59 protein-coding genes, 1 tRNA gene and 1 other RNA gene (1 of these 61 cut by a window edge) are annotated in these 56368 nt (G+C 67.8%); 24 read left to right on the forward strand and 37 right to left on the reverse strand.

Features of this window, described 5'->3' with window-relative positions:
• Positions 1–150: 150 nt before the first annotated feature.
• Positions 151–1647, reverse strand: coding sequence for an MFS transporter (locus tag ACFXHE_RS02915; protein WP_379379175.1), 1497 nt, complete (start codon positions 1645–1647; stop codon positions 151–153).
• Between the two features lie 118 nt (positions 1648–1765).
• Here ACFXHE_RS02915 and ACFXHE_RS02920 point away from each other — a divergent pair, with 118 nt between their 5' ends.
• From ACFXHE_RS02920 to ACFXHE_RS02940, 5 genes are all read left to right on the forward strand, one after another.
• Positions 1766–2440 carry a TetR/AcrR family transcriptional regulator gene (locus tag ACFXHE_RS02920; protein WP_379379177.1) on the forward strand — a complete coding sequence of 225 codons (675 nt, stop codon included), beginning with the start codon at positions 1766–1768 and terminating at the stop codon, positions 2438–2440.
• A gap of 33 nt (positions 2441–2473) precedes the next feature.
• Positions 2474–3772, forward strand: coding sequence for a D-arabinono-1,4-lactone oxidase (locus ACFXHE_RS02925; protein WP_379379179.1), 1299 nt, complete (start codon positions 2474–2476; stop codon positions 3770–3772).
• A gap of 153 nt (positions 3773–3925) precedes the next feature.
• On the forward strand, positions 3926–4291 hold the full coding sequence (locus ACFXHE_RS02930) for a hypothetical protein (protein WP_354840665.1): 366 nt from the start codon (positions 3926–3928) through the stop codon (positions 4289–4291).
• Positions 4292–4533: 242 nt separating this feature from the next.
• Positions 4534–4929, forward strand: coding sequence for a large conductance mechanosensitive channel protein MscL (mscL, locus tag ACFXHE_RS02935; RefSeq protein ID WP_379379182.1), 396 nt, complete (start codon positions 4534–4536; stop codon positions 4927–4929).
• A gap of 75 nt (positions 4930–5004) precedes the next feature.
• Positions 5005–6555 (forward strand): MFS transporter, encoded by a 1551-nt coding sequence (locus tag ACFXHE_RS02940; RefSeq protein ID WP_379379184.1) that lies wholly within the window; start codon positions 5005–5007, stop codon positions 6553–6555.
• 18 nt (positions 6556–6573) lie between these two features.
• On the opposite strand, the gene ACFXHE_RS02945 is transcribed toward ACFXHE_RS02940, so the two are convergent.
• From ACFXHE_RS02945 to ACFXHE_RS02960, 4 genes are all read right to left on the reverse strand, one after another.
• A complete protein-coding gene (locus ACFXHE_RS02945) occupies positions 6574–7212 on the reverse strand; it encodes a sigma-70 family RNA polymerase sigma factor (protein WP_379379186.1) in 639 nt (212 codons plus the stop codon).
• A 210-nt stretch (positions 7213–7422) separates the two neighbouring features.
• Positions 7423–8133, reverse strand: coding sequence for an ANTAR domain-containing protein (locus ACFXHE_RS02950; RefSeq protein WP_379379188.1), 711 nt, complete (start codon positions 8131–8133; stop codon positions 7423–7425).
• 111 nt (positions 8134–8244) lie between these two features.
• Entirely contained in the window at positions 8245–8931 is a 687-nt protein-coding gene (locus ACFXHE_RS02955; protein WP_379379190.1) for a GAF and ANTAR domain-containing protein, read from the reverse strand.
• A 117-nt stretch (positions 8932–9048) separates the two neighbouring features.
• Positions 9049–10392 carry a DUF3533 domain-containing protein gene (locus ACFXHE_RS02960; RefSeq protein ID WP_379379192.1) on the reverse strand — a complete coding sequence of 448 codons (1344 nt, stop codon included), beginning with the start codon at positions 10390–10392 and terminating at the stop codon, positions 9049–9051.
• A 75-nt stretch (positions 10393–10467) separates the two neighbouring features.
• Here ACFXHE_RS02960 and ACFXHE_RS02965 point away from each other — a divergent pair, with 75 nt between their 5' ends.
• Together ACFXHE_RS02965 and ACFXHE_RS02970 are read left to right on the forward strand one after the other, a co-directional pair.
• Entirely contained in the window at positions 10468–11088 is a 621-nt protein-coding gene (locus ACFXHE_RS02965; protein ID WP_379379193.1) for a TetR/AcrR family transcriptional regulator, read from the forward strand.
• Between the two features lie 129 nt (positions 11089–11217).
• Positions 11218–11817 carry a TetR/AcrR family transcriptional regulator gene (locus ACFXHE_RS02970; protein WP_379379195.1) on the forward strand — a complete coding sequence of 200 codons (600 nt, stop codon included), beginning with the start codon at positions 11218–11220 and terminating at the stop codon, positions 11815–11817.
• Between the two features lie 23 nt (positions 11818–11840).
• On the opposite strand, the gene ACFXHE_RS02975 is transcribed toward ACFXHE_RS02970, so the two are convergent.
• Positions 11841–13952, reverse strand: a complete 2112-nt coding sequence (locus ACFXHE_RS02975) for a prolyl oligopeptidase family protein (RefSeq protein ID WP_379379197.1) — start codon at positions 13950–13952, stop codon at positions 11841–11843.
• 15 nt (positions 13953–13967) lie between these two features.
• Between ACFXHE_RS02975 and ACFXHE_RS02980 the strand changes: the two genes are divergently transcribed.
• The gene (locus ACFXHE_RS02980) at positions 13968–15308 is read left to right on the forward strand and encodes a DUF4132 domain-containing protein (protein WP_379379199.1); all 1341 of its coding nucleotides are present in this window, start codon (positions 13968–13970) and stop codon (positions 15306–15308) included.
• Here the strand turns inward: ACFXHE_RS02980 and ACFXHE_RS02985 are convergent.
• Genes ACFXHE_RS02985 through ACFXHE_RS03000 form a run of 4 tightly spaced genes read right to left on the reverse strand, consistent with a single transcriptional unit; the run spans position 15284 to position 18617 of the window.
• The gene (locus ACFXHE_RS02985) at positions 15284–16741 is read right to left on the reverse strand and encodes an FAD-binding protein (RefSeq protein WP_379379201.1); all 1458 of its coding nucleotides are present in this window, start codon (positions 16739–16741) and stop codon (positions 15284–15286) included. The two genes, ACFXHE_RS02980 and ACFXHE_RS02985, sit on opposite strands and share 25 nt — an antisense overlap.
• On the reverse strand, positions 16738–17238 hold the full coding sequence (locus ACFXHE_RS02990; RefSeq protein WP_379379203.1) for a VOC family protein: 501 nt from the start codon (positions 17236–17238) through the stop codon (positions 16738–16740). Before ACFXHE_RS02990 ends, ACFXHE_RS02985 begins: the two co-directional genes overlap by 4 nt.
• Before the next feature lie 37 nt (positions 17239–17275).
• Entirely contained in the window at positions 17276–17935 is a 660-nt protein-coding gene (locus ACFXHE_RS02995; protein ID WP_379379205.1) for a TMEM175 family protein, read from the reverse strand.
• On the reverse strand, positions 17928–18617 hold the full coding sequence (locus tag ACFXHE_RS03000; protein WP_379379207.1) for a VC0807 family protein: 690 nt from the start codon (positions 18615–18617) through the stop codon (positions 17928–17930). The genes ACFXHE_RS02995 and ACFXHE_RS03000 overlap by 8 nt, the downstream gene beginning before the upstream one ends.
• Before the next feature lie 227 nt (positions 18618–18844).
• On the opposite strand from ACFXHE_RS03000, the gene ACFXHE_RS03005 reads away from it, so the two are divergent.
• Positions 18845–19636, forward strand: coding sequence for a VOC family protein (locus tag ACFXHE_RS03005; RefSeq protein ID WP_379379209.1), 792 nt, complete (start codon positions 18845–18847; stop codon positions 19634–19636).
• Between the two features lie 147 nt (positions 19637–19783).
• Here ACFXHE_RS03005 and ACFXHE_RS03010 read toward each other — a convergent pair whose 3' ends face one another.
• The 12 genes from ACFXHE_RS03010 to ACFXHE_RS03065 form a co-directional block, all read right to left on the reverse strand.
• Positions 19784–20659 carry a fumarylacetoacetate hydrolase family protein gene (locus ACFXHE_RS03010; RefSeq protein ID WP_379379211.1) on the reverse strand — a complete coding sequence of 292 codons (876 nt, stop codon included), beginning with the start codon at positions 20657–20659 and terminating at the stop codon, positions 19784–19786.
• 19 nt (positions 20660–20678) lie between these two features.
• Positions 20679–21851 (reverse strand): glycerate kinase, encoded by a 1173-nt coding sequence (locus ACFXHE_RS03015; RefSeq protein ID WP_379379213.1) that lies wholly within the window; start codon positions 21849–21851, stop codon positions 20679–20681.
• A 9-nt stretch (positions 21852–21860) separates the two neighbouring features.
• A complete protein-coding gene (gene gcl, locus ACFXHE_RS03020) occupies positions 21861–23639 on the reverse strand; it encodes a glyoxylate carboligase (protein ID WP_379379215.1) in 1779 nt (592 codons plus the stop codon).
• A gap of 2 nt (positions 23640–23641) precedes the next feature.
• Complete coding sequence (locus ACFXHE_RS03025; RefSeq protein WP_379379217.1) at positions 23642–24532, reverse strand: 2-hydroxy-3-oxopropionate reductase; 891 nt, start codon at positions 24530–24532, stop codon at positions 23642–23644.
• A gap of 54 nt (positions 24533–24586) precedes the next feature.
• Complete coding sequence (locus ACFXHE_RS03030; RefSeq protein ID WP_379379219.1) at positions 24587–25408, reverse strand: hydroxypyruvate isomerase family protein; 822 nt, start codon at positions 25406–25408, stop codon at positions 24587–24589.
• Positions 25409–25590: 182 nt separating this feature from the next.
• Positions 25591–26997, reverse strand: coding sequence for a nucleobase:cation symporter-2 family protein (locus ACFXHE_RS03035; RefSeq protein WP_379379221.1), 1407 nt, complete (start codon positions 26995–26997; stop codon positions 25591–25593).
• Between the two features lie 31 nt (positions 26998–27028).
• Positions 27029–27934, reverse strand: coding sequence for a factor-independent urate hydroxylase (gene pucL, locus ACFXHE_RS03040; protein ID WP_356999686.1), 906 nt, complete (start codon positions 27932–27934; stop codon positions 27029–27031).
• A 6-nt stretch (positions 27935–27940) separates the two neighbouring features.
• Positions 27941–28285, reverse strand: coding sequence for a hydroxyisourate hydrolase (uraH, locus tag ACFXHE_RS03045; RefSeq protein ID WP_354840832.1), 345 nt, complete (start codon positions 28283–28285; stop codon positions 27941–27943).
• Positions 28273–28770 (reverse strand): 2-oxo-4-hydroxy-4-carboxy-5-ureidoimidazoline decarboxylase, encoded by a 498-nt coding sequence (gene uraD, locus ACFXHE_RS03050; protein ID WP_379379223.1) that lies wholly within the window; start codon positions 28768–28770, stop codon positions 28273–28275. Before uraD ends, uraH begins: the two co-directional genes overlap by 13 nt.
• Positions 28771–28984: 214 nt before the next feature.
• Positions 28985–30412 (reverse strand): nucleobase:cation symporter-2 family protein, encoded by a 1428-nt coding sequence (locus ACFXHE_RS03055; protein WP_379379225.1) that lies wholly within the window; start codon positions 30410–30412, stop codon positions 28985–28987.
• Between the two features lie 266 nt (positions 30413–30678).
• Complete coding sequence (locus ACFXHE_RS03060) at positions 30679–31050, reverse strand: helix-turn-helix domain-containing protein (protein ID WP_379379227.1); 372 nt, start codon at positions 31048–31050, stop codon at positions 30679–30681.
• Positions 31051–31060: 10 nt separating this feature from the next.
• The gene (locus ACFXHE_RS03065; protein ID WP_356999696.1) at positions 31061–31300 is read right to left on the reverse strand and encodes a thiamine-binding protein; all 240 of its coding nucleotides are present in this window, start codon (positions 31298–31300) and stop codon (positions 31061–31063) included.
• 82 nt (positions 31301–31382) lie between these two features.
• Between ACFXHE_RS03065 and ACFXHE_RS03070 the strand changes: the two genes are divergently transcribed.
• From ACFXHE_RS03070 to ACFXHE_RS03105, 8 genes are all read left to right on the forward strand, one after another.
• Positions 31383–32147, forward strand: a complete 765-nt coding sequence (locus ACFXHE_RS03070) for an IclR family transcriptional regulator (RefSeq protein WP_379379229.1) — start codon at positions 31383–31385, stop codon at positions 32145–32147.
• Positions 32148–32273: 126 nt separating this feature from the next.
• Positions 32274–32690, forward strand: a complete 417-nt coding sequence (locus ACFXHE_RS03075; protein WP_379379231.1) for a CD225/dispanin family protein — start codon at positions 32274–32276, stop codon at positions 32688–32690.
• 321 nt (positions 32691–33011) lie between these two features.
• Positions 33012–33500, forward strand: a complete 489-nt coding sequence (locus tag ACFXHE_RS03080) for a hypothetical protein (protein WP_379379233.1) — start codon at positions 33012–33014, stop codon at positions 33498–33500.
• 113 nt (positions 33501–33613) lie between these two features.
• Positions 33614–34768, forward strand: coding sequence for a serine hydrolase domain-containing protein (locus tag ACFXHE_RS03085; RefSeq protein ID WP_379379235.1), 1155 nt, complete (start codon positions 33614–33616; stop codon positions 34766–34768).
• 99 nt (positions 34769–34867) lie between these two features.
• Positions 34868–35395, forward strand: a complete 528-nt coding sequence (locus ACFXHE_RS03090; RefSeq protein WP_379379237.1) for a phenolic acid decarboxylase — start codon at positions 34868–34870, stop codon at positions 35393–35395.
• 85 nt (positions 35396–35480) lie between these two features.
• Positions 35481–36170 (forward strand): DUF899 domain-containing protein, encoded by a 690-nt coding sequence (locus ACFXHE_RS03095; protein WP_379379239.1) that lies wholly within the window; start codon positions 35481–35483, stop codon positions 36168–36170.
• A 127-nt stretch (positions 36171–36297) separates the two neighbouring features.
• Entirely contained in the window at positions 36298–37350 is a 1053-nt protein-coding gene (locus ACFXHE_RS03100; protein WP_379379241.1) for a Rieske 2Fe-2S domain-containing protein, read from the forward strand.
• A 121-nt stretch (positions 37351–37471) separates the two neighbouring features.
• A complete protein-coding gene (locus tag ACFXHE_RS03105) occupies positions 37472–38887 on the forward strand; it encodes an alpha/beta hydrolase family protein (RefSeq protein WP_379379243.1) in 1416 nt (471 codons plus the stop codon).
• Between the two features lie 46 nt (positions 38888–38933).
• On the opposite strand, the gene ACFXHE_RS03110 is transcribed toward ACFXHE_RS03105, so the two are convergent.
• Positions 38934–39407 (reverse strand): NUDIX domain-containing protein, encoded by a 474-nt coding sequence (locus tag ACFXHE_RS03110; protein WP_379379245.1) that lies wholly within the window; start codon positions 39405–39407, stop codon positions 38934–38936.
• 135 nt (positions 39408–39542) lie between these two features.
• Between ACFXHE_RS03110 and ACFXHE_RS03115 the strand changes: the two genes are divergently transcribed.
• Positions 39543–39755, forward strand: coding sequence for a DUF5302 domain-containing protein (locus tag ACFXHE_RS03115; protein WP_379379247.1), 213 nt, complete (start codon positions 39543–39545; stop codon positions 39753–39755).
• A gap of 239 nt (positions 39756–39994) precedes the next feature.
• Here ACFXHE_RS03115 and ACFXHE_RS03120 read toward each other — a convergent pair whose 3' ends face one another.
• A complete protein-coding gene (locus ACFXHE_RS03120) occupies positions 39995–40333 on the reverse strand; it encodes a hypothetical protein (protein ID WP_379379249.1) in 339 nt (112 codons plus the stop codon).
• Between the two features lie 27 nt (positions 40334–40360).
• Here ACFXHE_RS03120 and ACFXHE_RS03125 point away from each other — a divergent pair, with 27 nt between their 5' ends.
• A complete protein-coding gene (locus tag ACFXHE_RS03125) occupies positions 40361–40942 on the forward strand; it encodes a DUF4240 domain-containing protein (protein ID WP_379379251.1) in 582 nt (193 codons plus the stop codon).
• Between the two features lie 85 nt (positions 40943–41027).
• Here ACFXHE_RS03125 and ssrA read toward each other — a convergent pair.
• Together ssrA and smpB are read right to left on the reverse strand one after the other, a co-directional pair.
• Positions 41028–41400: a transfer-messenger RNA gene (gene ssrA / locus ACFXHE_RS03130) on the reverse strand.
• Positions 41401–41514: 114 nt separating this feature from the next.
• Entirely contained in the window at positions 41515–41991 is a 477-nt protein-coding gene (smpB, locus tag ACFXHE_RS03135) for an SsrA-binding protein SmpB (protein WP_154787106.1), read from the reverse strand.
• A gap of 226 nt (positions 41992–42217) precedes the next feature.
• Between smpB and ACFXHE_RS03140 the strand changes: the two genes are divergently transcribed.
• Entirely contained in the window at positions 42218–42502 is a 285-nt protein-coding gene (locus ACFXHE_RS03140; RefSeq protein WP_379379253.1) for a putative quinol monooxygenase, read from the forward strand.
• A gap of 65 nt (positions 42503–42567) precedes the next feature.
• Here ACFXHE_RS03140 and ACFXHE_RS03145 read toward each other — a convergent pair whose 3' ends face one another.
• The 9 genes from ACFXHE_RS03145 to ACFXHE_RS03185 all read right to left on the reverse strand — a co-directional run bounded on the left by ACFXHE_RS03145 (position 42568) and on the right by ACFXHE_RS03185 (position 50767).
• Positions 42568–43236, reverse strand: coding sequence for a slipin family protein (locus tag ACFXHE_RS03145; RefSeq protein WP_379379255.1), 669 nt, complete (start codon positions 43234–43236; stop codon positions 42568–42570).
• A 360-nt stretch (positions 43237–43596) separates the two neighbouring features.
• A tRNA-Glu gene (locus tag ACFXHE_RS03150) sits at positions 43597–43669 on the reverse strand.
• A gap of 113 nt (positions 43670–43782) precedes the next feature.
• On the reverse strand, positions 43783–45924 hold the full coding sequence (gene recQ / locus ACFXHE_RS03155) for a DNA helicase RecQ (RefSeq protein ID WP_379379257.1): 2142 nt from the start codon (positions 45922–45924) through the stop codon (positions 43783–43785).
• A 105-nt stretch (positions 45925–46029) separates the two neighbouring features.
• Positions 46030–46935, reverse strand: a complete 906-nt coding sequence (gene ftsX / locus ACFXHE_RS03160; RefSeq protein WP_379379259.1) for a permease-like cell division protein FtsX — start codon at positions 46933–46935, stop codon at positions 46030–46032.
• Positions 46935–47624, reverse strand: a complete 690-nt coding sequence (gene ftsE, locus ACFXHE_RS03165; RefSeq protein WP_379379261.1) for a cell division ATP-binding protein FtsE — start codon at positions 47622–47624, stop codon at positions 46935–46937. The genes ftsX and ftsE overlap by 1 nt, the downstream gene beginning before the upstream one ends.
• Before the next feature lie 57 nt (positions 47625–47681).
• Positions 47682–47864, reverse strand: a complete 183-nt coding sequence (locus ACFXHE_RS03170) for a hypothetical protein (protein ID WP_379379263.1) — start codon at positions 47862–47864, stop codon at positions 47682–47684.
• Positions 47848–48708, reverse strand: a complete 861-nt coding sequence (locus ACFXHE_RS03175) for a mechanosensitive ion channel family protein (protein WP_379379265.1) — start codon at positions 48706–48708, stop codon at positions 47848–47850. Before ACFXHE_RS03175 ends, ACFXHE_RS03170 begins: the two co-directional genes overlap by 17 nt.
• Before the next feature lie 3 nt (positions 48709–48711).
• A complete protein-coding gene (gene prfB, locus ACFXHE_RS03180; protein ID WP_364608567.1) occupies positions 48712–49833 on the reverse strand; it encodes a peptide chain release factor 2 in 1122 nt (373 codons plus the stop codon).
• 76 nt (positions 49834–49909) lie between these two features.
• Positions 49910–50767 (reverse strand): helix-turn-helix transcriptional regulator, encoded by an 858-nt coding sequence (locus tag ACFXHE_RS03185; RefSeq protein ID WP_354840551.1) that lies wholly within the window; start codon positions 50765–50767, stop codon positions 49910–49912.
• Between the two features lie 144 nt (positions 50768–50911).
• Between ACFXHE_RS03185 and ACFXHE_RS03190 the strand changes: the two genes are divergently transcribed.
• Positions 50912–51508, forward strand: a complete 597-nt coding sequence (locus tag ACFXHE_RS03190; RefSeq protein ID WP_379379268.1) for an NADPH-dependent FMN reductase — start codon at positions 50912–50914, stop codon at positions 51506–51508.
• Positions 51509–51624: 116 nt separating this feature from the next.
• Positions 51625–52410, forward strand: a complete 786-nt coding sequence (gene hisN, locus ACFXHE_RS03195; protein ID WP_379379270.1) for a histidinol-phosphatase — start codon at positions 51625–51627, stop codon at positions 52408–52410.
• 21 nt (positions 52411–52431) lie between these two features.
• On the opposite strand, the gene ACFXHE_RS03200 is transcribed toward hisN, so the two are convergent.
• Entirely contained in the window at positions 52432–53895 is a 1464-nt protein-coding gene (locus ACFXHE_RS03200; protein ID WP_379379272.1) for an ArnT family glycosyltransferase, read from the reverse strand.
• 118 nt (positions 53896–54013) lie between these two features.
• Positions 54014–54274 (reverse strand): hypothetical protein, encoded by a 261-nt coding sequence (locus tag ACFXHE_RS03205; protein ID WP_379379274.1) that lies wholly within the window; start codon positions 54272–54274, stop codon positions 54014–54016.
• A 234-nt stretch (positions 54275–54508) separates the two neighbouring features.
• Between ACFXHE_RS03205 and ACFXHE_RS03210 the strand changes: the two genes are divergently transcribed.
• Together ACFXHE_RS03210 and ACFXHE_RS03215 are read left to right on the forward strand one after the other, a co-directional pair.
• Complete coding sequence (locus ACFXHE_RS03210; RefSeq protein ID WP_379379276.1) at positions 54509–55897, forward strand: acyl-CoA dehydrogenase family protein; 1389 nt, start codon at positions 54509–54511, stop codon at positions 55895–55897.
• Between the two features lie 19 nt (positions 55898–55916).
• On the forward strand, positions 55917–56368 hold the start of the coding sequence (locus tag ACFXHE_RS03215; RefSeq protein WP_379379278.1) for an acyl-CoA dehydrogenase family protein. Its footprint extends 799 nt past the window's final position; the window shows 452 of its 1251 coding nt (coding positions 1–452); the start codon lies at positions 55917–55919; its stop codon lies beyond the right edge, outside the window.

Genomic DNA, 56368 nt, shown 5'->3' on the forward strand with positions numbered 1-56368 from the left:
GACCATGGTCGGCGCCGCCACCGCCGTGGACTACCTGTCCGACCGGTTCGCGGGCCTGGCCCCGCCCTCCAACTGCCGCTGATCGCGGTAAGCCGAAAAAGAAGCGGCCCCACTCACTTTCGTGAGCGGGGCCGCTTCCACGTCCGGAACTCAGTGCGCCAGAACGGGTTCACCCTCTGCCGGAACCGGCACCTTGTTGGGCATGATCAGACCGGTGACCACCGCGCCGACCACGAAGATCGCTGCGGCCCACCAGAAGGTGGTGGCGTAGCTCTTCACCGCGGCCTCGGCCAGCACCGCCGCCGACGGCGGCATGTGGCTCGACGCGTAATTGTCGAAGGCCGTCGAGGCCAGGGTGCTCAGCAGCGCGGTGCCGATGGAACCGCCGACCTGCTGGCTGGTGTTCACCATCGCCGAGGCGACACCGGCGTCACTGTGGTGCACGCCCGAGGTCGCGCCGCTGAAGGCCGTCGACATCGCCATCCCGAGACCCAGGCCCATCAGGACCAGGCTGGGCAGGATGTGGCTCGCGTAGCCGGTGTCCACGCCGATGCGGGTCAGCAGCACCATTCCCACTGTGGCGAGCAGGAATCCGCTCACCACGGTCACCTTCGGGCCCACCCGGGGAATCAGCAGGGCGGGCACGGTGGTGGAGGCCGCCACCATGCCGGCGACCATGGGCAGGAACGCCACGCCGGTGCGGATCGGCGAGTACCCCAGCTGCTGCTGCATGTAGTAGGTGAGGAACAGGAACATGGCGAACATGCCGATGCCGATGGTGAACACCGTGACGTAGGACGCACCGCGGGTCTTGTCCAGCACCACGCGCAGCGGCAGCAGCGGATGCGCGACCCGCTGTTCCAGCCAGGCGAACACGCCGAGCAGCACCACGCCGCCGATCAGGAAGGACAGCGTCAGGCCATTGGTCCAGCCGTCCGACTCGGCGTGCGAGAAGCCGTAGACGATGGCGAACAGTGCGGCGGTCACCGCCAGGGTGCCGGGCAGATCCAGCTTGGGCCGCTCGGTGGCGGTGTGCCCGGCCAGCAGCAGTACCGCGCCGACCAGCGCGATGGCCGCGAAGACCAGGTTCACGTACATCACCCAGCGCCACGAGGCCCACTCGGTGAGCGCGCCGCCCAGCAGCAGGCCCAGGGCGCCGCCGGCGCCGGCGATGGCGCCGAAGATACCGAAGGCCTTTGCGCGCTCGGCGGGTTCGGTGAAGGTGACGGTCAGCAGCGAGAGCGCGGCGGGCGCGAGCAGCGCGGCGAACACGCCCTGCGCGACGCGGGAGCCGACCAGCACCTCGAAGTTGCCGGCCGCGCCGCCGACGGCCGAGGCGACCGCGAAGCCAACCAGGCCGGTGATGAAGGTGGTGCGCCGTCCGAACAGATCGGAGAGCCGTCCACCCAGCAGCAGCAGGCTGCCGAATGCGAGCGCGTAGCCGGTGATCACCCACTGCCGATCGCCATTGGAGAAGCCCAGATCGGCCTGCGCGTGCGGCAGCGCGATATTCACGACGGTCGCGTCCAGCACGACCATCAACTGGGCGACGCCGAGTACGGCGAGCACCCACCAGCGCAGCGCGTGCGATCCACGCCGCGATGCGGCGGCCGGTGCCGCGACCTCTTTCTCGAGAGCTGTTGTCATGGTGGTTTTCCTCGTCCCCTAGGATTAGTGGAGAACCGGTCTCCGCTTACCGGTAGAAGCTACCAGCAAAACGGAGACAGCTCCTCCAGATAATCCCGATTGCTGTTAGGATCAGGGTGTGAATCACGTCACCACCGCGCCCCCACCTCGGCGTCTGCGCGCGGACGCCGCCCGCAATCAGCAGCGCATCATCGCGGCCGCCCGCGAGTTGTTCGCCGATCGCGGGCTGGAGGTCACCCTCGACGATGTAGCCGAGCGCGCCGGCGTCGGCGTCGGCACGGTCTACCGCCGCTTCGCCAACAAACAGGAGCTCATCTCCGAGGTCTTCGACCAGATGGTCACCGAACTCGCCGGGGCCGTGGATGTGGCACTGCACCATCCGGACCCCTGGGAGGGCCTGGTCGACCTGTTCGAGTACTCGTGCCGGCACGTCGCGGTCAACCGCGGCTTCGGCGAGGTCATCCTCGAATTGCACGACAGCATGGATCGCTTCTGCGCCATGAAGGATCACATCCGGCCCGGCATGCAGGCGGTCATCCAGCGCGCCAGGGACGCGGGCGCGCTGCAGCCCGACATCGAGGCGGGCGACTTCTTCGCCATGGTGAACATGGTCGACGGCATCGCCGGATTCGCCCGGCCGGTCAATCCGCAGGTCTGGGAGCGCTATATGGCGCTGATCCTCAACGGCGTGCGCGGCGACGGCGTGCCCCGCCTGGCGCTGGCACAGCCGCCGCTCACCGAGGACGAGGTGGAGCGGGCCAAAGCCGCGGCATATACCCCGCGCAAACGGTAGCGCGCATCACACTCGCGGTTTAAAGTTGGTCGCATGACCAACTCTTGGGTGAACTGGGCCGGGGATCAGAGCTGTACCCCGGCGGCCATCGCCGAACCGAGCTCGCCCGAGGACGTCGCGGCAGTACTCGCACAGGCCGAAGCGAACGGGCACACCGTCCGGGTCGCCGGATCGGGACATTCCTTCACCGAGACCGTGCTCACCGACGGCACGCTCCTACGCCTGAACAAGCTGGACCGGATCCTGAACGTGGACCGCGAATCCGGGCTGGTCCGGGCGGAAGCCGGCATCACGCTCAATGCCGCCAGCGATGCGCTGCACCCGCTGGGCCTGGCCTTCCCCAATCTCGGCGACATCGACGTGCAGTCCATCGCCGGCGCCACCGCGACCGGCACCCACGGAACCGGATCCAAGCTGCAGAACCTCTCGGCCGCACTACATTCCGTCGAGCTCATGCTCGCCGACGGCAGCCGGGTCGAACTCAACGAGCAGACCGACCCCGACGGCTGGCGCGCCGCCCGCGTGAACGTGGGCGCGCTGGGCGTGGTCACCGCCGTGACCCTGCAGATGGTGCCGTCCTTCGTCCTCGAGGGCATCGAACGGCCGGTCCCGGTCGAGGAGGTGCTGGCCGATCTCGACAGCTACGTCGAGGGCAACGAGCACTTCGAGTTCTACATGTTCGCGCACAGCCCGCTGGCAATGACCAAGCGCAACAACCGGGTCGAGCTGCCCGAGCAACCGCGCGGCAGAGCCGTGGACTGGTTCTCCGACATCCTCATGACCAACTACACCTTCGACGCGCTGTGCCGGCTCACCCGCCGCCGCCCGAGCCTGATCCCGCTGGTCCAGCGCAGCGCCGCCTACGCGGGCAGCTACCGCCGCCAGGTCGAGCGCTCCTACCGGGTCTTCGCCAGCCCCCGGCTGTTCCGCTTCACCGAGATGGAATACGCACTGCCACGCGAGCATTCGGCCGACGCCATCCGCGAGATCAAGGAGGTGGCCAAGCATTTCGACACCCCGATGCCGATCGAGGTGCGCTGGGTCGCCCCCGACGACGCCTTCCTCTCCCCCGCCGGCGGCCGCGAGACCTGCTACATCGCCGTGCACCAGTACCAGGGCATGAACTACGAGCCGTATTTCCGCGCCTGCGAACGCGTCTTCGACCGCTACAACGGCCGCCCGCACTGGGGCAAGCGCCACTTCCAGACCGCCGAGACCCTGCGCGAGCGCTACCCGGACTGGGACAAGTTCGCCGAGGTCCGCCGCCGCTTCGACCCGAAAGGGCGCTTCGCGAACGAGTACATCGAGCGTGTCCTGGGTCCCGTGCACTGAAAGTGCCGGCCACCGCGCACCGAAAGAGTGCCGATGGCGCGCCGAAAGAGGACTACTATCGGTTGCTGAAAGATGGCTGTAACTGCCCGAGCGTGACCGACGTAGGGAGGGTTCCGATGCCTGAGCGGCGGATCGAAGTAGGGAACCACGACGATGCCCACTGATGACGACTCCGATGACAAGGTCGAACGCCTGACCGACGACCTGCGCACCACCGCGGACGATCTGACCACCGACCTCGGGGTCACCGCCTCCGACCTGAGAGAGCGAGCCGAATCAGCGGCGGGAGCGCTGGCCGAGCGGGCCAGCGGCGCCGCCGCCGAACTGGCCGACCGGGCACAGAGCGCGGCCGCCGATCTCGCCGATATGGCGAAGGCCTTCGCCGACAAGATCACCCCCGAGGATCTCCAGAGCACTCTGGAATCGGTGCGCGCCAACCTCGATCACGCCGCCCAGGACGTGCTCGCCGCGGTCAACGAGATCGTCACCGCCCTCAAGAACAGGGCCGGCGGAAAGTAGTTCCACACCCAACCCCGGTTCCGGGCCACACGGCCCGGAACCGGGGTTGTTCGCTTTCATCCGGCCGCTTCGTTCGTTCCGGATGACCCCGTTGGGTTGCCGATTGTGCGCCAGCCCCGACCGGCCGTTCGGAGTGATGCACGTCAAGGGGGCTGTGCCAGGTGCGCGCCACACCGCGACCAGCCCTTAAACTCCCATCCAGAAGATAACGAAAACGTCTCGGATTGGATTAAGCGCGCATCATGCTCAAGGGCTTCAAAGACTTCCTGATGAGAGGCAACGTCATCGATCTCGCGGTGGCCGTGGTCATGGGCACGGCCTTCACCGCCATTGTGACCTCGGTGACCAAGGGTGTGATCGAGCCGCTGCTGGCCACCCTCGGCGGCAACAAGGAATACGGTCTGGGCTTCCAACTCCTGTCCGACAAGCCGTCCACCTTCGTCGCCCTCGGTCCGATCATCAGCGCCGCCATCAACTTCCTGTGTGTGGCCGCGGTCCTCTATTTCGTGCTCATCCTCCCGATGAACACCATCAAGAACCGGCTCAGCAAGCCCACCGCGGTGAAGGCCGATCCCACCGAACTGGAGCTCCTCACCGAGATCCGCGACCTGCTGGCGAAGCAGAACGCGAACAAGTGAGCCGCGCACCCCGGGTAGGCTTAGCCAGGCTGTTGCCAGCAGCTTGACCTATGCCTAGCCGAGGAGGCGAAAGACGTGGGCCGCATCCCACCCCGGGAACAGTCGGACGATCTGGCGAACCGGGTGGCGCCCGCGCCGGCGAGCCGGTGGGCCATGCTCGCCGTGCTGTGCGCGAGTCTGCTACTGGTGGCGATGGACGCGACCATCCTCAATGTCGCGCTGCCGTCTCTCATCGATCACATGGCGCCCACTCCGATGGAACAGCTCTGGATCGTCGACCTGTACGGCCTGGTACTGGGCGGCCTGCTCATCACCTGCGGCGCGATCGGCGACCGCTACGGCCGCAAGCGGCTGTTCCTGTCCGGCTTCGTGCTTTTCGGCCTGGCCTCGGTGGTGGCGGCGACCGCGCACGCGCCCGCGCAGCTCATCGCGGGCCGCGCGCTGCTGGGCGTCGGCGGGGCCATGGTGATGCCGTCCACCCTCTCGCTGATCCGCAATATCTTCACCGATGACCGGGAACGCACGCTGGCCATCGGCATCTGGGCCTCGGTGGCCGGTGCGGGCGCGGCCATCGGCCCGCTGGTCGGCGGCCACCTGGTCGAGGCGTTCGGATGGTCGGCGGCCTTCTGGCTGAACGTGCCGGTGGTGATCATCACGGTGGCTGCCGGACTGTGGCTGCTGCCGGAATACCAAGCGCCGCAGCACGGCAGCCTGGACTGGGCGAGCGCGGCGCTGTCGGTGCTGGGCGTCGTGGCGCTGGCGTGGGGGATCAAGCATGTGGCCAAGGGCAATCCGGCCCCGATCGATCTGGTGATCATGGCCGCCTCGGTGATCCTGCTGGGGCTGTTCGCCTATCGGCAGCTGAAGTCGCCGGATCCGCTGCTGGATGTGCGGCTGTTCCGCAATCGCGCGTTCACCGCGGCGGCGCTGGCCACCCTGCTGGCCATGCTGGCCATCGGTGCGGCACTGTTCCTGATCTCGTTGTGGCTGCAATACATTCACGGCTACTCGCCCTCCCAAGCGGGCATACGCACGCTGCCCGCGGCGCTGGCCACCCTGTTCGGCTCGCTGTCCACCCCGTGGCTCATGCAGCACGTGAGCGTGCGCGCGCTGATGGGCGTCGCGCTGAGCGCGCTGGCTGGGGGTTTCGCGGTGCTGGCGGCAGTGCCGGACACCACCTATCCGATTGTCGCGCTGGTGCTGGTGTGCCTGGGCATCGGTGACGGCATCGCCATCACAACCGCGGCCGCGGTGCTGGTATCGGCGGTGCCGGCCGAGCGCGCCGGGCAGGCGGGCGCGGTCGAGGAGACCAACTACGAGCTGGGTATCGGCCTGGGAGTCGCGCTGCTGGGCAGCATTCACGGTCGTCTGTTCACCGGCCACATGACCGGATTGCCACTGCAGGGCGACGATCTGGCCGAGGCGCGCGGCTCGGTGGGCGGCGCGGCCCATATCGCCGAGAGGATCGGCGGGCCCACCGGTGACGAAGTGCTGCGCATCGCCCAGCACGCCTACGATGCCGCGCTCACCACCACCTCCTGGATCTCGACCGCCATGGTGGGCACGGTCGCGGTGCTCACCGTGATCCTGGTCCCGCGCGGCTTCAAGGCCACCGCCGCGCACTGATCGGTACGCCGTATCCGGTTATGCCAGTGACACTTTGAGCTGGGCCAGCGCCGAGCGGATGCGTGCCTTGACCGCCGGCAGCCCGATGCCCAGCTGCGCCGCGACCTGTGGGTAGGTGAGACCGCCGTAGAAGGCCAGCACCACCGATTCGCGCTGATAGGGGGTGAGCGTGGCCAGGCCGCGACGGATGGCGCGCTCGTCGTGGCGGCGCAGGATCTCCTCGGCCACCACATCGATGGCGGGCCGGTAATCGCAGACGCCCCAGCGGTGTTCGTGCCCGGCCGCACTGCATTCGCGCCGCACCCGGTCCACCGCCTGATGGTGGGCCAGGGTGGTGAGCCAGGTCAGGGCATTGCCGCGGGCCGGGTCGAAGGCGGCGGCGCTGCGCCAGACCTGCAGGTAGACCTCGTGACAGGTTTCCTCGGCATATCCGGTGTCGCACAGGATGTTCAGGACTCGGGAGTAGATGAGGCCGCGGGTGCGGCGGTAGAGCTCCTCGTAGGCGTCCCGATCACCCGCGCCGATCCGGCGTACGAGTTGATCGAATTCACTGCCGCGCCGGGTGGATCGGGACGCGGCGGGCCGGACGGATGGGCTGGGATGCGAGTGGGTTGCCGGGTGGGCAGCGGAATATTGCGGTGCACGTGAGGAATTCACGATTGCCCCCAGATCGACGGAAAGCGAGCACAGACTTGCCGAAACGAGCCGTCGAGGACTGGGACGGTCGCCAACCGCGAACGGAAACCGGCCGGGGACAGGGGCTTTCGGTTCCGCCAACTCACCAGGCTACTCCATGACCACCCTATTCCCGCCGTGATCCATTTTCGGGGATGGAATTCCGGGCAAAGTGTGCGAATCCGTCGCCGATCAAATCCGCAGGCCCAGTTCGACTATGCCGTGGGCGACCGCGTGCACGGTGACGCGATTGCGCCGCGCGTGGGCGCGGATGAGCGCGAAGGCGGCTTCGGGGGTGGTGTGGTGGGCGTGCGCGATCACGCCCTTGGCCTGTTCCACCACGATGCGGGTGGTGAGGGCGTGCTGTAGCTGCTCGGTCACCCGCTGCTGGCGCTGTACCAGGTTGGCGGTGACGATGTGGCCGGTGGCCATGCCCGCCAGCAGGGTGGCGACCGAGAGGTCCTTGCCGGTCCAGTGCCGCGGGTCGCGCGAGTACAGGCTCAGCACACCGGCTTCGGTGTCGCCGAGGCGCATGGGGACGGCGGCCACCGAGGAAATCCGGTGCCGCCCGGCCAGACTCGTGTACTCCGGCCACATGTCGCCGTAGCTACCGATATCGGTGACGGTCACCGACGCGCCGCAGGCGTGGGCGACCACGCCGGGCCCGCGGGCGTGATCGCGCTGGCAGACCTCGAGATCCAGCAGCTCCTCGGGGATGCCGCCGAAGAGTTCCGACCGGTCACCCCGCAGTTTCGGGGACAGCGCCACCGTCACACCGCCCGGTTCCAGCACATCGATGGCACTGTGCATCAATTCGTCCAGAATATGGGGCAGTTCGGTTGCCGCCGGTAGCAGTCGCGCGAACCTGGCCAGCACCGCCACCAGCAACTCACTGTCGGACACCGTGATCACCCCTCGGCGAACGCCGGGGCGCCCGCCATCAAAGTCTTCCTGTGCCGCTCTTGCCGTCAGCTCATGGTATTTGCCGGGCGGGGTGCTGCGGAACAGTTGCGCTCATTCGGCTTCGATCCGAATCTCGCGCTCCACCACCCGCCGTGCCACCTCCACCAGGGAAAGCCCATGGGTGAAGGCGTATCCCCGCAGGCGGGCATAGGCATCGGCGATCTCGATGCCGAGCCGGGCGCTGGTCATCCCGGCCGCCTGGTGAATCCACCGGCTGGACAACGGCTGTGCCCACTGCCGGGCGTCGTCGCCGGTGGCCAGCACCAGGCTGGCGGTGACCAGATCCGCGATGTGCAGCGCCGCCGACAGCAGTCGCGGCCCCGGCTGCCCGACCGAATCGCGGTACAGATCCACCGCGCCCAGCCGAATCGTGCCCAGTCGCAAGGGCACTGCGAACAGGGAACCCGACACTGGCTCCCCCGAGAGCGCCTCGGCGAACCCGGGCCAGTGCTCGCAGTCGGCGCTCAGATCGGTGATCACCACCGGCACCCCGTCGGCCACCGCCGAGACCGCGGGCCCCTCCCCCGCGGTGGCCTGCGCCCGCTCCACCCGCTCGGCGAATCCGTCACTGGCACACCAGGGTTGCATGCCGGCGTCGCGTTCCTCGAGCACGATGGCCGCGCGCCGGACCGGCAGCACCCGCACACACGCGGTACACACCGCGCTCAGGCCGCCGCCGGCATCACGCACGGCGCGCAGGAACTGTCCCGTCAGCTGATCGAACTGCGACGAAGCCATCACCATCGAACCGCCCCACAATCATCGCCCGGCGATGAGTAATTCGGTGCCCGGGGCCAGTATCACCGTCACAGCTCGACAACGAACAGGGCCGAAAGTCACTGTGGCGGACGATGGTCAGGGCTGATAGGCCACGCCGAGCCGGGACAGGCCGCGCAGGTCGTAGGTGTGGGTGGCAACCGCACCCAGCAGCAGACCCACGGTCAGCCCGAACACCGTCATCCAGATACCGGTGCTCAGACCCGCCTCCAGGTGCCCGTCGAAGAACAGGATGGCACGCACCGACAGGTAGATCTGGTGCATGGGCTCGAAGCTGGACAGCGCCGCGATCCAGCGCGGAATCGCCTCCACCGGAATCGAACCCGAGGAGGACGGCAGGCCCAGCACCACGAAGACGATCATGTTGATCAGCAGCCCGGCGGTGCCGAAGGCCGCCAGCACCGACAGCCCGGTCACCCCCACCGCGATGATGGCCAGCGTGCCGTAGAGGAACAGCGGCAGCGGCTGGTCGATCGGCATGCCGAAGATCCTCGCGATGCCCATGAACATGCCCGAGAGGACCGGCGCGGTGATGACGGTGACGGCCCACTTCACCAGCAGGGTGCGCCAGCGGCTGATGGACGCCGGCTCCGGCGCGCGGAACCACGGGCCGTATTCGGCCGGGGCAAAGCCGAGCACATTGTCGATCATGGAGTGGATGATCATGGCGCCGCTGAAGCCCGCGAACAGCAGCACGAGGGTGTAGAAGAAGGCCGACAGGCCCTGGCCGGTGCCCGCGGGCAGCGGCCGGTACGGACTGACCACGACGTCGATGGGCTTGGCCAGCTGCAGCCGTGCCGCGCCGGACAATTCGGTCGCGGGAGCACCCGCCTTGGGCGCCAGCTTGGCCTTCACCTGATCGGTGAGCTGCGCACCGACGGTCGTATTGACCTGTGCCATAGCACGATCGGTGATGCGCTGCATGATCGAGGACGCATAGGTGCCCGCACGCGGATTGGTCTGCACGGTGATGACCGGGCGCTCCACGTCGCCGGGGACCACCGAGGCCGCCGCCAGAATGGACAGCCGCTTGGTGAAGTCGCTCGGAATGATGATGGCGCCGTAGATCTGGCCGTTGCTCAGCTGCTGGCGGGCGTCATTGATGCCGACCAACCGCAGATCGATCTTGTCCTTCGGAATCTGCTCGGTCAGCGCGGCGGTGATCTGGTCGCCGACATCGATGGTCTTGCCGTCCATCACGTCGCCCACATCCTGATTGACCAGGGCGACCGGGAAGTCGTGCAGGTTCTTCTCCGGGTCGGAGGTGTAGCCGAGGTACATGGTGCCGATCAGCGCCGCGAGCAGCGTGAGCACCAGCATCGGGCCGATCCAGCCGCGCAGCGGCACGGCCCGCCGGGCCGGGGTCGCCGCCGGGGTCGCCGTGGCCTCCGGGCCGGTCGGGGAGGCACTGTCATTCGCCATGCGACGAATGTAGGCAGCGACAACAAAGTAGTCAACGCCAACATCCCCGAGTGTGTCCGATATCCTGCTCTCACCATGAGCATCGCCAAGCGCAAAGCCCGCGAGGTGGTGGAGCGCGCGCGGTCCTACCACCACGGGGACCTGCGCGCCGAACTACTCCGGCGCGCCGAGGAGACCCTGCGCGGCGCGGGTGTCGACGGCCTGTCGCTGCGGCAGCTCGCCCGCGACACCGGCGTCAGCCACGCCGCGCCCAGCCGGCACTTCCGCGACAAACAGGCACTGCTGGACGCGCTCACGGTAGCCGGATTCGAGCGGCTCGGAGCCGGATTCGAGAAGGCCGCCGCCACCGGCGCCTTCCTGGAGCGCCTGCGCGCCATGGCCCACACCTACCTGCGCTTCGCCATCGACAATCCGGCGCTGCTGGCACTCATGTTCGCGCGCAAGAACAGTCCGACACCGGCCATCGGCGAGGCCGCCGCCCGCGCCTTCACCGTGCCCATCGAAATGGTCACCGACGCGCAGGCGAGCGGCGAGGTGGTGCCCGGCGACGCGCGGCGCATCTGCCTGTCGGCGGTCGCCGCGCTGCACGGGCTGGCCGCCATCATGGGGTCGGGCCTGGTCGACGCCGAGGAGGCCGACGGTCTCTTCGACGAGATGGTCACCCACATGATGAACGGTTTGCGTCCGCGACGCTGACGCCGCGTCCGCGAACCGGCTGCGGAGGTCCGCGAACCGGAATCCGTGAGCCCGCACCCGTAACCTTTCAGGCGTGGCGATCGAGAAACGACAGTGACGATCGAAGGCAGGCAGTACGGCGGACGCGCCGTGACCGAACGAAAAGCCGAGCGCAGGCAGCGCTTCCTCGACGCGGCCATCCAGATTTTCGGTGAGCGCGGCTACGCCAACTGTTCGCTGGCCGATGTGTGCGCGGCCGCCGGACTGTCCAAACGCCAGTTCTACGAGGAGTTCCAGACCCGCGAGGACGTGCTGGTCGCGGCATACGACCAGATCCAGGACCAGGCCGGCGCCGCGCTGGCCACGGCGCTGAGCGCCATGGGACCGCACCCGGACCCGACCGACACCGTGACGCGGGCCCTCTCGGCCTTCCTCGCCTCGATCGGCACCGACCCGCACCGCGCCAAGGTCGCCTTCGTCGAGGTGGTCGGCGTGAGCGAGCGCATGGAGCAGCACCGGCGCGATCGGCGGCACGCCTGGGTCGCCACCCTGTATCTGGCGGTGGAACCGCTGGCCGGTTCGGGCGCGCGCGTGCGCGGCGCGGGCGAGCTCGCGGGCAGCGCCCTGATCGGCGCGATCAACGGCCTGGCCCACGAGTGGCTGCTGTCCGAGCCGCGCCCGCCGGTGAGCGATCTGGTGGAAGTGCTCGTCCCCATGGCGGTTTCGCTCATCGTGCGGGATCCGGCCTAGGCGGTCACCTCACACCGAGCCGGTCACATCAGCTGCCGCATGAAGTAGGTGTATTCCAGCGCGCTGGTGTGCGCCTTCTCGTCGTTGTTCGCGCCGGACCCGTGGCCGCCCTGGGTGGCCTCGTAGAACAGGTACGGATCGCCGAATTCGGCTAGTCGGGCGGCGAACTTGCGCGCGTGCTGGGGCCCGACCCGGTCGTCCTTGGTGGTCGTCCAGATCAGCGGCTCGGGGTACTTCACGCCCTTCTTCAGCTGTGCGTACGGCGAAATGGAGGCGAGGAAGGCACGTTCGTCCGGATCGGCCACCGATCCGTACTCCCCCACCCAGGACGCGCCCGCCGCGATCTGCTCGTAGCGGACCATGTCCAGCAGCGGAACCTGGATGTCCACCGCACTCCACAGGTCGGGATGCTGCGTGAATTCGACACCCATGAGCAGCCCGCCATTGGACCCGCCCTGGATCCCCAGCCGCCGCGGCGAGGTGATCTTGCGCGCGACGAGATCGTCGGCCACGGCCGCGAAGTCGTCGAAGGCCTTCTGCCGGTGGGTCTTCAGGGCCGCGTCGTGCCAGGCGGGCCCGTATTCGCCGCCGCCGCGGATGTTCGCGATGACATACGCGCCACCGTGTTCCAGCCACGACTTGCCGAGCAGTCCGTTGTAGCCCGGCGTGGACGAGGAGGCGAAGCCGCCGTACCCCCACAGGATCGTCGGGGTGCTGCCGTCGTAGGGCAGCGTGGCCGGATGCACGATGAAGTAGGGCACCTTGGTCCCGTCGGGCGAGGTGGCCTTCAGTTGCTCCACCACGAACCCGGACGAATCGAACCGTGCGGGTGCGGCTTTCACCTGGTTCAGCCGTCCGGTCGCGGTGTCCAGTCTCCAGATGGTGGCCGGGGTGAGCATCGAGGTGACCGACAGGTAGGCCGTCTCGCCCTGGGAATCGGCGTCCACGCCGGAGACGGTCGCATTGTCGGGCAGGGGAACCGGTGCGGACGTCCAGCCGCCGTCGGGCTGCGGGGTGTAGACGGTGGCGCGGCCCTTCACGTCGTAGAGCGAGGTCACCACCACGTGGTCCCGGGTCGTCATGACCCCTTCGAGGGTCTCCTGCGGCCCGGGTTCGTATACGAGGGTGGCCTTCGGCTGATCCGGGTGCGCAGTCAGGTCGTCGGCGTCGAGGGACACCAGTGAGCCGGACTTGAAGGTGGCGCCGCCGGTGGTCCAATCCTGTTGCAGCGCAACCAGGACCCGATTGCCGACCATGCCCTGGAGCCCGGACTTCGGCGGCAGCCCCAGCCGCACGGGCTGCGCGCCCGCGAGCAGGCTGACCTCCGACTCGTAGAACGACGGCCGTCGCTCCACCAGGTTCATCCGCCGCCCTGTCCCGTTGTCCAGCAGCACCGCCGCGGTGGCGAGCCCATCATCCTGGCTGCCGCGGACGATCTCCACCGCCTGGTCGAGCGCCTGCCCGCGCCCCAGACGCTTCACGACGTACGGATAGCCCGAGGTGGTCTTCTCCCCCGGCTGCCATTCCCGCGACACCAGCAGCGTGTCGGTGTCCACCCAGGCGGCGTACTGCTTGCCGCGGTCGAGCACGAATCCGCCGGCCACGAACGTCCCTGTCCCCAGATCGAATTCGCGCAGTGTGACGGCGTCCTCGCCGCCCTCGGACAGCTCGACCAGGCATCGCCGATGGGTGACCGGGTCGCAGGACATGCCCTTCCACACCCAGTTCTTGCCCTCGTCGCGGGCCAGGGCGTCCAGATCCAGGACGGTGCGCCACTGTGGTTGCGGTGATTCGTAATCCGCAACCGTCGTCTCCCGCCAGATGCCCCGCTGATGGTCGGCGTCCTGCCAGAAGTTGCCGATCATCCCGTCGTGGAACTCCGGCACCGGCAGGCGATCGGCCGCATTCGCCAGCGCCTTCGCCTGGGCCAGATTGTCGGCGTAGCGCGGATCCTGTTCCAGCACACCGAGGGTCTTCGTGTTCTCGCCCGCCACCCACGATTGCACGCGGGGACTGTCCAGCTCTTCGAGCCACTGATACGGGTCGCTCGCCGTGCTCGATCTCCCGCACGCGGCCAGCAGGACCACCGCCAGACCCGCCAGGGCGGCCCGGATTCCGCTCTTGCTCCAAACCATGAAATCCCCCATCCCATGATCACGAGGCGACCCCGATCGGGGCGTCAGCGAGCCACCCTACCGCCGCCCACCGACAATCTGTCGCTGCCTGCTGTCGGCAACCTGTCGGTGCCGCCTGCCGACAACCTGTCTGCGCCTCCTGCCGGCAACCTGTCGGTGCCCGGCGGCAAGATCACGGGCATGACCGACGAGGAGAGGCGCTGGGCCGATCCGCACGCCACCACGGCGGTGCGGAAGTTCCTGCGCCGGCACCGTCGAGCGGTGGAGACCGTGCTGACGGCGGCCCGGCTGGACGGGCTTGACGAATTCGCCTGCGCCGCAGCGGAATACGCCGCCAACCCCGCCGGACCGGTCACGCCGGAGGGCGCGGCGGTGGTGTTCGCCATCGCACAGCAGGCGGCGATCGCGTACCGGACCGGGGCGCAGCGGGAGCAGGAGTTCATCGACCGGTTCATCGACAGCTGGATGAACGAGCACGGGTACGCGTTCGCGGCCGCGGTCGCCGAGATACGGCGGGGCCTGCGCGTCGAGGAACCGGAGCCGGGCGCGGGCCGGATGACACCGTGGCTGCGGGCGACCACGCCCGGCGAGGAGCCCGAGCCCGCCGCGGAGACATTGAGTCTCCGGATGCATGCCCGGCTAGGTGCGCAACCGTCCTCTCCCGGCGGGGACACAATACACGCCCCCGCGGACCCGAAATCGGTGACCACCGACCAGATCCGGCGACTGGAGGCGGCCATGGTGAACAGCCGGCGTTGGCGGGCCGCGGCACACCGGCGGCTGGTGCTCGAGGATCCCGCGCTCGGTCAGCTGGCCCGGCGGCTGGCGTGGGCGAGCTTCGACGGCCGCGGCACCGTGACGGGCACGTTCCGGATCGATGCCGAGGGCGTGCTCCGCGCCGTGGACGAGAGGCCCGTCGAGCTGCCGCGCGAGACGCTGGTGGGTGTGGCCCACCCACTGCACCTCGCGGAATCCCTGGCAACATGGCGGAATTCGTTCGCCGGCAACCGATTACGTCAGCCGTTCGAGCAACTGGAGCGACGAACGTACACCCTCACGCCGGACGAGGCGGAAGCGGATCGCCTGTCCCGCTTCACCGATCGTCAGGTCCGCACCGATCGGGTGTTCGGACTGCAACAGCTGGGCTGGGAGTTGTCAGGAGAGCTCCTGTATCGCCGGTTCGGTCCGTCCCGGGAGGTGGCCGTCACGCTGGGCCCCGGGCTCGCGGGCGGTTATCGCTACGAGCCCGAGCTCCAGCGGGTGCTGGCGGTGGAACTCCGGGGCGGCACGTTCGGGTCGTTCGATGCCGTCACCGCCTCGGAGCTGATCCGTCAGCTGGAGCGGCTGGCGGCGTGACGTCCGGCGCGGCGCCCGAAGAAGGAGCCCGCGCCGAGCTGGGTGCCGCTGGAATAGCCCTTGCCGTCCTGGGCCAGAGTGGAGGCGGTAGCGCCCGCCGCGTAGAGCCCCGGAATCGCTGATCCGTTGTCCCGCAGCACTTCCGAGTCGGCCGAGGTGCGCAGGCCGCCGAGGGTGAAGCCCGCGTACAGCGCCTTGCCCAGGGTCAGGTCGAAGGCCGCCCACGGCCCGTGATCCTGCGGCTCGAGCCATTCGGCCGCCTTGTGGAAATCGGGATCCTCGCCGCGGGCCGCATTCTCGTTGTATCGGTCGAGGGTGGATCGCAGTGCCTCGTACGGGATTCCGAGCGCGGTCGCCATCTCCTCGACGGTCTCCCAGCCGTCGATGAACGGCGCGAGCGGGAACATGGGCCGTTCCATGTGCTCGGAGTCCACGATCAGGTAGGCCACCGCGCCCGGCTGATCGAGCACGAAGGCGGAAGTTCGCGCGTGATAGGAATCCTCGGCCACGAAGCGTTCGCCCCGCTGGTTCACCACGATTCCGGTCAGTAGCTTCGCGGGCGGATACACGGGCGCGGTGACGAAGGCCTGATCCATCATGCGGGTCACGCCGCCCGCCGAGACGCCGAGCCGGATCCCCAGCCCGTCGTCGAAGGGCGTCCCGAGCACGAAGGGTTTCTCGGTCAGCCACGGCACGTGCTCGGCCACCATGTCCGTGTTCATGACGAAGCCGCCGGCGGCCAGCACCACCGACTTCGCCCGCACCGCACCGGTGGTGCCGAGGTGCTTCCAGCTGACGCCGGCCACACTGCCGTCGGCCTCGGTGATCAGATTGGTCACGCCGGTCTCGTACCGCACCTCGACGCCGAGCGCGGCGGCCCGCTTCACCAGCAGCTCGATGATCATGGCCGCGCCCTGGGTGTCGCCGGGCACCGGAACCTTGTGCCCGCGCGGCGCGGGCGTCGCCTGATCCCGGTAGGGCCAGACCTTTTCGTTGCCGGTGTACATCAGCCCCTGGGTGCCGGGCTGGATGACCGCCTTCTCCGGGTAGTAGCTGCGCTCGAATTCGAAGCCCAGGCTCTCCAGCCAGTCGAAGTGCTCGACACTGCCGTCGCAGTAGGCGCGGATCTTGTCCGGTTCGGGATCGCGCGCCACCGACAGCAGGTACTTGTACATCTCCTCGGCCGAATCGTCGTGGCCGGTCGCCCGCTGCACGGCGGTGCCGCCGCCGAGGTAGAAGTGCCCGCCGGCCAGCGCGGTGGTGCCGCCCGCGACGCCGGCCCGCTCGAGGACCAGTACGCGGGCCCCGTTGGCGGCCGCCTCGACCGCCGCGCAGCCGCCCGCGATGCCGAATCCGGCCACGACCACGTCGACCTCGTCGGACCACTCGGTAATCGACGCCGCCGCAAGGGTTTCCGGGATCTGTGTGCTCACTGCGCATCCTTCTTGATCTGCTCGAAGAACAGCCGCATATTCGGCCCGATCTCGGCGAGTTCGATGAACGGTACGCCCGAGGCCGCGCCGTCGAGGTAGGCGAAACGCATCTGCCCGCTCATGTCGCCCCGCTGCACCACCGGGATCCCCTGCGCCGCGGCGTCTTTCAGCGCGGCGTCGAAGTCGTCGGGTTCCAGGCAGACGTGGTGCAGGCCCGGCCCGCCGCGTTCGAGGAATTCGGTGTAGATGGAGCGGCCGCGCACCGGCTGGATGAGTTCGAGCTGGGTGTCGCCGCTGTAGGACAGCGAGATGTGCGCGGTGAAGTCGGCGGGTTCGCCACGGTAGACGCAACTCTCGGGCCCGAAGTGGATCTCGGGCATGCGCATCCAGCCGCCGGCACTTATGGTGGTCTTCAGGAACTGTTCACCGGCCGCGATGTCCTCGACCACCCAGGCGATCTGGGTGACCGGGCCGCGGGCCACACTTGTGCTGTCCACCCCGGCAGTTAATCACAATCGCTTAAATTGGCAAGGGTTACTCGTCGTCGGGATCCGGATCGGACGGTGCCGTCCACCCCTTGTTGCTGAGGCCGTAGAACGTCGAGACCAGCAGATACAGCACCAGAGCCGTGATCGGCGACCAGAATCCGACCCCGATGCACACCGCGTAGACCAGGATGCCCGGCCAGGCCCGCCAACTCTCGCGCCGCGCGTAATCCGCACCCAGACCGGGCTTCAACATCTCCGGCCGCTTCGCCAGCCGCCACCACATGGGCGCCCACGGCACGGTCATCACCACCCCGACGATCCCGTACAGCGCCACCGCCACCACGGCGTCCCGGCGCGTCCCGTGCACCACATTGTCGGCCACCACAATTGTCGGGAACGGCACCAGCGAAATGCCCAGCAGCAGCATCAGATTCCACCACCGCAGCACGTGGTCGATGCGCCGCAATCGCCCGAAGAAGGTGTGGTGGTTCATCCACACGACGCCGATCGTCATGAACGACGCCAGATAGGCCACATACGCCGGCCAGATGTGCGCCAGCGCCTGCAGCAGGTGCCCGGGCTCGTGCTCGGGCACCCGGATATCCAAAATCAACAGGGTGATGGCAATCGCCATCACCCCGTCGCTGAACGCTTCCACCCGGGCGGTTCCGGCGAGCGTGCGATCCGGAACCGATCCGTCACTCATGGACCGAAGCGTAACCCGATTCCGTGATCTCTTCAGATCGCTTGGCCCGCTTGATGGTTCGAACTGTGATCGCCATCAGCACCACGGTGACGCCGATCATGAGCGCGCTCGACAGCCAGGCCATGGTGTGGATGGGCAGCCGGTAGGCGAGCACCACCCGCAGCACGGACTCGCCGACCAGGCCCACGCCCCACATCCCGGCGATCCGGTTGTGCACGCGGCGCACCAGCGGGTTGGTGCGGAACTTGTGCTCCATCTCCGCCAGCTTCGCCGGTGAGTTCGCGAAGGCCTTCCGGGCCGCCACGTAGGTCAGCGGCTTGCCGAGCAGTGCGCTCACCCCGAACGCGAGACCGATGACGGCGGTGGTGAGCGAGTCCCGCACGATCATCATCCGGGCGTCGCCGCTGATCAGCGAGCTGGCGATGCCGAAGACGAAGCCGGCCAGGATGAGTGCGGCCAGGGCGTCGACGCGCCGGGCCCGGATCACCTCGACGAGGACCATGACACCGGAGAACACCGCGCCCGCCAGCAGCGCGAGGAAATCGGAGTACCCGGCCCAGTGCAGGAGGTAGTACGCCGCGAGCGGCACCGCGATGTCACGAGCGGTCGGTGCGAGCATGCGCAGCAGGTTCGGCCGGTCCTGCGACTGCGGCGCGGGCACTGCGGCGATGTTGTCGGCCATGGTCGGAACTCCTGTAATCGGCTTGTGCGCTACAGGAATGACGCTACGGTCGCGCCGACCTCGCCGAATCTGCCAACCATCACCTCCCGGCCATGACAGTTGTCATGCCGGTGCCGGACACGCCGTCTTCCGCCATCCCAGCTTCGGGCCGACGGAAGACGATGATTTCCGGAGCCGGGCGTCGTCTCCATTCCCGGGGACCGAAATACCGATTCGAGGAGTTGACCATGTCCTACGTGACGCAGCCGGGCGATCCGGTCTGGACCGATCTCTTCACCACCGACACCGACAGCGCTATCGACTTCTACGGCGAGCTGTTCGGGTGGACCGCGGATGTCGCGCCCGAGTACGGCAACTACATCACCTTCCGCAAGGACGGCCTGGCCGTGGCGGGCGGGATGCGCAATGACGGGAACAGCGGGCCCGATCAGTGGACCGTGTACCTGGCCAGCCCGGACGCCGAGGCGACCGCGGCGGCCGTCACGGCGTCCGGCGGGATGATCGCGGCGCCGGTGACGGCGGTCGGGGACCTCGGCAAGTTCGGCGTGTTCGGGGACAACGGCGGGGTCGGGATCGGCGTGTGGGAAGCCGGGACCATGGCCGGGTTCGAGCAGCGCGGCGTGGTCGGCGGCGGGCAGTGGGAGGGGCATGTGGGCGCGCCCTCGTGGTTCGAACTGCACACGCGCAACTACGACGACGCCCTGAAGTTCTATCGCGAGGTCTTCGGCTGGAAGGACCCGTTCAGCATTGCCGATACGCCCGAATTCCGGTACACCACCATTCATTCCGTGACCCCGATGCTGGGCGGGGTGATGGACTCGACCAGCTTCCTGCCGCCGAGTGTGCCCGGATACTGGACCGTCTACTTCGGCGTCGAGGACGTGGACGCCGCCGTGCGCAAGGTGGCCGAGCTGGGCGGCAGCGTGGTGCGACCCGCCGAGGACACCCCGTACGGCCGGCTGGCGGCGGTGGCCGACCCGTCCGGCGTGCGATTCAGCCTGGGCGGCAACAAGTCCTGAACGAGCGCTCTTCGGCGTGTACCCCGATCGATAGCCGGCCCCGGACAGGACGAACGGCCCGGTCCCCACAGTGACCGGGCCGTTCGGATCATCCCGCGGCGACGTGGTCGGCGCCCCAGCAGCGCTTCGGACGCCGCCGCGGGAAACTCAGCCCCCGGTGACGACGGAGCCGCGCACGCCGGTGGCCAGGGTCTGCTGCCTGCCCAGTCCGGCGACCTCCACGACCACGACATCACCGTCGCGCAGATAGGGTTTCGGCTCCGGCCGGCCGACCGCGACACCGCCCGGGGTTCCGGTCAGCACCAGATCACCGGGTTCCAGGGTCATCAGCGTGCTCAGGTACCGCAGCAGTTCGCCAACCCCGGCGACCATGTTGCCGGTCGTACCCGCTTGCCGCTGTTGGCCGTTCACCCACAGCTGCAGGCTCAGCGCCTGCGGTTCGGCGACCTCGTCGGGTGTCACCAGCCACGGGCCGATGGGGGTGAAGGTGTCGAAGGACTTGCCCTTCACCCAGGTCGGTTCGCCCGCAATGCCATTGCGCTCGGTGACGTCATTGGCAGTGACATAGCCGCCCACCGCCCCCAGCGCGGTGGCGGCATCCGGGCAGTCGCGCAGCGTGCGGCCGATCACCACGCCCAGCTCCACCTCGTGGTCGGTGGCGCGGCTGCCGGGCGGCAGCTCGATGGCGTCATAGGGACCGCTCACCGTGGTGCCGGGCTTCAGGAACACCACGGGCCGTTCCGGAATGGCCGCGCCGATGGCGGCGGCGTGGTCGGTGTAGTTGAGCCCGATGCCGATCACCTTGCCGGGCCGGGCAATCGGTGCGCCGACCCGCGCGGCCGGATCCACCTCGGGCAGGGATCCGGCGGCGAGCGACGACCGCACCGCGCTCAGCGCCGCCGGATCACACAGCAGCCGGCCGTCGATATCGGCGGTCACGGACGACAGATCGCGCAGCGCGCCCTCATCATCGATGGCCACGGGACGCTCGGCGCCCCGGGCCCCTACGCGCAGCAGTTTCATACGTCGCCTCCCGGCTGCTTCATTTCTCGGCCCCCGACTGCTCGGCGGCCACGGCCGCCACCCCCGCGCCACCCGGCAGGTGTTCGTGCGCGATGCGAATACCCAACTGCTGCAACAGCATTGCCCCGGCACTCAGGCAGCGGTGTTCGTCCGGCTCGATCTCGATGAGCGAATACGCGGCGGCGAACCCGGTTTCGCGCAACCGGTCCGCCGGCAACGTGTTCCGGCCGCACACGGCGACCACCGGCACCCCCGCGGCCCGCGCGGCCGCCGCCAAGCCCGCGGGCGCCTTGCCGTGCAGGGTCTGCTCGTCGAGCTTGCCCTCGCCGGTGACGACCAGGTCCACCCCGGCCAGCCGCGCGTCGAAACCGACCAGCTCCAGCATCAATTCGATGCCGGGCCGCAGGGTCGCGCCGAGGACGGCGAGCGCGGCGAATCCGACACCCCCCGCGGCGCCGGCCCCCGCCGCGTCGCGCCGATCCGACCCGAGTTCCGCGGCCAGCCGCTGCGCCCACTGCCCGAGCGTGGCGTCCAGCTCGGCCACCTGGGCCGGATCGGCGCCCTTCTGCGGCCCGTAGACCGCAGCGGCCCCAGAGGGCCCGGTGAGCGGATTGTCGACATCGGAGGCCACCGTGACCTCGACGCCGTCCATCCGCTCGCGCAGGGCGGTCAGGTCGATGGCGTGCACCCGGGTGAGAGCCGCCCCGCCGTCGCCGATGGGCCGCCCATCCGCGTCCAGCAGCCGGGCGCCGAGCGCCTCCAACAGACCTGCGCCGCCGTCGGTTCCGGCACTGCCGCCGATGCCGAGCACGATGCGGCGGCACCCCGCCGCGACCGCGGCCGCCATCACCTCGCCGGTGCCCCGGCTGGTGGCGGTCATCGGCCGCAGTCGGCCTTCCGGCAGCCGCACCAGGCCCGACACATCCGCCATCTCCACGACCGCGAGATCGTCGCGGCGGGCGTAGGCGGTCAGCACCGGTTCCCCGGTCGGCCCCGACGCGGTCAGCGGGACCGCGTCGAAACCGGCCGCGAGCGCGGCGGCGACGGTGCCGTCACCGCCGTCGGCCACGGGCACGACCGCCACCGAGGCGTCGGGACGCGCCCGCCGGATTCCGGCTCGCACGGCGGCCCCGACCTGCGCCGCGGTCAGCGAGCCCTTGAATTTGTCGGAGGCGATCAGCACACGAGCCATGGAAATCCTCTAGTCCAGCGGGACGGTTGCGGTCGGGGCGTCGACGAAGGCCGAGGCCAGCTCCTCGAACTCCACGACCTCGTTGATCTCACGCGCGCCCATGGACACATTGGTGACGCGCTCGAGAATGCACTCGACCACGACGGGCACCTTGAATTCGGCCATCAGCGACTTGGCCTTCTCGAAGGCGGGGCCGATGTCCTGCGGCTCGAAAACACGAATCGCCTTGCAGCCCAGACCCTCCGCGACCTTGACGTGGTCCACGCCGTAGCCGTTGACCTCGGGCGAGTTGATGTTCTCGAAGTCGAGCTGGACGTAGTAGTCCATCTCGAACGCCCGCTGCGCCTGCCGGATCAGCCCCAGGTACGAGTTGTTCACCAGCACATGGATGTACGGGATATTGAACTGGGCGCCGACGGCCAATTCCTCGATGAGGAACTGGAAGTCGTAGTCACCGGACAGCGCGACGACCTGCTCGTCCTTGCACGCGGTGGCGACACCCAGCGCGGCGGGCAGGGTCCAGCCCAGCGGCCCGGCCTGACCGGCGTTGATCCAGTGCCGCGGCTTGTACACGTGCAGCAGCTGCGAGGCCTGGATCTGCGACAGGCCGATGGTGGTGACGTATCGGGTGTCCCGGCCGAACGCCTTGTTCATCTCCTCGTACACGCGCTGCGGCTTGAGCGGCACGTTCTCGAAGTGCGTCTTGCGCTGTCCGGTCGCGCGGCGGGCGCGCACCTGCTCGGCCCAGTCACCGTGGTCGGTCAGACCACCCACGGCGTCAAGGGATTCCGCGACGGCGATGAACTGCTCCAGGGCCGCGCCGGCGTCGGAGACGATGCCGTAGTCGGGCGCGAAGACCCGGCCGATCTGGGTCGGCTCGATGTCGACGTGCACGAACTTGCGGTCCCTGGTGTAGGTGTCGAGACCACCGGTGTGGCGGTTGGCCCACCGGTTGCCGATACCCAGCACGAAGTCCGAAGCCAGCAGCGACTCGTTGCCGTAGATGTGCGAGGTCTGCAGACCCACCATGCCGGCGTTCAGCTCGTGATCGTCGGCGATGGTGCCCCAGCCCATCAGGGTCGGGACCACCGGAACACCGGTCAGCTCGGCGAATTTCACCAGCAGGGCGTCGGCGTCGGCATTGATGATGCCGCCGCCGGCGATGATCAGCGGACGCTTCGCGGCGTTCAGCATCTGCAGCACCTTGGCGGCCTGCGCCCGGGTGGCGGCCGGGCGAGCCACGGGCAGCGGCTCGTAGGTGTCGATGTCGAACTCGATCTCGGCCAGCTGCACGTCGATCGGCAGATCGATGAGCACCGGGCCCGGACGGCCTTCGCGCATGAGCCAGAACGCCTTCTGGAAGGCGCCGGGCACCTGGGCGGGCTCGAGCACGGTGTGCGCCCACTTGGCCAGCGGCTTCGCGATGGACGCGATGTCGACGGCCTGGAAGTCCTCCTTGTGCAGCTTGGACACCGGGGCCTGGCCCGTGATGCACAGGATCGGAATGGAATCCGCGCTGGCGGCGTACAGACCGGTCACCATGTCGGTGCCCGCCGGGCCCGACGTCCCGATGCAGATACCGATATTGCCGGGCTTGGCCCGGGTGAAGCCCTCGGCCATGTGCGAGGCGGCCTCGACGTGGCGGGCCAGCACGTGCTTGATGCCGCCGTGCGCCTTCATGGCGCTGTAGAACGGGTTGATCGCGGCTCCAGGCAGGCCGAAAGCCTGTGTGGCCCCTTCCTTTTCCAGGATCAGGACCGCCGCGTCGACGGTGCGCATGCGCGCCATAATCAGTTCTCCTTGTCCAGCTTGCCGCTCAGGCGCTCGACGCCGCGCAGCAGTGCAGAGTGGTCCAGGTGGCCGTCGCCATTGGCGCGGGCCGAGGCGACCAGCTGCGCGATGAGCGAGCCGGCCGGGGTCACCAGACCGGCCTCACGCGCGGCGGTGGTGAAGATGCCCATGTCCTTGTGGTGCAGGTCGATACGGAAGCCCGGCGCGAACTCGCGGTTGATCATCTTGTCGCGCTTCTGGTTCAGCACGGCCGAACCGGCCAGGCCGCCGCCGAGTACGTCCAGGGCGGGGCCCAGCTCGACGCCGTAGGCCTCGAGGAAGACCACGGCCTCGGCCACGGCCTGGATGTTGCTGGCCACGATGAGCTGGTTGGCGGCCTTCACGGTCTGGCCCGCGCCATTGGTGCCGACGTGCACGATGGTCTTGCCGACGGTGTCGAAAACCGGCTTGGCGGTGGCGAAGTCCTCGGCCGAGCCGCCGACCATGATGGACAGGGTCGCGTTCACCGCGCCCGGCTCGCCGCCGGAGACGGGGGCGTCCAGCAGGCGGAAGCCACGCTCGGCGGCCTGCTTCGCCAGCTCCTGGGTGACATCCGGGCGGATGCTGGAGAAGTCGATGATCAGCGCGCCGGGCTCGGCGGTCTCGAAGACACCCTTCTCACCGGCCAGTACCTCCTGCACGTGCGGGGAGTCCGGCACCATCACGGCAATGACCTCCGCGCCGCGCACGGCGTCCGCGATCGAGGTGACGGCACGGCCACCCGCGTCGACCAGCGGCTGGGCCTGCGCCGGGGTGCGGTCGAAGCCCTTGACGGCGTGGCCGGCGTTCTGGAGGTGGACGGCCATCGGGCTGCCCATGATGCCGAGGCCGATGAAAGCGATGTTGGTCATGATCTGTTCCCTAATCCTCTGTATGGCAAGTTCTCTGGGTCTCTGGACGGCGGGCTACTTCGCGGCGCGACGCCCGCGCGGCAGCCATTCGAAGGCGTCCTCGGAACGGCCGGACGGCTTGTACTCGAGGCCGACCCAGCCCCGGTAGCCGCGCGACGCGAGGTCGGTGAGCTGAAGCTCGAGCTGGAGCTCGCCGGTGCCCGGCTCGTTGCGGCCCGGGTTGTCGGCGATCTGCACGTGGGCGATCCGGTCGGTGTACTCGGAGATCACCTTGTCCACGTCGTCACCGTTCACGGCGAGGTGGTAGAGGTCGGCGAGCAGGCCGATATTGCTGACACCCGCGTACGCCTGCACCTTGTCGATGACGGCGAGGCCGTCGACGGCCTTCAGCAGCGGGTAGCGCGGCGCGCCGGAGGCGGGCTCGACCAGGATGGTGGCCCCGATCCGGGAGGCGGCCACGGCCGCCGCCGCCAGATTCCCGACGGCCAGCTCGTCCTGCTGTTCCGGGGTGGCGTCGTCGACGCAGTTGCCGTAGAGGGCGTTGAAAGCCTTGGTGCCCAGTCGTTCTCCGATGCCGACCGTGACGTCGATATTGTCCTTGAACTCCGCGGACCGCGACGGCCAGGAGACCAGGCCACGGTCGCCGCCGGCCATGTCACCGGCGAAGAAGTTGAGGCCGATCAGCTGCACGCCCGCGTTCTGCACGGCGGCGACGAAGGCGTCCACGTCTCGGTCCGACGGGACCGCCTCGGCGAAGGGCCACCAGAACTCGATGGCGTCGAATCCGGCCTGCCGCACGGCTTCCGGGCGCTCCAGGATGGGCAGCTCGGTGAACAGCAGCGAGCAGTTCACGGCGTAGTTGAGCGAGTGGGTCATCAGGAATCCCTCCAGTTCGTTCCCGCAGCGCTTCCGCTATTTTCCACAATGCGGAAATATTTTTTCGGGATATGAAAATGCTAGTGCTCCCGAAACAACCCCGTCAAGAGAGTTCCGGGAGCTACCGGCCAGTACGGCACGAGATATACGAAATAGCCGATTCAGACGCGGATGTCGTCGACTCAATCGCGGATATCGTCGTCCAGGCGCTCGCCCAGATCGTCCTTGCGATCCTCGGCTGCCGCGAACACCGAAGCGCCCGCCTTGTTTCCACCCTTGATCTCGTTGAACACCAGGTTCAACGAGATCGCCACCACCGCCGTTGCGGAGATGCCGGAGTGCATGATCACCCCGAGCCAGGTCGGGAACCTGTCCCAGAACGTCGGTGCCGCAATCGGAATCAGGCCCACACCCATGGCCACCGCGACGATGACCATATTGAGGTTGTCGGTGAAGTCCACCCGCGCCAGCGTGCGGATACCGCTCGCCGCCACGGACCCGAACAGGACGATGCCCGCACCGCCCAGCACCGGATACGGAATCCCGGCCACCACCGCGCCCACCACCGGGAACAAGCCCAGCAGTACGAGCACCAAACCACCTGTCGCGACCACGAATCGGCTCTTGATGCCGGTGAGCGCCACCAGTCCCACGTTCTGCGCGAAGGCGCTGCACGGGAAGCTGCCGAACACCGGCGCGACCGTGGTGGAGAGCATGTCGGCCCGCAGGCCGGCCGCCACCCGCGCCGAATCCACCTCGGTACCGACGATCTCACCGATGGCAAGGATGTCGGCGGTGGTCTCGGTCATGATCACCAGGATCACGATGGTCATGGACACGATCGCCCCGGCCTCGAAGGTCGGCCCGCCGAAGTGCAGGATCGGCGGCAACGCAATGATTTTCGCCTTGCCGACCGCCGAGAAGTCGGCGTGGTGGGTGACCACGGCCAGCAGGGTGCCGATCGCCAGGCCGATCAGGATCGACAGCCGCGAGATCGCGCCCTGGAAGAGCCGGCTGATCACCAGAATGATGAGCAGGGTCAGCCCCGCGAAACCGATATTGCCCATCGAGCCGTAATCGGCCGCCTTGGGATCGTTGCCCATCGCCCACCGGAATGCGGTGGGCAGCAACGAGAGTCCGATCACCGTGATGATCGTCCCGGTCACCACGGCCGGGACGAGCCGTACCAGCTTGGCGAAGAAACTGGACAGCACCAGCCCGATCAGACCGGCGACGATGATCGCGCCGAAGACCGGCCGGAGTCCGCCGTCGCTCGCGATGGTGACCATCGTCGAGACACTGGCGAACGAAATGCCCTGCACGATCGGCAATCTGGAGCCGACCGGCCCGATACCGAGGGTCTGTAGCAGGGTGGCCAGACCGGAGAGGAACAGGCCCGCCGTCACCAGCAGGGCCATGTCCGACACCGAGAGCCCGGCCGCACCGCCGACGATCAGCGGCGGTGCGATCACACCGCCGTACATCGTCAGGATGTGCTGAGTTCCGTAGACCACCAACTGGCCCAGGGGATGTCGCGCATCCTCGGGACGGGTGATGGTCTCTGTCACGCGGCTCTGGTCATCACCCATCGCCGCACCTCCTAGATCAGCACTGAGCCAGTTAGCAAAAGCCCGGGGTGGCGAGCCAGGCGTTCCCGGCCTCGTTGGCGTCGTCGCGCTCGACGGTGGCCTCGATCAGGCCGTACGGACGGTCCGCGGCGATGAAGACCTCGCCCGGGTTGTCGACATTGAAGGGGCTCAGGTCCACCAGGAAGTGGTGCTTGTTCGGGGCCGAGAAACGGATTTCGGCGACCTCGGTGAACTGCTCGAGCACCGCGCGGCCCATGGAGTAGAGGGTCTGCTGCAGAGCCAGCGAGTGCACCACGGCGAACTGCCGCAGGATGGTCTTGAGGATGGCGTCGTAGGTCTTGTCCCAGTCGACATCGGTGTGGTTGTAGCGCCACCGGGCCACCAGCGAGGTCGCCATGATGCGGTCGTTGGTCGGCTGCAGGGTGGTGTACTTGTCCTTGAAGAAGCCGTGGAACTCCGAGCCCGTGGTCTTCAGCAGGGTCAGGTCCTTCACGCCGGAGACCACGTGGGCCTTGCGATCCGGACCGACGCCGTCGACGTTCACCACGGTGGTGCGTACGCCCCGGCCCGACTTCACGAACGAGTGATCGTGGCCCTGGCCGTCGACCTCGATGCGATCCCAGGCGTACTCCTCGATCTCGACGCGCGCACCGGTGGCGGTGGGGGCCCGGGAGATGAAGTGGTCGGCGAGGGTGAGGCCGAACTCCTCGATGGAGTGCACGCCCTTCTCCTTGGCGAAGGAGAAGGCCGTGTTCTTCTGGGTGTCGGTGGGCAGCACGTCGCCCTGGTCACCGGTGATGTGGGCGTCGGCGAAGTCGCCGCGCAGCGCCGAGGAGACATTCAGGTCGCGGATCTGGTGGCGCGGGGTGTCGCGGTAGACACGGACGACGCGGTTCTCGGCCTTGCCGTACTGGTTCTGTCCCAGCTTGATTGCCATGTGAGTTCAGCTTCCTCGGTAGGTGGAATAGGCGAAGGGGCTCATGAGCAGGGGCACGTGGTAGTGCTCGCCTGCCGCCCCGGCGACCTTGAAGGTGATGGAGACCGACGGGTAGAAGTAGGTCTGATTCGTTGCGGCGGCATAGCTTTCGATATCGAAGGTGAGCCGGTAGACACCGGCCGCGAGCCCTTCGGGGCCGAGATCGCGGATCCGGCCGTCGTCATCGGTCTTGCCCTCGGCCAGCACCCGCGCGTCCGGGCCGACCTGTTCCAGCCGCACCTCGACACCGGCCGCGGGCTTGCCCAGCGCGGAGTCCAGGATGTGCGTCGTAATGGTGCTCACTGCTCGAATACCTTTCGCAGGCGCAGGACCGCGATCTTGCGCAGCTCCTCGGCCACCACGGCCGCCTCGGTGGCGTCGTCGTTGGTGAGTCGCTGGTGCAGGCTCGCCAGAATCTGCTCGGCGGACAGGCCGGTGGCGCAGATCAGGAAGACCCGGCCGAAACGCTTCTCGTAGGCGCGATTGCCGTCCGGCAGCTGCGCGGCGATGGCCACGTCCTGGCCGACCCCCGCCTGCTCCTGGCGTGACCACGCGGATCCGGTGTCGGTGCCCGACACGCGGTCACCGATGCGGGGGTGCGCGGCCAGCGCGCGATCCACCTCGGCTCCGCTCAGGGCGCCGGCCAGCTCGCCGGCCCGGGCGAGCACGCTGTCGATATCGGCATAGGGCCGGGCCGCCAGCACGCCGTCGGCCCACGCGGGCACGTCACAGCAGGTCAGCAGGTCCGGCCGGAGTTGTTCCCCGGCTGTCGAATTGAATTCGCTCAATGTCACCATCGGCGCTACCTCTCTCGGATAGCGGAAGGGTGATTCCGCTACTCGAGAAGAGTGTCACGGGCCACAACAACTCGTCAACATTTTGTTGAAAATATACAGAGACCGCAGGTCAGGGCGCTAGCCGAGCATACGTGCCGGCCACCCCGAAACGCGGACAGCGGCGGCGGGCCGACCGTGGTCGACCCTCCGCCGCGGATCATCACACCGGCGTCGGCTAGGTATTCCGCGCGGCCGGTGCCGCCGCCAGGGCGGCGCTGGTGCGGGATCTGAACAGCTGGTGCAACACCAGGGCCGCCAGACAGCCCGCACTGATCCCCGACGCCAGGATGATCGACACCGGTCCCGGCAGACCGGCGTAGAACGAGGGCGCGACCGTCGGTGTCATGCCGATGAACAGCGCGACGCCCACGATCAGGGAGTTGATCGGATCGTGCAGATCGGCCTTGGCCAGGGTGCGAATACCGCTCGCGGCGACCGTCCCGAACAGTACGAGACCCGTTCCGCCCAGGGCTGGTTTCGGCACCAGCTCCACCACCGCGCTCGCCACCGGGAACAACCCCAGCAGCACCAGCAGCGCACCGCTGGCGGCCACGACGAAACGGCTGTACATGCGGGTGAGCGCCACCAGTCCGACGTTCTGCGCGAAAGCGCCGCAGGCGAATCCGCCCATGACCGAGGCCAGCATGGTGCCGACACCGGCCGCCCGCAGACCACCCGCGATGTGCTGCTCCTCGGCGGGCCGGTCCACGATCTCGCCGAGCGCGATCATGGTCGCGGTCGACTCGGTCATCACCACGAGCATGACGATGCACAGTGAAACGATCGCACCGATCTGGAACTGCGGTGCGCCGAAGTGCATGGGCGGTATGAAACCGACCAGCGCGCTGTTGCGCACCGGGCCCGTATCCAGCAGTCCCAGTGGCCATCCCGCCAGCGAACCCGCGACCAGTCCGATCAGCAGGGCCAGCTGCCGCCCGAACCCTTTCAGGAATCGATGGCACAGCAGCACGACCACCAGCGCGATCGCCGCGTCCAGCAGGTTCTTCAGCGGCACATGCGCCGAGCCCATGGAACCCTCGCCCGCGCCGCTGATCCAGCCGAGCGCGACCGGCAGCAGCGACAGGCCGATGAGCGAGATGACCGTGCCACCCACGATCGGCGGGAAAAACCGGTGCAGCCGTGAGAAATACGGGGCGGCGAAGACGGCCAGCACGCCCGCCACCAGGGTGGCCCCGAAGATGACCGGCAGCGCCTCGCCCGGCGCGGCATCCTTGGCGATCGCCAGGATCGGCCCCACCGCCGCGAACGATCCGCCATTGATGAGCGGCAGCCGCGCGCCGAACTTCCACCAGCCCAAGGACTGCAGCAGGGTGGCGAGTCCGGCGGTGAACAGGCTCGCGGTGATGAGCATGACCGTGTCCCGGGTGCCCAGGCCGACCGCGGCGCCCACGATCAGCGGTGGCGCCACGACGCCCGCGACCATGGCGGCGATGTGCTGCAGGCCGCCGGCGAGCAACTGCCAGGGCGGCGGGACGACATCGACCGGATGTCGTTCGGGCGCTTCGGGTTCCAGGACCGCCGGTGCGGTGGACTCCGACGTGGAGGGAGTTCCCGGGACGCCGGGTGCGGATTCAGCAGTCACGGGCGGGCCGGCCCCCTCGATCAGCGGAGGAAGCAGCACTTCCGTCGCGCAGTCGGCCCGATCGCGACGGCCGGACGACCGTCGAAAGTCCTCGGTATGGCGTCGAAACTCTTTGGCCCGCAGGTGAACCGCGTTCGCTCAACGTCTCCATTGGCGCAACCTCTCTCGGATAACGGAAGGGTCATTCCGCTATCCGAGAAGAGTGGCACGGGCCACATTGGCCGTCAACAATTCGTTGAATATATATCGGTCGGCCGACAGACCGGTCAGGCGCGTTCGCGGTTCAGGTAGTTGTAGACGGTGAAGCGGGTGACACCCAGCGCCGCCGCCACGGTCTCCGCCGACTTACGGAACGTGAAGGCGCCCCGCTCTTCCAGCAATCGCACAGCACGCTGCTTCTCGACGCGCGGCAGACCGGCCAGCGGGCCGCCCAGCTCCGCCGCCACCTCGTCCAGCAGCCGCTCCAGGCCGCCGAGGGTGTCGGACTCGGGTGGACCGAAACGCACGCAGGCCAGGGTCGTTCCTTCCCAGACCAGGGGGACATCATCGGCGGTGGCCTCCTGCGCGGGCACCAGCCGGCCGCCGGTTCTCTCCAGCAGCGGGGCGAGGGTCACCAGCACGGGGTGCGACTCGTCCATCGGCGAACGCTCAGTCATCCTGCTCGACCTGCATGGTCACCCGGGTCGCCCCGTGCGCGAAGGCGGTCACCATGATCTCGCCCAGCACCGGCAGCAGTCGGTCGTCGGTCCCGGCCACCGAGGTGCCGAGCGGACCGAAATCACATTCCAGACCGGCCGATTCCGCGAGTTCAAGAGCCGCTCTGGCATGCGGCGGCGTCTCCCCTTCGCCATGGAACGGTTCGGTCGTGAACTCCGCGCGTAGCCGCATGGGCCTCAGGCTACTGGGCAGAACAGGTGATCTACGATCTGCCCTAGAATTCCGGCATTCGGAAAAACTGAGGAGGACCGGGGTGCCAGCAGCGAAGGAGCCCAAGAGCGGCACCGGAGGCGTGCAGTCCATCGAGCGCGCGTTCGCCCTGCTGGAGCTGATGGCCGACGAGGGCGGCATGATGGGCCTGTCCCAGCTCGCCACGGAGTCGGGGCTGCCGCTGCCGACCATTCACCGGCTGGTGCGCACCCTGGTGGATCTGGGCTACCTGCACCAAGAGCCGTCGCGCAAATATGTGCTGGGCCCCAAGCTGATCAAGCTCGGTGAGAGCTCCTCGCAAATGCTAGCGGTACTGGCCCGCCCGCACCTGTCCCGGCTGGTCGACGAGCTCGGAGAATCCGCGAACATGGCCATGCTGGACGGCGATCAGATCGTCTATGTGGCGCAGGTGCAGTCGCGGCACTCCATGCGCATGTTCACCGAGGTGGGCCGGCGGGTGCTGCCGCACTGCACGGCCGTGGGCAAGGCCATCCTGGCCGGATCGGCGCCGGACCTGACCCGAGAGCTGTTGCAGCGCACCGGAATGCCGCGCTACACCGACAACACCATCACCGATCCGGAGGAGTTCGCCCGGCAGCTGGACGAGGCCGCGCGCACCGGATACGCCATGGACGAGGGCGAGCAGGAGCTCGGCGTGCGCTGCGTGGCGGTCGCCGTGCCCAAAGCGCCTGCCCGGCTGGCCATTTCGGTGTCCGGCCCGGTGGGCCGGATGACCGAGGAGCTCATCGACCGCGCCGCACCGCTGCTGACAGAGGTCGCCGCCGCCCTGTCCGACGACCTCCGATAGTTCTCGAATCTTCTACGCAGCAATCTCACCGGCGGTTCTCGGTCGACTACCAGACAGCGATGTCGTAATCGACCTCATAGAACCCGCGAAAACTCGCGGACCAGGCAATTCGAAAAGGATGCTGCCATGACGACCCCTGAACCGGCCGCGAACCCCGAACCGGCCGCAACGCCCGACGAGCCCCGAACAACCGAGCTTCCAGACGCGGCCACAACCCCCGCAACCACACAGCGACCCATCACTCGCCCGCCGAACAATATCGGCTGGGCCGTCGCGTCCCTCCTGTTCTTCTGGCCCCTCTCCTTCTCCGCGTTCACCCACGCCCTGAACGTCTTTCCCCTGTGGTCCGAAGGCGATGCCGACGGCGCCCGCTATGCCTCGCACCGAGCCCGCTACCTCGGCATCCTCTCCCTCTGGATCGGCGGCGCCCTCTTCGTCCTGTTCGCCATCCTCTACATCGTGGGCATGCTGCTCCTCATGCACCACGGCCATCACGGCCACCACAATTGGGGCGGCCCGGGCCCGCGGATGCACGGCGGCTGACCGTTCCGGGGCCCGTGCACGACAGTGCGCGGGCCTCAAAATTTCCTCCCATACCTCGCACAACTTCTTCCCGTGCCTCGCAAAACCGATCGCTGCCAACAATTCCCATAATCTGGACAGATCCGAGAGGGTTCCGGTTTCGAATCCTGATGCGAAGTCATCGACATCTCGGAATGAGGTTTCCCTATGGGCACAAGGCAGCCCACAAGTTCGGTTCAGCTTTGTCGGCGTGCGGCCCGGGTCGCCGTTGCGGGGGCTCTTCCCCTCTCCCTGGTTCTCCTGGGAGCAACACCCGCCCTGGCCGAGGAAGCGCCATCGGCCGTGGCGAATCAGCCGGCCCTGGATATCCCGGACTCGTCGATTCACATCGGCACCCTCCAGCTCGACCGGCCGTTCTTTCTGACCCCCGAGCAAACCCAGCAGATCAATACCGCGACCGCGGGCACGGAAACCGGTCTGGCGCAGTCGCTCGAAGCGGCCGGGCTCGAACATGCCCGCTCCACCAGTGTCGCGAAGGCCGTCCTCGGTGACGCGGCCATCGGCGCATCGGTCGGGTCCGTCCTGGCCAGTCCGATCGCGTGGACGGGCGCACTGGTCGGCGTGGTCTCGGGCGCAATCGCCGGACTCCCCTTCGCACCGATCGGCCTGGTCATCGTCCCGGCCATCGGCGGCGCCATCGGCTATGCCATGGTCGCCGCACCGTTCATGGCGCTCGGCGCAGGTGTCGGGGCGGCCGTCGGCGTGGCGGACGGTCTGATCAATCCGGCGCCGGCAACCCAGCCCGTCCCGGCCGCCCCCCAGCCCAGCTGAACGCTGTGCCGCTCAGCTGAACCCCGGTGATCCATGGCGAAGACGGCCGGAGTGGCGGCGTAGATTGTCATCCACGCTGCTCGGGCCGTCTTCTTCGATGAAGGGATCCGGTGATGGGTGTGTCGACTCGATGCCGAGTGGGTGCGGTCCTGGCGATCGTGCTGATCGTGGCCGCCGGTGCCTGCGGATCCGATCGGGGCGGTGAGACGCAGAGCTCCGGCACCAACTCCCCCGAAGCCGCGCAGATCGCCGATATCGTGCGCACCAAACTCACCCAACTCGACCTCACCGCAGCGGTTTTCGGGGTGTGGCGGGGCAAGGAGCCGATCACCATCGGCGCGGCGGGCGACTCGCCGCTGGGCATCCCCGCCACCACCGACATGCAGCTGCGGGTGGGCCAGCCCATGGAGCCGATGCTGTCCACCGTGCTGTGGCATCTGGACGCGGCCGGCACCCTGTCCATGGACCAGCCGATCGCCGAATGGCTGCCGGCCTTCCCGCGCGCCGACCGAATCACCCCGCGGATGCTCGCCGACAGCACCTCCGGAATCTCCGACTACGTCACCGACCCCGACTTCCTGAAACGCTTCGCCGACAATCCGTTCCACACCTGGACCGCCCAGGAGCTGTTCGACCTGGCCAATGCCCGCCCGCCCCTGTTCGATCCCGGCACCAGCTTCGCCTACGCCCACAGCGACCTGGTCGTCCTGGGCGAGGTGCTGCAGCTGGCCAGCGGCAAATCGCTGGGCGACCTGATCTCCCAGTACGTCCTGGGCCCGCTCGGCATGCGGCATTCCGCGGTGGTCCGCACCGCCCGGATCGACGAGCCGATCCTGCACGGCTACACCGACGAGCGAAAGATCTTCGAAGACGCCACCTTCTGGAACCCGACGGCATTCCTGCACTCCGGCAACATGAATTCCACCGTCACCGACGTGGGCCGCTGGGTCCGGGCCCTCGGCACGGGAGAACTGCTCTCCAGCAGCCAGTTCCAGCAGATGATGGCCCCCTCCACCGCCGGCCTCGGCCCGCTCACCGCCCAGAAGTACTTCGCCTTCGGCGTGCCCCACATGGCCGACTGGCTGTTCATGAACCCCGCCTACGGCGGCTACAACGGCATCGCCCTCTACGACACCAAATCCGACACCACCATCGTCGTCTACGCCACCCTGGGCCCGACCGCCAAGCCCGACACCGACAACGCCATCCCCATCGGCGTTGCCATCGCCGCACTGCTGGTGCCCGACCGCCCGCCGCCCCTGCCCTGATCCGGAACATCCGTGGAGATCATCGGGGAAGGCGTGCTCAGCGGATAGGCTGAGCGCGACGCCCGGGTCCTGACGCAGGTCGGCCGAGAGGAGTTAGCGATGAGCGCCGAGGATGCCGCCGCCGCACCGGCCCTGGCCGGTGACCTGTCGGGAATCGTCGGGCGACATCTGATCTATGCGTACGAGAACGGCTGGAAGTTCGACCTGTACGTGCGCAATTCGCAGACTGTCGCTTTCCGCTGCCTGATGGGACCGATGTTCGGGCGCTGGTCCACGGCGCAACCGGCCAAGATGATCCAGCTCAGCGGCGATATGTACAAGCTCGCCTGGGTGGAGCCGACCGGGGCGGTCACCGTGCTCATCGTCTGGCTCCGCGAGCGCCGGGTGCACACGACGATCTGCTATCCGCAGTGGATGCTCGACTTTCCCGAGAGCACCCTGGGCCACTACGAGGACGACATCCCGCAGATCATCGCCGACCGCGACCAGGGCCCGGCCTACCCGCAAACCCTGGTCGCCTCGACCGGCCGCATCACCTACCTCGAAACCCGGGAACCCGACGACGACACCGTCATCGACTGCCCACCGGCCAAACTCCCCCTCGATTACGCGAATCGCACCAACTGATTCGACGGGTCACCGATGAGTTCTGCGCGCCCGCGGCGTCTATGCCTACAACACGCACTCTGTGAACCCGGTGAGGGAGGATCCTGTGAGCACCAACCCGCTGCCGCCCGTCGTCGACATCGACACCTGGCGGACCGAACTCGAAGCACTGCGTATCCGTGAGAAGGCCGCGACCCGCGAGCTCGACGCCATCGCCGCCCAGCGCCGCCGCCTGCCGATGGTCGAACTGCCCGACTACACCCTGGAAGGCGAGGACGGCCCGGTCCGCCTGGCCGACGTCTTCGCCGGCAAGTCCCAATTGATCGTCTACAGCCACATGTGGTTCCCGGGCGAGGAATGGCAATGCCCCGGTTGCACCGGATTCACCTCGCAATTCACCCGTTTGGAATTCCTGGACCTCTACGACGCCCGCTTCGTCATCGTCACCCAGGGCCCGATCGACGAGGCCCTCGCCTACAAACGCCGCGTCGGCAACCAGATCCCCTGGTACTCCACGGCCAACAGCCCATTCGGCGCGGACATCGACGCCCCACCCGGCGGCGGCTTCGGCGTCAACGTCTTCCTCCGCGACGGCGACACCGTCTACCGCACCTGGCACACCAACGGCCGCGGCGTCGAACAACTGACCCACACCTTCCCCCTCATCGACCTCCTCCCCTACGGCCGCCAGGAAGACTGGCAAGACGTCCCCACCGGCTGGCCGCAGTCCCCCACCTACAACCGCTGGCCCAGCTCCAAAGACATCGCCGCCACCTACGGCAACCCGAATCCCTGAGACCGCCAATGGAATAACGAGTATCCGGCCGATCACGAATCGAGTTGCGTTCCCGTCCAACACGATTCACAGCAAACCGACGGTTCCGTTCATTGTTTTGTAACAGGTTCCAGTTAGGGTTTGCGGCGTGTTCCTTCGACGTGATCGTTCGGGCCTGTCCGAGCTGGCGCGCGATCCGCGCGCCGACCACTATCCGATGCCGACGGTGCCCGAGGGCTGGTATGCGGTGTTGCGCAGCAAGCACCTCCGGTCCGGAAAGATCGTGAATCTGCACTACTTCGGTCGCGCGCTGATCGCCTTCCGGGGCAGCGACGGCCGGGCCACCGTCCGCGACGCGCACTGCCCGCATTACGGCGCACACCTCGGTGCGGGGGGCCGGGTGGTGGACGGGCAGGTGGAATGCCCGTTCCACGGCTGGCGTTTCGATGCCGACGGCGCTTGCGCCTCAGCGCCTTTCGCGTCCCGCCCGCCGCGGGTGACGCTCGGCGGTTTCCCGGTGCGCGAGCACAGCGGGCTGATCTTCGTCTACTCCGGTGCCGGCGAACCGCTGTGGGAAGTGCCCGAGATCCCCGAGGCCACCGATCGCGCCTTCGCCCGCCCCATCGACGATGTCCTGCAATCGCGTATCCACATCCAGGAGATGCGCGAGAACATCGTCGACGAATCCCACTTCCACCACATCCACGGCCAGAGCGAGCCCCCCGTCCAGGAACTCATCCCCGACGGCCCCTTCGCCGAAATCCACACCCGCTTCTGCAAACCCGTCCTCGGCTACCCGGTCGACAACAGCTTCGACGTCTTCATGTACGGCCCCGGTGCGATGGTCGTCCGCACCACCGGCGCACTGATCACCATGACCGCCATCGCCCTCACCACCCCCATCGACGACACCACCAGCGAACTCCGCATGCTCTACTACATCCGCCGCCGCCCCGGATTCCCCTTCGCCGCCCCAATTCTCAAACTCGCCCTCCGCCTGGTCGCCTTCGGCGAGGTCCGAGAAGAACTGGACATCTGGGACCACAAAATCCACCGCCCCCGCCCCGTCCTCCTCCCCCACGAGAAGGGCATCAAGTCCCTCCGCCGCTGGTACGCCCAGTTCTACCCACCCCAATCCCCTCAGGCCCTGGAAAATCTGGCCCTGCCCGGCACTACCCGCGACCTGGAACCGCTCCACTAGAAGTCAGCCCCATATCGGCCCTAGGAAACGAGAAGGCCCGCTCCGTCCAGTACCGCAGGATGAGGAGCCTCAGTACCGTGGTCCGATGCCCGGAAGTGGTTGACGTCCCTATGTTTCCGGTATGCGAGTGATAATCGTCGCGATGCTGGTCCTGCTGTGCTGCGGAATCGGTGGGGGCAAGGCCGAAGCCCAACCTGGACAACCGGATCCCCAGCAGGAGCAGGTGGCGTTCGAGAGCGACGGGGTGACGCTGCACGGTGCGGTCTATCGGCCCACGGGCGATGGGCCGCATCCGGGAATCGTGCTCATCGGCGGATCGGGGCCGGGGCCTCGGGCCGAATACCATCCCGAGGCAGCAGCTTTCGCGCGCGCGGGCATCACCACACTGGTTGTGGACAAGCGCACTGTCGGATACTCGACCAGCCACCGGGACTTCTCGGTACTAGCCGATGATGCGCTCGCCGGGGTGCGACTGCTGCGAGATCGGCCCGATGTGGATGCCGCTCACGTCGGGCTGTGGGGGTTCAGCGAGGGCGGCTGGGTGGCGACACTCGCGGCGTCCCGCTCGTCGACGGTCGGGTTCGTGGTCACCATCGGCGGGTCCGGACTGACACCCTTACGGACCCAAACCTGGTATCTCTCGAATCTACTGCGGCGTAATGGCGTTTCCGGCCACCTGCCGGATGCAGTGAGCGGCCCCGGCGCTGCCGTGGTCGACGGACTCGGCGCGTTCCCGGAAGCGGACTACGACCCGGTGCCCGCTCTGCGGCAAGTGCGAGTGCCCGTGCTGGCGCTGTGGGGTGACCACGATGTGAAGGTGCCGAGCAGCGAGAGCGCGGCAATCTTCCAACACGAACTGGCAGCCGCCGGAAATCACTCGGTGACAACACGTTTCGTACCAAATGCCGGCCACAACGGCCATCGCACCACCGACGGCTTCGACAGCGTCGGCGGCGAACTCTTCGACGGCAAGCCGCTCGGCGAACTCGACCCCGGCTACACCGACGTCATGACCGACTGGATCCACACGGTAGCGGCCGATCAAGCACCACCCACCAGCGCCGCCACCCTGCCCCAGCAGCCAGCCGGCCGCGCACCAGGCACCCACCCCGACCTCGAGTACGCAGCACTGGCTGCCCTTTTGCTCGGCTTCGCCACCTACCCACTCTCCGCCCTCAGCCGGAGGATGCTCCGCCGCAGTCCATCCAAGGTCGGCCGCGGACCACACCGAGCAGCGCAGGCAGTATCCGCCATCGGGCTGCTGGCCACCCTGGGCATCGTGACCTACGTCGTAGGAATCCTGGCCGTAGGTGGCAAGCTACCGCCAACAGCCTTCACCCTGGGCCAGCCACTGCCCTGGCTCCTGCTCCACGCGCTGGCATTGGCCGTCCCCATCACCGCAGCCATCCTGGCCCAGTCCGTGTGGCGCGCCCGAGCCCGAATGGACGCCCCGCTCCGTCGGCAAACGCTCGTACTGCTGGCAACTGCAATGGCATTCGTGCCCTGGGCCCTGCACTGGCAATTGTTCAGCCGATGAGCCGGCTCACCACCGCAATCCGAGCATCGCCCCGGACGTCCCCTGATCAACCCGACAACAGCGCCAGTTGCGTCATCTTCCGTGCCACCGCCCCAACTTCGGCTGCGGAGAGCGGGAGCGAAACATATTGGCAGGCAGCAACATCAACACCATTACCGTGAGGACGCACGGTTCCCACTACACCGCCGACGTAGTAGCACCGCGTCGACTCCCAACCTCGCCGGGACTGAAGATCATAGAAGTATTCGACGAACTCACAGAGATAAGCGGGCTCACCTCCCAGACGAAGTCCCGTCTCCTCCAGCAGCTCCCGATCGAGAGCATCCCGACGCCCCTCTCCAGGCTCGAGACCCCCACCGGGTAGATCCCATCTCCCCTTCTGCCCGGTGCCATCTCGAACCAGCAGCACCGCATTGTCGCAAAGTGCCACGAGGTACACGGACGTCCGTTGAACCAGTTCAGTTTCGGGCACCAGGTGAGCATCGCCGTTGATGTCACAACACAGATACATCCTGCTCATACGGCCTCCGGGTCGGGCCGAACCTCCCATGGACACCAGTAAATCTGCGCCCAGCCTCGCTGAACGCCATGGTGAGCATGATCCGCTCAGGCCTGGCAACACGCCAGAGGCGAAACGCAACGATAGGCTAGGCCCATGGCCGACGAACAAGAAGTCCCAGCCGAGCTACTCGCGGGTGATGCTATCGAGTCGCCAGAGGAGGCGACCAAACGGAAGTTCCGGGAAGCACTCGACCGAAAGAACGGCCACGCCTCCGCAGGCGGTTCCGCCCAACACTCCGCCAAGGTGCGCGGCACACACGCTCAAGCAGGCGGCAAACGCACTTTCCGCCGCCGAGCAGGCGGCTAGACGCGGGAGCGTCACCGCAACTCCGGCTGCCACGTGAACAGCAGAATGACGAAGGCCCGGTCCGTGCGGACCGGGCCTTCGCAGTGAACATACCGAGTCCGCCAGGGTCGACAGTTGGATAGTGCTGCCCGGCTTGACCTTTGCGGTCGAAGCAGTCGTGGCCCGGCGCAGACTGGAGTCAAGTGGACCGCGGTGCGGCAGGCGCGTGGCAGACACACGGAAGTCCCGCCGATCGAGGGTCAACCCGGTGTTCCGAGGGCACTCAGGATCGCCAGTGCGTCCTCCCGCGTGGATGAGTACACATCCGAGGCGAGTTCGCGAAGCTGTGCCACGAGTCGACTCCGGTCCGCCGCATTGCCCCACCGAGGATCGCTCGTGATCGCATCCCGAATGTCCTCGGCAGTCAGCAGATCCGCCGAGCACTCGACCAATGCCGCTAGAACCAGGCATAGTTCGTACGGCGAGTCATAATGCTGGTCCAAGAAGCCTTCAGCCGTGGCATGTATGGCCGCGAGGTCCTGCCCGTCATCCTGCAGCCGACGCAGCAGACCCGATACCCCGCGGATGCTCGCATTCATAGTTGCCACTCTGACACAGTGTCATTCGTGAATAGCGATTCGTTCTGGCGCATCATCGACGCCGCCGGCACAGACCGTGCACCGTTCGCCGAAGCATTGGTCGATCGCCTGGCGAACCTCGCCCCGAATGAAATCCTCGAATACCAGGACCACTTCCTCAATATCCATGACGCCCTTTACCGCTGGGACGTGTGGGCAGCCGCATACCTGATCGGCGACGGTTGCTCAGACGATGGGTTCGAAGACTTCCGCGCCGGCGTCATCGCGCTCGGCAAAGACTGGACCGACAAGGTATACGCCAACCCCGACAACCTGGCCGACCACCCGGTCGTGATCGCCGCAGCCGCAGAATACGATCAAGACGCGATAGCCGACGAAACCGTCCTCTACGCAGCCATAACCGCGTACGAACGAGGTACGGGCGAGGACACCTTCACCGAAGCATGGCAGCAGTTCCAGGCCACCGCCCCAGACAGCGAGCCGATGACGGCAACCGATGAGGACCTCGACTTCCCCGACATGGGCGAGCCGTTCGATTTCTCCGACCACGAGCAGATGCTGCAGCGACTCCCCCGGCTCGCCGCCCTCTACCTCCACCGGGATCCGTAGACGGCGAAACGGCGACCACGCGTGGCACCGTCACAGGCACGCGGAACGAAAAAGGCGAGTGCTCGCCATGAGCACTCGCCTCCGTCAGTGGAGCTGCCGGGAATCGAACCCGGGTCCTCCGCCGCATCTTCAGGGCTTCTCCGTGTGCAGTTCGCTATGCCTCTGCTCGGATCTCTCGGTCACGCGAACAAGCCGAGATGACGATCCCAGTCGCTGTTAGATGTCCCGTCCGGCGCCGCGACCGCGTCGGACGGTAGAGCCCTCTAGCTGATGCCAGGGACCGGGTCGAGGGCGAACCCGGGCTGACAGACACGCTTCGTTGCTTAGGCAGCGAGAGCGTAGTCGCGCTGATGAGAATCGGCGCTTATAGGGTTACAGCGACGCTTATACGGTGGTCTCCTGCCTGCACCGACACGCTTCCCCTGAATCAACGTACGCAGTCGAAACCGTTCAGCCCCGTCTGTGTTCACCGATTCAGATGAACTACCCGGCTCTCACCGGGCTACCTATCCTAACACCGAACAAACCTTGGTTCATTCCATTAACGCGCCGTCAGCCAGGGGGTCCCGGGGTCAGCCGCGCATGCCTTTGATGCGGCGGCCGAGTTCGCGGGTGACCTCGCGTTCGGCGTCGCGTCGGGCCAGGTCCTGGCGCTTGTCGTAGTCCTGCTTGCCCTTGGCGAGGGCCAGTTCGACCTTGACCTTGCCGTCGGAGAAGTACATCGACAGCGGGACCAGGGTCAGGCTCGACTCCTTGGTCTTGCCGAGCAGCTTGTCGATCTCGCGGCGGTGCAGCAGCAACTTTCGGGTGCGGCGCGGCGCGTGGTTGGTCCAGGTGCCGTGCCCGTACTCGGGTACGTGCAGGCCGCGCAGCCACACCTCGCCGTCGTCGATGGAGGCATAGGCGTCGACCAGCGAGGCCTTGCCCTCGCGCAGGCTCTTCACCTCGGTACCGACCAGCGCGACCCCGGCCTCGTAGGTCTCGAGGATCGCGTAGTTGTGCCGCGCCTTCTTGTTGCTGGCGATGACCTTGCGCCCCTTTTCCTTCATGTCTCCTCAATCGTTCCGTCGCTGCCCGGAGTGCCCAACCAGCTTACGGATGCTCCGGCCCGAACCCGCACGGTGACGGAATCGGGCCTGGTTGTTCAACCACGCCGGCCGGCGTCTTGTTCCGGTGGCCGGGACGCGCCCAGCCCGTCCCGGCGGGCCCGGTGTTAGTCATGAGAACAGCGCTGGCGTGAGCCAGTTCACAGCGACTCTCCTCGAAAGGACTTCCGTGCATACGGCTTTCATCCGCATCAAGGTCGATCCCGTGGCAGCCGACCGGGTCGCGCAGGCGATGCTGACGCTGACCGCGCCCACCCTCGCCGAACCGGGCTGCCACACCTACGAGTTCTACCGCGACCAGGACGACCCGTCACTGTTCCTGTGCTTCGAGCACTGGGACTCACGTCAGGCGCTCGACGCTCACGGCTCGACTCCGCACGTGCAGGCCTTCCTCACCGAGTTCGGGCCGCACATCCAGGTGTGGGAGCAGAACCACACGACCGCGCTGGCCTGACCCGTCCGGGCCGGAACAGGACGTTCCGGCCGGGGCGGTGTCGTGCCTCTCGCTGCTCGTACTGCTCAGACATTCTCCCGCGAGTCGAGGACGACCTTGGTGCCCGGAGCGGCCGCGACCTGCAGGGTCCGCAAGCGCAGCAGGACCGGGTTGTCCGTCAGGAGCTTCGCGGTATTGGCCAGCGAACGCAGGGCGGCGGCCTCGGCGCGGGCGCGCTCGAGTTCGGCGCGGCCGCGTTCGCGCGCCAGTACCGTTTCGAGGGCGGCCTTACGGAGCTCGCCCGGAAGCATGAGGTCCTTGGCGCGGAGGCTCTCGACGCGAATGCCGAGGCGTTCGACGGCGGCCGCCACGCGCTCGGCGCCCCCGCCGAGCCGGGTGCGGTCGGCGACCAGCTCGTCGAGGGTGTGCGCGGCCACGAGATCGCGAGCGACCTCCTGGACCGTCGTGTAGAGCACCGTCTCCGCGGACTGGGCTCCGGTGGTGAAGGTCACCGGATCGGTGACCACCCAGTCGCCGACGAAGCTGACGCGCAGCGACAGACCGTCGCGGGTCAGCAGCTCCTGGCCGCCGACCTGCAGCAGACGCGGGCGCATATCGACCGTGACCAGGGTGCAGCGCTCCTTGTTGTAGCGGTGCCGGCCGGGGCCGAGAACCTCTCGCAGGGTGCCGTCCTCGAATCGCAGCGTGCGCTGGTATTCCATGACCGTCTTGTATTCCATGACCGTCGTGAACATGTGTATCTCCTTCCCCCACAGTGGTTTCGGCGTGACCGGACACGCCTCGCCCGGTCACGGGACCGCGGCGGGGGCGTCCCCCGACCGAAATCGGGGAGCCCGCAGGGCCACGGCACCGCACCCGACCGGGCGAGGCGTACCGGTGAAGGGAATCGAACCCCGGCAGATTTGTTCTGCGCCAACCTGAATGACGTGGCCGCTCTCGAACGGGGAATACGATCCGGAGATTCCGGGGCACCCCTCGAACGACCGGGACCCACGGTAGCCACGGTATCGCGGTGCACGCCAATGATTTTCGGGCACGGATCAGACGTGAAATACAGAAAGGCCCTTCAGCATTCACTGAAGGGCCTTTCTCAGTAGTCCCGACGGGATTTGAACCCGCGCTACCGCCTTGAGAGGGCGGCGTCCTAGGCCGCTAGACGACGGGACCAGGTCGCTCACTGCGATCCGTGGACCGCGGCAGCTCCGAAAGCTTATCGTGCCGCCGCCCAGCAACCAAATCGCCTGCTAATGGACGTGCACGAGGTCACTTCCGGACACCGATCACTGGTAGTCGGGCGGGAGCTCGTCGAAGTCCGGTGGCGCTTCGTCGGGCCAGGGGATCTCGTCGGCGGGGGTGAAGCTGGCCGGGCTCGGTTTCGGCGCAGCGGCCGGCGCGGCGCCGAACCGCGAGGAGCCCCGCTCGGGGACCGCGGACTGCGGGCTCGCGCTCGGAGCCGCAGACCGAGATCCCTGGGACGAGGCCGCCGACCGGCCGGTCGGCGTGGCGACGGCGGAACCGGAAGCTGGTGCGGAGCTTGATGTTTCGGTGCTCGAACCGCCGGCGGCGATCACTTCCAGCACGCCCTCACCGTATTTGGCGCGCTTGTTCTCCCCGATGCCGGAGATGCCCGCGAGGTCGGACAGGGTGGCGGGTTTGCGGGTGGCGATCTCGCGGAGGGTGGCGTCGTGGAAGACCACGTAGGCGGGGACGCCCTGCTCCTTGGCGGTGGCCGCGCGCCAGGCTCGGAGCTTTTCGAACAGGTCGGTGTCGGACTGGCTCAGGTCGCCGGCGGCCAGGCGGGATGCCTTGGCGGGCTTGGCGGTTCGGGCGGCCTTGGCGCGTTCGGGCTCACGCCGGAACATGACCTGGCGCTTCTCGAACAGCACCTGGTTGCTGGCGTCGGTGAGGGTGAGCACACCGTAGTCGCCGTGCACGGCGAGCAGACCCTGGGCCAGCAGCTGGCGGACGACGCCGCGCCACTCGATGTCGCGCAGCTCGGTGCCGATGCCGAACACCTTCAGCTCGTGGTGGGCGTGCTGCTCCACCTTGGGATTGCGCTTGCCGATCAGGATGTCCACGATGTGGCCCGCACCGAAGCTCTGGCCGCGTTCGCGTTTGAGCCGCAGCACGGTGGAGAGCACTTTCTGGGCGGGCACGGTGCCGTCCCACGCCTCGGGCGCGTTGAGGCAGGTGTCGCAGTTGCCGCAGCGCTCACCCTGCTGACCGAAGTAGGCCAGCAGCTGAACGCGGCGGCACTGCACGGTTTCGCAGAGCGCGAGCATGGCATCCAGGTGCAGTTGCAGTTGGCGGCGGTGCATGGCGTCGCCGTCGGAGGAGTCGATCATCTTCCGTTGCTGTACAACGTCACTGAGGCCGTACACCATCCACGCGGTGGACGGCTGCCCGTCGCGCCCGGCGCGGCCGGTCTCCTGGTAGTAGCCCTCGACCGACTTGGGCAGATCCAGGTGTGCGACGAAGCGCACGTCCGGCTTGTCGATGCCCATGCCGAAGGCGATGGTGGCGACCACCACGAGCCCGTCCTCGCGCAGGAACCGCGCCTGGTTGGTCGCGCGGGTGCGATTGTCCAGCCCCGCGTGGTACGGCACGGCTTCCACGCCATTGGCGGTCAGGAAGGCCGCGGTCTTCTCGACCGAATTGCGCGAGAGGCAGTAGACGATGCCCGCATCGCCGGCGTGCTCGGTCTGGATGAACGAGAGCAGCTGGTGTTCGGGCCGATTCTTGGCCTCGATCCGGTATTGGATATTGGGCCGGTCGAAGCTGGCCACGAAGTGCTTGGCGCGGGTGAGGTCGAGCCGCTCGGCGATCTCCTTGCGGGTGGCCTCGGTCGCGGTGGCGGTGAGCGCGATGCGCGGCACGTCCGGCCAGCGCTCGTGCACCATCGACAGGCCCAGATAGTCGGGCCGGAAGTCGTGGCCCCACTGCGAGACGCAGTGCGCCTCGTCGATGGCGAAGACCGAGATCTTGCCCCGATCCAGCAACTGCGCGGTGGACTCCAGCCGCAGCCGCTCCGGTGCGAGGTAGAGCACATCCAGCTCACCCGCCACGAATTGCGCCTCGACCGTGCGCCGTTCGTCGGGGAACTGGGTGGAGTTCAGGAATCCGGCGCGCACGCCGACGGCATTGAGCGCGTCCACCTGGTCCTGCATGAGCGCGATGAGTGGTGAGATCACCACACCCACGCCCGGCCGCACCAGCGCCGGAATCTGATAGCACAGCGATTTGCCGCCACCGGTGGGCATGAGCACCAGGGCGTCGCCACCGGCGATCACCTGGTCGACGATGTCCCGCTGCGGTCCGCGAAAACTGTCGTACCCGAACGTCTTTCGCAGCACCTGGTGCGCCGGATCACTTCCGGCGTCATCCAGGTTTCCGACTACGGTCTCGACCTCCGGCGCACTCACGCCCGCAATCCTACGGACCCCACCCGACACCGGAATGCCGTTGGGCCCAATGGCCCGAACTTCGCACCCTCTGCGAGTTGAGAAGTCTCAGGAAGCGGTTGGCATTCACTCGCGGACGTAGTACCGGAGCGCGGCATATGCCGTGAGAGCGGCGAATCCGATACCGATCGGTGTGACGATCATCGCGACGGCCGCGATGTCGTCGCCCGTGATCCGCGGCAACACCTGGTCGTTGAACAGCGACCCCAGCGCCCGGTTGATCACCAGCGGTTGCGCGACGAACAGACCGCCCACCGCCAGCACCGATCCCACCAGCGCGGCCAGCACCGCCTCCAGCAGGAACGGCAGCTGCGTGTACCACCGCGTGGCGCCGACCAGCCGCATGATGCCGACCTCGGTCTTGCGGGCCAGCGCCGCCACCTGAACCATATTGGCGATCAGCAGCAGCGCGGCCAGCGCCTGCAGCGCCGCCAAACCGAAGGCCGCATTGCGCAATCCGACGAAGAAGCTGACCAGCCGGTCCACGATGTCCATGTCATTGAGCACGGTCATGACGCCGGGCCGCTTGGAGAAGTCGTCATAGATGGACCGGTATTTGGTCACATCGTCGAGCTTCACCCGGAACGAGGAGGGCAGCCCGTCCTTGCTCACCTCGTCGGCGAGCCCGGGCTGATCCTTGAAGGTGGTCTCCTTGACCTCCTTCACCGCGTCCTGGCTGTTGACGAACTGGACGTTCGCCACATAGTCGTGCTTCTTCAGATCCGCCATGAGCGAGGCGCACGGCTGCCCGGTGCAGTCCGGATCGGTCTTGGAGACCTGATCGTCGAGATACAACCGGATCTCGACGCGCTGGACGTAGTAGTCCTGGATCTTGTCCGCCATGCGGACCGCCAGCAGACCGCCGCCCAGCATGGTCAGCGACACCGCGGTGGTGAGGATCATGGCGATGGTCATGGTGACATTGCGGCGCAGGCCGGTGAAGACCTCGCTGAACAGGAATCCCGCGCGCATTACCGGCCCACCCCGTACACGCCCATCTCGTCGTCGCGCACGATGCGCCCGCGGTCGAGTTCGACCACGCGCCGGCGCATGGCGTCGACGATGGTGTTGTCGTGGGTGGCCATGACGACCGTGGTTCCGGTGCGGTTGATGCGTTCGAGCAGCGTCATGATGTCCTGGCTGGTCTCCGGGTCGAGGTTGCCGGTCGGTTCGTCGGCCAGCAGTACCAGCGGCCGGTTCACGAAGGCGCGCGCGAGCGCCACCCGTTGCTGTTCACCGCCGGAGAGCTCACCCGGCAGCCGGTCGGCCTTGCCGGCGAGGCCGACCATGTCGAGCGCCTCGGGCACCGAGCGATTGATGAATGCTCGCGATTTGCCAATCACTTCCAGCGCGAAGGCCACGTTCTGTTCCACGGTCTTCTGCTGCAGCAGCCGGAAATCCTGGAAGACGCAGCCGATGCGCTGGCGCAGTTTGGGAACCTTGCGCCCGGGCAGCCTGTCGACCCGGAAGTCGGCGACCCACACCTCACCGGTGGTCGGCTTCTCGTCCTTGAGCAGCAGCCGCATGAACGTGGACTTTCCAGAGCCCGAGGGCCCGATAACGAAGACGAACTCGCCTTTTTCGATATCGACGGAGACATTGTCCAGCGCCGGCCGCGTCGAGGTCTGATACGACTTGGTGACGTTGCGCAGGGTTATCACGGGGAGCCAGTGTAGCCAGCACGCCGCCGCGGCCGACTACAGCGCGCGGACTCGGGCTCAGCGGCCCGTGTGGTCGGAAGTGTTTGGCAGATAGTTGCTGAGCATGGTGTTCACGATCGGCGGGGTGCTGTTGGTCTCGTGTTGGGCGGGCTTGACGAAGACATACAGAACGAATGTTCCTACCCACACGGCCATCAGGATCGCCGTGGACTTACGCATTCTCTTAATCAGCACCGACACTGAGACCCTCCCGGCGCAACGCGGCGGCCACCCGCACCCGCAGCTCGCGCCCGACTTCGAACTGTTTGCCCGGCAGCGTCCGGGCCACCATCTTGATGTTCATCTGGTTGACGGTGAGATCTTCGACACCCATGACGGTCGGCTCGTCCAGCAGCAGTGCTTTGAGCTTGCGATCGGCGAAGGCCTTGGCCCCCACCTCACGCAGGATCTCGTTGACCTTGTTGATGTCGGCGGTGGCGGGAACGGGCACGTCGATGGCGGCGCGCGCCCAATCCTTCGACAGGTTGGTCACTTTCACGATCTGACCGTTCGGGACGGTTATCACTTCGCCGTCGGCGCTACGCAGCGTCGTGATGCGCAGCGTGACGTCCTCGACCGTACCCTCGGCCTCGGTCGAATTGCCAGTGACCGCGATGCGCACGACATCGCCGAAGCCGTACTGCCTTTCGGTGATCAGGAAGAATCCGGCGAGCAGGTCCTGCACGATCCGCTGCGCCCCGAAACCCAGGGCGGCGCCGAGCACCGCGGCCGGGGCGACCAGTCCGCCGAGCTCGAAACCCAAGCGCCGCAATACTTCCAGCGACACCAGGAAGTAGACGATGGACAGCACCACCCAGGTGATGACCTGCGCCAGCGCATGCCGATGCTTGGCCGCCTCGGACCGCACCAGCGAATCGCTGCTGCGGAAGCCGGCGTCGATCTTGCGAGTGATGCGGTCGCGCACGAAGGTCGCGGCGCGACTGAACAACATGGCGCCGACGACCAGCAGCACGATCTCGAGACCGCTGGACCGCAGCCAGTTCCCGAAATCGGCTCCGGTGCCCGCGGCGAGAATCGAACTCATGCCCTACCCCTGGGTTGCCTGCTCCCGCATGCGCCATCGGATGCCGGATTCGATGAAGGCATCGATGTCGCCGTCGAGCACGGCGGAGGGGTTGTTGACCTCGTAACCGGTGCGGAGATCCTTGACCATCTGGTACGGGTGCAGCACGTAGGAGCGCATCTGGTTGCCCCAGGACGCGCCCTCGTTCGTCTTGAGCGCGTCCATCTGAGCGCGTTCTTCCTGGCGCTTGCGTTCGAGCAGCTTGGCCTGCAGCACGCGCATGGCCGAAATCTTGTTCTGCAGCTGCGATTTCTCGTTCTGACAGGTGACGACGATGCCGGTCGGGATGTGGGTGAGGCGGACCGCGGAGTCGGTGGTGTTGACCGACTGGCCGCCGGGGCCGGACGAACGGTAGACGTCGACCCGGACCTCGTTCTCGGGAATCTCGATGTGGTCGGTGGTCTCGACCACCGGCAGCACCTCGACCTCGGCGAAGGAGGTCTGACGGCGACCCTGGTTGTCGAACGGGCTGATGCGGACCAGGCGGTGCGTGCCCATTTCCACCGATAGCGTGCCGTAGGCGTAGGGCGTCTTGACCGCGAAGGTCGCCGACTTGATGCCCGCCTCCTCCGCGTACGAGGTGTCGTAGATCTCGACCGCGTACTTGTGGCCCTCGGCCCAGCGCACGTACATGCGCATGAGCATCTGCGCCCAGTCCGCGGCGTCCACGCCGCCCGCGCCGGAGCGGATGTTGACCAGCGCCTCACGCTTGTCGTACTCGCCCGAGAGCAGGGTCCGGACCTCCATGGCCTCGACATCAGCGTGCAGGCTGGCCCGCTCCGAATCGGCGTCGGCGAGCGCCGCCGTGCGATCCGCACCTTCTTCCGCCTCGGCGAGCTCGTACAGCACGGGCAGATCCTCGAGCCGCTGGCGGAGGTCGCGCACCCGGCGCATTTCACTCTGCGCGTGGGAGAGCTGACTGGTCACGCTCTGCGCGTGTTCCTGGTTGTTCCACAGCTCCGGGTCGGCCGCCTGCTGCTCCAGCTCGTCGATGCGGCGAGCCAGCTCGTCGATGTCGAGCACCGACTCGATGGTCTTCAGAGTCGTGTCGAGTTCGGCCAGATCAGCGGAGACGTCAGGATGCACAATGTTCAAATCTACCGGGCTCGTCCGCCTGCCCGAAACTTCGGCGGGCATCAGACCGCGACAGCACGTAGGTTGGTCAGCCCGCGACGGCACGGAGGCCGCCTGGGCGGCGGCCGACGAGGCGGTCCAGGGCCGTGGCGGTGGCGTCGTCGGCCGGGAGGTAGACCATGAGGAATTGGTCGTCGTCGGCGGAGAGGTTCAGGGTTTCGTAGGCCAGGCGCAGGGGGCCGGCTTCGGGGTGGGTGAGGCGGCCGACGCCGTTGGTGTCGGGGAGGCCGGGGAGGGTGTCCAGGCGGCGGGTGAATTCGGGGCCGACGGTGGCGGCCAGTTCATCCATGAGGGCATCGACGTGGGGGTCGGCGCGGCCGGGGCCCTGTTTGAGGGTGGCGACCACCTTGTCGGCCTTGTGTTCCCAGTCCGGGTAGGCGTCGCGGGCGCGCGGGTCGGACAGGACGTAGCGGGCGTAGCTGCCGGGCAGACCGCCGTCGAGCAGGCCGATCGGGCCGAACAGGGCACGGTAGCCGTCGGTTACCGCGAGGATCTCGCTGAGCCGGTTCATGATGGCCGCGGGCGCGGGTTCGAGTTGATCCAGCATGGCCTGCACGGCCGGGCGGATGCGCCGGTTGGGCCCGGAACCGCCGCGGCAGTTGAAGTTCGGATCCCCGGCCTTGGCGAAATTGAGCAGGTGCACCCGTTGCGCCGGGGTCAATCGCAGCGCGTCGGCCAGCGCGATCAGCACGGGCGCGGACGGGTGCCGGTCGCGGCCCTGCTCCAGCCGGGTCAGGTACTCGACGGAAACTCCTGCGAGTGTGGCCAATTCGGCGCGGCGCAGGCCGGGCGTGCGGCGGCGCGGACCCGTCGGCAGGCCCACTTCGGCGGGCGTGACCGCCTCCCGGCGTAGCCGCAGGAACAGGCCCAGCTCGTTCTCACTCACGTATTCGACGCTAGCAACGGGCGCGGTTCTTATCGTGTCCCTGCCACTACCACCCTCAGCGTGGTCTCCCTAGCGCTCGGCCGGGCTCGCAGAGTTGATCTCGAGCGGCCGACCGGTCGCGGCGAATCTCGAAGGAGACCCACAATGACCAGCACTCCCCTGCGCCTCGCGGTGATCATCGGCAGCGTCCGTGAGGGCCGGTTCGGACCGGTGGTGGCGAACTGGTTCACCGAGCGAGCCCGCGCCCACGGCGGGTTCGAGGTGGATGTCATCGACCTGGCCGACTACCCGCTGCCGCACGCCCTGCCCGCCGTCTCGCCGCTCATGGACCCGAACCCGGTGCGCCCCGGCAATACCGCCGAGCTGGCCGAGCGACTGGCCGACGCCGATGCCTTCGTGGTCGTCACGCCCGATATCAACCGCAGCTTCCCGGCCTCGCTGAAGACCGCGATCGATTGGCACTTCACGCAGTGGGATCGCAAGACGGTCGGATTCGTCGGCTACGGCGGCAGCACCGGCGGCCTGCTCGCCATCGAGTCCCTGCGCACGGTATTCAACGAACTCAACGCCCACACCGTCCGCTCCACCGTCACCTTCCCCCGCTACTTCCTGCACTTCGCCCCCGACGGCACCCTCCCCAATCCGACCGAATTCGACGACTCCGCCACCCACCTCCTCGAGCAACTCCACTGGTGGGCAACCGCCCTCACCGCGGCCCGTACCGCCGCCGTCCCCGCGTGATCGGCGGGTGGCACACCGGCGAGCACAAAACGGGCAATTCACCTCACCGGTGTGCCACTCGATGTTGGGGACGTGGGACACCACCTGTTAACGGGGGAGGACTAACGTGCTGGGGCGTGACCGGATACTCCGCTGACCTGGAACTCGCGCTGAAGCTGGCCGACGTGGCCGATGGGATCACCCGTGAGCGGTTCGGGGCGCTCGATTTGAAGATCGATTCCAAGCCGGATCTGACGCCGGTGTCGGATGCGGATCTGGCGGTCGAGCGGACGCTGCGGGAGATCCTCGCCGTGGAGCGGCCGGGCGACCTGGTGCTCGGTGAGGAGTTCGGCGGGGACGTCGAATTCAGCGGCCGGCAGTGGGTCATCGACCCGATCGACGGGACCAAGAACTTCGTGCGCGGGGTGCCGGTGTGGGCCTCGCTCATCTCGCTGCTCGAGGACGGCGTGCCGGTGGTGGGTGTGGTCAGCGCGCCGGCGCTGGCGCGACGCTGGTGGGCGGCAACCGGTGACGGCGCGTGGAGCAGCTTCGAGCAGGGTGAGCCCCGGGCCATCTCGGTGTCGGCGATCGCCGAGCTGGGCGCGGCCAGCCTCGCGATCTCCAGCCTGTCGGGCTGGCGGGCCATCGGACGCCGGGCCAAGCTCATCGCGCTCACCGACGAGGTGTGGCGGGTGCGCGGGTACGGCGACTTCTTCGGGTACACGCTGCTGGCCGAGGGCGCGGTCGACATCGTCACCGAACCCGAACTGTCGCTGTGGGATATGGCGGCGCTGGACATTCTCATTCGCGAGGCGGGCGGCACCTTCACGGCGCTGGACGGCAAGCCGGGGCCGCACGGCGGGAGCGCGGTGGCGACCAATTCGCATCTGCAGGACCAGGTGCTGGCGGCCCTGCAGGCCTGATCCGGACCTGAGGTCCGAGCCTCAGCCGAGTTGCCGCATGGCGGGCCACATCTCGGACCAGGGGCGGCGGGGTGTGCGGCACAGGATGATCGCGCGCCCCTGCTCGAGATTGCGGATGTTCAGGCCATTGTCCAAGTGCCCCAACGGTTCCGGGTCCACGCAGAAGCGGCTCACCCGGCCAGCGGGCATGCCGAGGACGAGCACCTCGTGCGCGCCCGGCGGCGGGCCCCACCACCAGTACGCGTTGTGCACGCTGCGCGGGGTCGGCAGGTTGTAGCGTCCGCCGAAGTGTTCGAGGGCGGCGGCCTCACCGTAGTTGGCGGTGAGCAGGTCGGCATCGGGCGCGGAATGCGCTCGGACATCGGCGATCTGCGCGGTGAACTGCGGCCAGCCGACGGTCTCCCCCGCCTCCTTGTTGATCGTGAGCAGAGCCGACGGCTCCCGGAGGGCGGACATCGGGAGCACGGGCAGGAAGACCACCGCCGAGAACACGGCATTCAGCGCGATGACGAAAGTCAGTGCGGCAAGCCGTATCCGACGCCCGCTCAGCCGCGGCTCCAGTCCGACGGCGCCCGCGGCCACCAGCAGCGGATACATCCCGCCGAGGTAGTACGCCTTGCCGACCATGACCAGGTAGCCGACGAACAGCATCGCGTAGGCGACGGCGAAGGCCCGGTAGCGCCGCCACAGCCACCACAGGCCGAACGCCCACAGCGGCACCAGCAGCACGCCGATCAGCCCGAATTGCAGGAGCACGAACCCGATTCGCGAATTCGAGCTGCCCGAGGAGCCGCCCGCGATGGCCCTGCTCAGCGCCCACTGCGGCCAGCCGTTGCGCGCCTGCCACACCACATAGGGCGCGCTGATCACCGCTGCGATCCCGACGGCGAGCGGGAAATACCTGGTGGCGAACACTTCTCGCGGTCCGACCAGGAGCAGTGAGAAGGCCAGCGCGGCAAGGGGAACCACGATCAGGGCCTTGTTCTGCACCCCGATTCCGGCCAGCGCGCCGATCGCGAGCCACCATCGCGGGTCGGCGTCGGGCCGCAGTAGATGCAGGACCAGCAGTATCGATACCGGCCACACCGCGAGATCGATGTCCGCCGTACTGAGGGTGTGCCCGGCGCCGGCCACCACGGCCGCCGACGCCATGGTCCCGGCCGCGACCGCCTGCGCCACCCGGCCGCCGCCGAGTTCGCGGGCGGCGAGTCCGGCGCAGATCACCACGGTGGTGGCCACAAGCGTCGCCGGAAGACGCAGCAGCAGTACGGAATTCGGATCGATGGCCGACATCGCGCGGGCCAGCAGCGGCACCAGCGGCGGCTGATCGGGATAGCCCCAGTCCAATCGCCGTCCCGCGGCCAGAAAGTAGAGCTCATCGCGGTGGTACCCGTACCGTCCGGAGAGCACGGTGAGCAGCACCGCGAAAGTTCCAGCTATCCAGTACGTTTCGCCACCCGAGGCGTTGACCGGCCGTTCGCGCATCCCCCGTATCGTCGCATCTCCGGGCCACCGGTGCTGGGGGTACCCGGCGCGGGCTGCGGTCCCGCCACCGGGCGCGTTGCTACGCTCTAACTATTCAGCGTCGCTACGCCGTTGTCTCTCAGCCGAGCGGGACGCAGACCGAGCCGAAGTCGAGGAACGGGCCGCCGGGGGCAGCGGAGCCCACACCGACCGAACCGAGTCCGAGCTCGGTGCCGACGCCGCTGATGCAGCCACCCGTGCCGGATCCGGTGCCCAGGCCGACACCGGAGCCGGTGATGCCCACATCGACCGGCTGCAGCTGCACGTCGGCGCTGGCGTTGGGGGCAGCGAGGAAGAGACCGGCGGCAATGATGCCCGCCGTTCCGAGCGCAATCTTCATATGTACGAACCTCCATCAGGAGCGGGTTATGCGCCGACACCCTAGCCCACCTCGGGCGCGTCTGAAGCGTATTTGTTTCACTAGATCCGAGTGATACCGGTCGGTAAGTTCGAACGACCGCCCTGACCTGCCGATTCGACAATCCTCGACGCCAGTTCTTACTCTGAAGTAAGATAGTCTTACTCAGGAGTAAGATTGCTGGGCAGGATCACCCACCTCCTCGATAGAAAACTGGTGATTATGAGCACTCGAGACACCGCAACGAAGCGGGATACCTCCGCCGTTGGCCTCAACCCGGTCAAACGCGACTGGATGGGCGCGGCGATGCGGGTCATGACGACCATCACGGGATCTGAGCTGGCGGAGAAGTACAAGCTGCGCAAGCCGATCGAACGAATCACCTACGAGGGCACCAAGACCGGGTTCCGCACCCTGGGCGCGGCGACCCGGGTGTTCGAGAAGGTCGCCGGCGGTGGCGCTCCGAAGCGGCTGCCCGCCAACGAGTCTCGCAAGAAGGACTACTTCGACCTCACCCCGACCGACGAGCAGCAGATGATCGTCGAGACGGTGCGCGACTTCGCCGGCGAGATCCTGCGCCCGGCCGCGTACGAGGCCGACAATTCCGCCAAGGCCCCGCGCGACCTGCTCGAGCGCGCCGCCGAGCTGGGCATCACCCTGATCAACGTGCCCGAGGAGCTCGAGGGCGCGGCGTCCGAGCGGGGTGCGGTCACCAATTCGCTGGTGGCCGAGGCGCTTTCGTACGGCGACATGGGCCTGGCGCTGCCGATCCTGGCGCCGAGCGGTGTCGCGATCGCGCTGTCGCAGTGGGGTACCGACGCGCAGCAGCAGACCTACCTGGGCGCCTTCACGGGCGAGAACGTGCCGCAGGCCTCGGTCGTCGTCGCCGAGCCGCAGGCCCTGTTCGATCCGTTCGCGCTGCGGACCAAGGCCACCCGCTCCCCCAGCGGTTTCCGCCTCAACGGCGTGAAGACCCTGGTCCCGGCCGCCGGTGACGCCGAGCTGTTCATCGTCGCCGCCGAGCTGGACGGCCGCCCCACCTTCTTCATCGTCGAGTCCGACACCGACGGTGTGGTGATCGAGGCGGACCCGAGCATGGGTATGCGCGCCGCGGGCCTGGGCCGGCTGGTGCTGAACAATGTGGCCGTGCCCGCCACCGCCCTGCTGGGCGACTCGGAGGGCGCGCAGCGTGCCGAGGAGTACGCCGACGCCGTGCGGCTGGCCCGGCTGGGCTGGGCCTCGCTGGCCATCGGCACCGGTCAGGCCGTGCTGGACTACGTGATTCCGTACGTGAAGGAGCGTGAGGCGTTCGGTGAGCCGATCGCGCACCGCCAGGCGGTCGCGTTCATGGTCGCCAATATGGCGATCGAGCTGGACGGTCTTCGGCTCGTGACGCTGCGGGGTGCGTCGCGCGCGGAGCAGGGGCTGTCCTTCGCCCGCGAGGCCGCGCTGGCGAAGAAGCTGGCCACCGACAAGGGCATGCAGATCGGGCTCGACGGCGTGCAGCTGCTCGGCGGCCACGGTTTCACCAAGGAGCACCCGGTCGAGCGCTGGTACCGCGATCTGCGCGGCGTCGGCGTGGCCGAAGGCATCGTCCTCATCTGACCAACGGAGAGACCACCTCATGATCAATCTCGAACTCCCCAAGAAGCTGCGGGCCAGCGCCAACCAGGCCCACCAGGTCGCGCAGGAGATCTTCCGTCCCGCGTCGCGCAAGTACGACCTGGCCGAGCACGAATACCCGGTCGAGCTGGACACCATGGCCGCCATGGTCGAGGGCTTGTCCGACTCCGGCTCGGCCGACGTCTCCGGCGCCACCGGTGGCCGCAAGGCCGGCGAGAAGACCGAGGGCGCCGGGTCCACCAAGGACGCGCACGCCACCGAGCTGCTCGGAAACACCAACGGCGGCAATATGTCCGCGCTGATGAACGCGCTGGAGACCTCGTGGGGCGATGTCGGCCTCATGCTGTCGATCCCCTACCAGGGTCTCGGCAACGCCGCCATCGCGGCGGTCGCCACCGATGAGCAGCTGTCGCGTTTCGGCAAGGTGTGGGCCGCCATGGCCATCACCGAGCC

Source organism: Nocardia sp. NPDC059229 (assembly GCF_042754165.1).
In the GTDB taxonomy this organism is placed as follows: domain Bacteria; phylum Actinomycetota; class Actinomycetes; order Mycobacteriales; family Mycobacteriaceae; genus Nocardia.

Coding starts and splice junctions, on each gene's coding strand:
- smpB (WP_154787106.1), bottom strand. CDS start 41,991: ATGAAGGAAAAGGGGCGCAAGGTCATCGCCAGCAACAAGAAGGCGCGG.
- ACFXHE_RS02925 (WP_379379179.1), top strand. CDS start 2,474: ATGACCAACTCTTGGGTGAACTGGGCCGGGGATCAGAGCTGTACCCCG.
- ACFXHE_RS03200 (WP_379379272.1), bottom strand. CDS start 53,895: ATGCGCGAACGGCCGGTCAACGCCTCGGGTGGCGAAACGTACTGGATA.
- ACFXHE_RS02915 (WP_379379175.1), bottom strand. CDS start 1,647: ATGACAACAGCTCTCGAGAAAGAGGTCGCGGCACCGGCCGCCGCATCG.
- ACFXHE_RS03060 (WP_379379227.1), bottom strand. CDS start 31,050: ATGGACGAGTCGCACCCCGTGCTGGTGACCCTCGCCCCGCTGCTGGAG.
- ACFXHE_RS03085 (WP_379379235.1), top strand. CDS start 33,614: ATGGGTGTGTCGACTCGATGCCGAGTGGGTGCGGTCCTGGCGATCGTG.
- ACFXHE_RS02955 (WP_379379190.1), bottom strand. CDS start 8,931: ATGGCTTCGTCGCAGTTCGATCAGCTGACGGGACAGTTCCTGCGCGCC.
- ACFXHE_RS03035 (WP_379379221.1), bottom strand. CDS start 26,997: ATGGGTGATGACCAGAGCCGCGTGACAGAGACCATCACCCGTCCCGAG.
- ACFXHE_RS03145 (WP_379379255.1), bottom strand. CDS start 43,236: ATGTTCACGACGGTCATGGAATACAAGACGGTCATGGAATACCAGCGC.
- ACFXHE_RS03175 (WP_379379265.1), bottom strand. CDS start 48,708: ATGAGTTCGATTCTCGCCGCGGGCACCGGAGCCGATTTCGGGAACTGG.
- uraD (WP_379379223.1), bottom strand. CDS start 28,770: ATGGTGACATTGAGCGAATTCAATTCGACAGCCGGGGAACAACTCCGG.
- ACFXHE_RS03025 (WP_379379217.1), bottom strand. CDS start 24,532: ATGACCAACATCGCTTTCATCGGCCTCGGCATCATGGGCAGCCCGATG.
- ACFXHE_RS03205 (WP_379379274.1), bottom strand. CDS start 54,274: ATGAAGATTGCGCTCGGAACGGCGGGCATCATTGCCGCCGGTCTCTTC.
- ACFXHE_RS02975 (WP_379379197.1), bottom strand. CDS start 13,952: ATGGTTTGGAGCAAGAGCGGAATCCGGGCCGCCCTGGCGGGTCTGGCG.
- ACFXHE_RS02980 (WP_379379199.1), top strand. CDS start 13,968: ATGATCACGAGGCGACCCCGATCGGGGCGTCAGCGAGCCACCCTACCG.
- ACFXHE_RS02965 (WP_379379193.1), top strand. CDS start 10,468: ATGAGCATCGCCAAGCGCAAAGCCCGCGAGGTGGTGGAGCGCGCGCGG.
- ACFXHE_RS03065 (WP_356999696.1), bottom strand. CDS start 31,300: ATGCGGCTACGCGCGGAGTTCACGACCGAACCGTTCCATGGCGAAGGG.
- ftsX (WP_379379259.1), bottom strand. CDS start 46,935: ATGCGCGCGGGATTCCTGTTCAGCGAGGTCTTCACCGGCCTGCGCCGC.
- ACFXHE_RS02930 (WP_354840665.1), top strand. CDS start 3,926: ATGCCCACTGATGACGACTCCGATGACAAGGTCGAACGCCTGACCGAC.
- ACFXHE_RS03190 (WP_379379268.1), top strand. CDS start 50,912: ATGACCAGCACTCCCCTGCGCCTCGCGGTGATCATCGGCAGCGTCCGT.
- ACFXHE_RS02995 (WP_379379205.1), bottom strand. CDS start 17,935: ATGAGTGACGGATCGGTTCCGGATCGCACGCTCGCCGGAACCGCCCGG.
- ACFXHE_RS03000 (WP_379379207.1), bottom strand. CDS start 18,617: ATGGCCGACAACATCGCCGCAGTGCCCGCGCCGCAGTCGCAGGACCGG.
- ACFXHE_RS03030 (WP_379379219.1), bottom strand. CDS start 25,408: ATGACCCACTCGCTCAACTACGCCGTGAACTGCTCGCTGCTGTTCACC.
- ACFXHE_RS03015 (WP_379379213.1), bottom strand. CDS start 21,851: ATGGCTCGTGTGCTGATCGCCTCCGACAAATTCAAGGGCTCGCTGACC.
- ACFXHE_RS03005 (WP_379379209.1), top strand. CDS start 18,845: ATGTCCTACGTGACGCAGCCGGGCGATCCGGTCTGGACCGATCTCTTC.
- mscL (WP_379379182.1), top strand. CDS start 4,534: ATGCTCAAGGGCTTCAAAGACTTCCTGATGAGAGGCAACGTCATCGAT.
- pucL (WP_356999686.1), bottom strand. CDS start 27,934: ATGGCAATCAAGCTGGGACAGAACCAGTACGGCAAGGCCGAGAACCGC.
- ACFXHE_RS03090 (WP_379379237.1), top strand. CDS start 34,868: ATGAGCGCCGAGGATGCCGCCGCCGCACCGGCCCTGGCCGGTGACCTG.
- gcl (WP_379379215.1), bottom strand. CDS start 23,639: ATGGCGCGCATGCGCACCGTCGACGCGGCGGTCCTGATCCTGGAAAAG.
- ACFXHE_RS03110 (WP_379379245.1), bottom strand. CDS start 39,407: ATGAGCAGGATGTATCTGTGTTGTGACATCAACGGCGATGCTCACCTG.
- ACFXHE_RS03120 (WP_379379249.1), bottom strand. CDS start 40,333: ATGAATGCGAGCATCCGCGGGGTATCGGGTCTGCTGCGTCGGCTGCAG.
- ACFXHE_RS02960 (WP_379379192.1), bottom strand. CDS start 10,392: ATGGCGAATGACAGTGCCTCCCCGACCGGCCCGGAGGCCACGGCGACC.
- ACFXHE_RS03075 (WP_379379231.1), top strand. CDS start 32,274: ATGACGACCCCTGAACCGGCCGCGAACCCCGAACCGGCCGCAACGCCC.
- ACFXHE_RS03010 (WP_379379211.1), bottom strand. CDS start 20,659: ATGAAACTGCTGCGCGTAGGGGCCCGGGGCGCCGAGCGTCCCGTGGCC.
- ACFXHE_RS03115 (WP_379379247.1), top strand. CDS start 39,543: ATGGCCGACGAACAAGAAGTCCCAGCCGAGCTACTCGCGGGTGATGCT.
- ACFXHE_RS03105 (WP_379379243.1), top strand. CDS start 37,472: ATGCGAGTGATAATCGTCGCGATGCTGGTCCTGCTGTGCTGCGGAATC.